General features: G+C 63.2%; 53 protein-coding genes and 1 pseudogene (1 of these 54 cut by a window edge). 29 read left to right on the top strand and 25 right to left on the bottom strand.

The window, feature by feature from the left end:
- The 3 genes from A985_RS24300 to A985_RS0104980 form a co-directional block, all read right to left on the bottom strand.
- On the bottom strand, window positions 1-410 hold part of the coding region annotated (locus A985_RS24300; protein ID WP_232424522.1) for an HlyD family efflux transporter periplasmic adaptor subunit (this coding region is incomplete at its 3' end). The annotated region extends 469 nt beyond the left edge of the window; 410 of 879 annotated nt are visible.
- A 73-nt stretch (window positions 411-483) separates the two neighbouring features.
- Complete coding sequence (locus tag A985_RS0104985; RefSeq protein ID WP_017232306.1) at window positions 484-2,001, bottom strand: efflux transporter outer membrane subunit; 1,518 nt, start codon at window positions 1,999-2,001, stop codon at window positions 484-486.
- Between the two features lie 117 nt (window positions 2,002-2,118).
- Window positions 2,119-2,628, bottom strand: coding sequence for a MarR family winged helix-turn-helix transcriptional regulator (locus tag A985_RS0104980; RefSeq protein ID WP_017232305.1), 510 nt, complete (start codon window positions 2,626-2,628; stop codon window positions 2,119-2,121).
- A gap of 294 nt (window positions 2,629-2,922) precedes the next feature.
- On the opposite strand from A985_RS0104980, the gene typA reads away from it, so the two are divergent.
- Both typA and A985_RS0104970 read left to right on the top strand, forming a co-directional pair.
- Entirely contained in the window at window positions 2,923-4,743 is a 1,821-nt protein-coding gene (gene typA, locus A985_RS0104975; RefSeq protein WP_017232304.1) for a translational GTPase TypA, read from the top strand.
- Between the two features lie 136 nt (window positions 4,744-4,879).
- Window positions 4,880-5,992, top strand: coding sequence for an enoyl-CoA hydratase/isomerase family protein (locus tag A985_RS0104970; protein WP_017232303.1), 1,113 nt, complete (start codon window positions 4,880-4,882; stop codon window positions 5,990-5,992).
- A 38-nt stretch (window positions 5,993-6,030) separates the two neighbouring features.
- Here the strand turns inward: A985_RS0104970 and A985_RS0104965 are convergent, their stop codons facing one another.
- Together A985_RS0104965 and lexA are read right to left on the bottom strand one after the other, a co-directional pair.
- Window positions 6,031-6,441: a hypothetical protein gene (locus tag A985_RS0104965; protein WP_017232302.1), complete on the bottom strand. Its 411-nt coding sequence runs from the start codon at window positions 6,439-6,441 to the stop codon at window positions 6,031-6,033.
- Window positions 6,442-6,615: 174 nt separating this feature from the next.
- Window positions 6,616-7,269, bottom strand: coding sequence for a transcriptional repressor LexA (gene lexA, locus A985_RS0104960; RefSeq protein WP_017232301.1), 654 nt, complete (start codon window positions 7,267-7,269; stop codon window positions 6,616-6,618).
- A 257-nt stretch (window positions 7,270-7,526) separates the two neighbouring features.
- Here lexA and A985_RS0104955 point away from each other — a divergent pair, with 257 nt between their 5' ends.
- The 6 genes from A985_RS0104955 to A985_RS0104930 all read left to right on the top strand — a co-directional run bounded on the left by A985_RS0104955 (window position 7,527) and on the right by A985_RS0104930 (window position 14,437).
- Window positions 7,527-8,558 (top strand): sulfate ABC transporter substrate-binding protein, encoded by a 1,032-nt coding sequence (locus A985_RS0104955; protein ID WP_017232300.1) that lies wholly within the window; start codon window positions 7,527-7,529, stop codon window positions 8,556-8,558.
- Window positions 8,559-8,655: 97 nt separating this feature from the next.
- Entirely contained in the window at window positions 8,656-9,456 is an 801-nt protein-coding gene (gene cysT, locus A985_RS0104950) for a sulfate ABC transporter permease subunit CysT (protein ID WP_017232299.1), read from the top strand.
- Window positions 9,457-9,476: 20 nt separating this feature from the next.
- A complete protein-coding gene (gene cysW / locus A985_RS24295; protein ID WP_157211355.1) occupies window positions 9,477-10,382 on the top strand; it encodes a sulfate ABC transporter permease subunit CysW in 906 nt (301 codons plus the stop codon).
- Between the two features lie 27 nt (window positions 10,383-10,409).
- Window positions 10,410-11,498: a sulfate/molybdate ABC transporter ATP-binding protein gene (locus A985_RS0104940; RefSeq protein ID WP_017232297.1), complete on the top strand. Its 1,089-nt coding sequence runs from the start codon at window positions 10,410-10,412 to the stop codon at window positions 11,496-11,498.
- Between the two features lie 773 nt (window positions 11,499-12,271).
- Window positions 12,272-13,210 carry a CysB family HTH-type transcriptional regulator gene (locus A985_RS0104935; RefSeq protein ID WP_017232296.1) on the top strand — a complete coding sequence of 313 codons (939 nt, stop codon included), beginning with the start codon at window positions 12,272-12,274 and terminating at the stop codon, window positions 13,208-13,210.
- Between the two features lie 186 nt (window positions 13,211-13,396).
- Window positions 13,397-14,437, top strand: coding sequence for an asparaginase (locus tag A985_RS0104930; RefSeq protein ID WP_017232295.1), 1,041 nt, complete (start codon window positions 13,397-13,399; stop codon window positions 14,435-14,437).
- Between the two features lie 126 nt (window positions 14,438-14,563).
- Here A985_RS0104930 and glxR read toward each other — a convergent pair whose 3' ends face one another.
- The 3 genes from glxR to gcl form a co-directional block, all read right to left on the bottom strand.
- Window positions 14,564-15,466: a 2-hydroxy-3-oxopropionate reductase gene (gene glxR, locus A985_RS0104925; protein WP_255349092.1), complete on the bottom strand. Its 903-nt coding sequence runs from the start codon at window positions 15,464-15,466 to the stop codon at window positions 14,564-14,566.
- 218 nt (window positions 15,467-15,684) lie between these two features.
- Entirely contained in the window at window positions 15,685-16,476 is a 792-nt protein-coding gene (hyi, locus tag A985_RS0104920) for a hydroxypyruvate isomerase (RefSeq protein WP_017232293.1), read from the bottom strand.
- A 156-nt stretch (window positions 16,477-16,632) separates the two neighbouring features.
- On the bottom strand, window positions 16,633-18,399 hold the full coding sequence (gene gcl / locus A985_RS0104915; protein ID WP_017232292.1) for a glyoxylate carboligase: 1,767 nt from the start codon (window positions 18,397-18,399) through the stop codon (window positions 16,633-16,635).
- 121 nt (window positions 18,400-18,520) lie between these two features.
- Here gcl and A985_RS0104910 point away from each other — a divergent pair, with 121 nt between their 5' ends.
- The 8 genes from A985_RS0104910 (at window position 18,521) to A985_RS0104875 (ending at window position 24,475) form a co-directional block, all read left to right on the top strand.
- Window positions 18,521-19,432 carry a LysR family transcriptional regulator gene (locus tag A985_RS0104910; RefSeq protein WP_017232291.1) on the top strand — a complete coding sequence of 304 codons (912 nt, stop codon included), beginning with the start codon at window positions 18,521-18,523 and terminating at the stop codon, window positions 19,430-19,432.
- Between the two features lie 118 nt (window positions 19,433-19,550).
- The gene (gene rpsF, locus A985_RS0104905) at window positions 19,551-19,928 is read left to right on the top strand and encodes a 30S ribosomal protein S6 (protein ID WP_017232290.1); all 378 of its coding nucleotides are present in this window, start codon (window positions 19,551-19,553) and stop codon (window positions 19,926-19,928) included.
- A 46-nt stretch (window positions 19,929-19,974) separates the two neighbouring features.
- Window positions 19,975-20,277: a primosomal replication protein N gene (priB, locus tag A985_RS0104900; protein WP_017232289.1), complete on the top strand. Its 303-nt coding sequence runs from the start codon at window positions 19,975-19,977 to the stop codon at window positions 20,275-20,277.
- Between the two features lie 2 nt (window positions 20,278-20,279).
- Window positions 20,280-20,561 carry a 30S ribosomal protein S18 gene (gene rpsR / locus A985_RS0104895; protein WP_017232288.1) on the top strand — a complete coding sequence of 94 codons (282 nt, stop codon included), beginning with the start codon at window positions 20,280-20,282 and terminating at the stop codon, window positions 20,559-20,561.
- Between the two features lie 27 nt (window positions 20,562-20,588).
- Window positions 20,589-21,041, top strand: coding sequence for a 50S ribosomal protein L9 (gene rplI / locus A985_RS0104890; RefSeq protein WP_017232287.1), 453 nt, complete (start codon window positions 20,589-20,591; stop codon window positions 21,039-21,041).
- Window positions 21,042-21,342: 301 nt separating this feature from the next.
- Entirely contained in the window at window positions 21,343-22,710 is a 1,368-nt protein-coding gene (locus A985_RS0104885; protein ID WP_026131664.1) for a replicative DNA helicase, read from the top strand.
- A 114-nt stretch (window positions 22,711-22,824) separates the two neighbouring features.
- Window positions 22,825-23,451 (top strand): DUF47 domain-containing protein, encoded by a 627-nt coding sequence (locus tag A985_RS0104880; RefSeq protein WP_017232285.1) that lies wholly within the window; start codon window positions 22,825-22,827, stop codon window positions 23,449-23,451.
- 13 nt (window positions 23,452-23,464) lie between these two features.
- The gene (locus A985_RS0104875; protein ID WP_017232284.1) at window positions 23,465-24,475 is read left to right on the top strand and encodes an inorganic phosphate transporter; all 1,011 of its coding nucleotides are present in this window, start codon (window positions 23,465-23,467) and stop codon (window positions 24,473-24,475) included.
- A 372-nt stretch (window positions 24,476-24,847) separates the two neighbouring features.
- On the opposite strand, the gene A985_RS0104865 is transcribed toward A985_RS0104875, so the two are convergent.
- From A985_RS0104865 to A985_RS0104815, 11 genes are all read right to left on the bottom strand, one after another.
- Entirely contained in the window at window positions 24,848-25,666 is an 819-nt protein-coding gene (locus tag A985_RS0104865) for a C40 family peptidase (RefSeq protein ID WP_017232282.1), read from the bottom strand.
- A 231-nt stretch (window positions 25,667-25,897) separates the two neighbouring features.
- Complete coding sequence (locus A985_RS0104860; RefSeq protein WP_017232281.1) at window positions 25,898-27,640, bottom strand: PhoH family protein; 1,743 nt, start codon at window positions 27,638-27,640, stop codon at window positions 25,898-25,900.
- A gap of 332 nt (window positions 27,641-27,972) precedes the next feature.
- Entirely contained in the window at window positions 27,973-28,434 is a 462-nt protein-coding gene (locus tag A985_RS0104855; protein WP_017232280.1) for a peroxiredoxin, read from the bottom strand.
- Between the two features lie 58 nt (window positions 28,435-28,492).
- Window positions 28,493-29,398, bottom strand: a complete 906-nt coding sequence (locus tag A985_RS0104850) for a polysaccharide deacetylase family protein (protein ID WP_017232279.1) — start codon at window positions 29,396-29,398, stop codon at window positions 28,493-28,495.
- 210 nt (window positions 29,399-29,608) lie between these two features.
- Window positions 29,609-30,658, bottom strand: coding sequence for a bifunctional UDP-4-keto-pentose/UDP-xylose synthase (locus A985_RS0104845; protein ID WP_017232278.1), 1,050 nt, complete (start codon window positions 30,656-30,658; stop codon window positions 29,609-29,611).
- A gap of 7 nt (window positions 30,659-30,665) precedes the next feature.
- A complete protein-coding gene (locus A985_RS0104840) occupies window positions 30,666-31,589 on the bottom strand; it encodes a formyltransferase (protein ID WP_039829885.1) in 924 nt (307 codons plus the stop codon).
- The gene (locus A985_RS0104835; RefSeq protein ID WP_017232276.1) at window positions 31,586-32,608 is read right to left on the bottom strand and encodes a glycosyltransferase; all 1,023 of its coding nucleotides are present in this window, start codon (window positions 32,606-32,608) and stop codon (window positions 31,586-31,588) included. The genes A985_RS0104840 and A985_RS0104835 overlap by 4 nt, the downstream gene beginning before the upstream one ends.
- A complete protein-coding gene (locus tag A985_RS0104830) occupies window positions 32,605-33,771 on the bottom strand; it encodes a DegT/DnrJ/EryC1/StrS aminotransferase family protein (RefSeq protein WP_017232275.1) in 1,167 nt (388 codons plus the stop codon). Before A985_RS0104830 ends, A985_RS0104835 begins: the two co-directional genes overlap by 4 nt.
- Before the next feature lie 88 nt (window positions 33,772-33,859).
- Entirely contained in the window at window positions 33,860-34,231 is a 372-nt protein-coding gene (locus A985_RS0104825; protein WP_017232274.1) for an SMR family transporter, read from the bottom strand.
- 143 nt (window positions 34,232-34,374) lie between these two features.
- A complete protein-coding gene (locus A985_RS0104820) occupies window positions 34,375-36,135 on the bottom strand; it encodes a phospholipid carrier-dependent glycosyltransferase (protein WP_017232273.1) in 1,761 nt (586 codons plus the stop codon).
- The gene (locus A985_RS0104815) at window positions 36,132-36,518 is read right to left on the bottom strand and encodes an Mth938-like domain-containing protein (protein WP_017232272.1); all 387 of its coding nucleotides are present in this window, start codon (window positions 36,516-36,518) and stop codon (window positions 36,132-36,134) included. The genes A985_RS0104820 and A985_RS0104815 overlap by 4 nt, the downstream gene beginning before the upstream one ends.
- A gap of 324 nt (window positions 36,519-36,842) precedes the next feature.
- Between A985_RS0104815 and A985_RS0104810 the strand changes: the two genes are divergently transcribed.
- Genes A985_RS0104810 through moaE form a run of 6 tightly spaced genes read left to right on the top strand, consistent with a single transcriptional unit; the run spans window position 36,843 to window position 43,021 of the window.
- A complete protein-coding gene (locus A985_RS0104810; RefSeq protein WP_017232271.1) occupies window positions 36,843-38,069 on the top strand; it encodes a pyridoxal phosphate-dependent aminotransferase in 1,227 nt (408 codons plus the stop codon).
- A 37-nt stretch (window positions 38,070-38,106) separates the two neighbouring features.
- On the top strand, window positions 38,107-39,417 hold the full coding sequence (locus tag A985_RS0104805; RefSeq protein WP_017232270.1) for a homoserine dehydrogenase: 1,311 nt from the start codon (window positions 38,107-38,109) through the stop codon (window positions 39,415-39,417).
- A gap of 40 nt (window positions 39,418-39,457) precedes the next feature.
- On the top strand, window positions 39,458-40,924 hold the full coding sequence (gene thrC / locus A985_RS0104800) for a threonine synthase (RefSeq protein WP_017232269.1): 1,467 nt from the start codon (window positions 39,458-39,460) through the stop codon (window positions 40,922-40,924).
- Between the two features lie 53 nt (window positions 40,925-40,977).
- Entirely contained in the window at window positions 40,978-42,189 is a 1,212-nt protein-coding gene (glp, locus tag A985_RS0104795; RefSeq protein WP_051060070.1) for a gephyrin-like molybdotransferase Glp, read from the top strand.
- Window positions 42,190-42,228: 39 nt separating this feature from the next.
- On the top strand, window positions 42,229-42,486 hold the full coding sequence (moaD, locus tag A985_RS0104790) for a molybdopterin converting factor subunit 1 (RefSeq protein WP_017232267.1): 258 nt from the start codon (window positions 42,229-42,231) through the stop codon (window positions 42,484-42,486).
- 52 nt (window positions 42,487-42,538) lie between these two features.
- Complete coding sequence (moaE, locus tag A985_RS0104785; protein ID WP_017232266.1) at window positions 42,539-43,021, top strand: molybdopterin synthase catalytic subunit MoaE; 483 nt, start codon at window positions 42,539-42,541, stop codon at window positions 43,019-43,021.
- Window positions 43,022-43,078: 57 nt separating this feature from the next.
- Here the strand turns inward: moaE and A985_RS0104780 are convergent, their stop codons facing one another.
- Window positions 43,079-43,489: a group III truncated hemoglobin gene (locus A985_RS0104780; RefSeq protein WP_157211354.1), complete on the bottom strand. Its 411-nt coding sequence runs from the start codon at window positions 43,487-43,489 to the stop codon at window positions 43,079-43,081.
- A 359-nt stretch (window positions 43,490-43,848) separates the two neighbouring features.
- Between A985_RS0104780 and clpB the strand changes: the two genes are divergently transcribed.
- The gene (gene clpB / locus A985_RS0104775) at window positions 43,849-46,485 is read left to right on the top strand and encodes an ATP-dependent chaperone ClpB (RefSeq protein ID WP_017232264.1); all 2,637 of its coding nucleotides are present in this window, start codon (window positions 43,849-43,851) and stop codon (window positions 46,483-46,485) included.
- A gap of 223 nt (window positions 46,486-46,708) precedes the next feature.
- Entirely contained in the window at window positions 46,709-47,203 is a 495-nt protein-coding gene (locus A985_RS0104770) for a gamma-glutamylcyclotransferase (protein ID WP_083902197.1), read from the top strand.
- Window positions 47,204-47,330: 127 nt separating this feature from the next.
- Here A985_RS0104770 and A985_RS24290 read toward each other — a convergent pair whose 3' ends face one another.
- Window positions 47,331-47,777, bottom strand: coding sequence for a VUT family protein (locus A985_RS24290; RefSeq protein WP_026131660.1), 447 nt, complete (start codon window positions 47,775-47,777; stop codon window positions 47,331-47,333).
- Window positions 47,774-48,436, bottom strand: coding sequence for a 7-cyano-7-deazaguanine reductase (locus A985_RS24285; RefSeq protein ID WP_017232261.1), 663 nt, complete (start codon window positions 48,434-48,436; stop codon window positions 47,774-47,776). Before A985_RS24285 ends, A985_RS24290 begins: the two co-directional genes overlap by 4 nt.
- Window positions 48,437-48,881: 445 nt before the next feature.
- Between A985_RS24285 and A985_RS0104755 the strand changes: the two genes are divergently transcribed.
- Together A985_RS0104755 and aceA are read left to right on the top strand one after the other, a co-directional pair.
- The gene (locus tag A985_RS0104755; protein ID WP_039829890.1) at window positions 48,882-49,793 is read left to right on the top strand and encodes a DMT family transporter; all 912 of its coding nucleotides are present in this window, start codon (window positions 48,882-48,884) and stop codon (window positions 49,791-49,793) included.
- A 333-nt stretch (window positions 49,794-50,126) separates the two neighbouring features.
- Window positions 50,127-51,449, top strand: a complete 1,323-nt coding sequence (aceA, locus tag A985_RS0104750) for an isocitrate lyase (RefSeq protein WP_017232259.1) — start codon at window positions 50,127-50,129, stop codon at window positions 51,447-51,449.
- A gap of 234 nt (window positions 51,450-51,683) precedes the next feature.
- On the opposite strand, the gene A985_RS0104745 is transcribed toward aceA, so the two are convergent.
- Window positions 51,684-52,118 carry a universal stress protein gene (locus tag A985_RS0104745; protein ID WP_026131659.1) on the bottom strand — a complete coding sequence of 145 codons (435 nt, stop codon included), beginning with the start codon at window positions 52,116-52,118 and terminating at the stop codon, window positions 51,684-51,686.
- Between the two features lie 296 nt (window positions 52,119-52,414).
- On the bottom strand, window positions 52,415-53,356 hold the full coding sequence (locus A985_RS24280) for a LysR family transcriptional regulator (RefSeq protein WP_017232257.1): 942 nt from the start codon (window positions 53,354-53,356) through the stop codon (window positions 52,415-52,417).
- Window positions 53,357-53,475: 119 nt separating this feature from the next.
- Between A985_RS24280 and A985_RS0104735 the strand changes: the two genes are divergently transcribed.
- The 3 genes from A985_RS0104735 (at window position 53,476) to pip (ending at window position 57,215) form a co-directional block, all read left to right on the top strand.
- The gene (locus A985_RS0104735; protein WP_017232256.1) at window positions 53,476-54,183 is read left to right on the top strand and encodes a haloacid dehalogenase type II; all 708 of its coding nucleotides are present in this window, start codon (window positions 53,476-53,478) and stop codon (window positions 54,181-54,183) included.
- 93 nt (window positions 54,184-54,276) lie between these two features.
- Window positions 54,277-55,875, top strand: coding sequence for a malate synthase A (gene aceB / locus A985_RS0104730; protein ID WP_017232255.1), 1,599 nt, complete (start codon window positions 54,277-54,279; stop codon window positions 55,873-55,875).
- Between the two features lie 401 nt (window positions 55,876-56,276).
- Complete coding sequence (gene pip / locus A985_RS0104725) at window positions 56,277-57,215, top strand: prolyl aminopeptidase (RefSeq protein WP_198288656.1); 939 nt, start codon at window positions 56,277-56,279, stop codon at window positions 57,213-57,215.
- A gap of 177 nt (window positions 57,216-57,392) precedes the next feature.
- Here pip and A985_RS28955 read toward each other — a convergent pair.
- A pseudogene (locus tag A985_RS28955) lies at window positions 57,393-57,671 on the bottom strand (hypothetical protein); the annotation flags it as partial.

Here is a 57,671-nt window from a genome sequence, read left to right as displayed (position 1 = left end):
TTGGCCAATTCGGATTCGCGCATGGCCACGGTGGCGGCAAAGGCGTCGTTGTTCACGAAGTACGTGCGCACCTGACGCACGGTTTGCGCCAGATTGGCCTCGGCTTGCAGCAGGGCGACGCGGGCATCGGTCGGGTCGAGCGTGACCAGCGGCTGGCCTGCCTTGACCATTTGCGTGTCGTCGACCTTCACGCCGGTCACGGTCCCCGGCACCTGCGGGGTGATTTGCACCACATTGCCCGCGACATAAGCGTCGTCGGTGTCTTCATAGAAGCGCGCATACAGCCCGTAATAGGCGCCGTAGGCGATGGCCGCGATCGCGATCACGGCCGTTAGCGTCAGCATCATGCGGCGGCGCTTGCCATTGGCCTGAGCCGGCTGGGCAGGCGTTTGTTGTTGGTTCTCGCTCATCATTCGCTCCGTACTAATCTCTTAATGTGCTTTGACGTTGTCTTGTCTGTTCTGTGTGATGTGCGGCGCCCGCTCAGTGCGTCTGCACCGCGTCGCCTTCGGCCTTGGCGGGGCGTTCCTGCCCCACGACGAGACCCGCCGCCTGGGCGTCGAAGCCACCGCCGAGCGCCTTGATCAAGCCGATCTGCTGGTCGCGGCGCGCACTTTCGATATTCACGCGCGCCTGTTCCTGCGCCAGCAGCGACGACTCGGCGGCGAGCACGGTCAACTGCGGCGTGAGACCGGCCTTGTAACGGTCGATGGCCAGGTCGTAGGCGCGTTGCGCGGCGTCTTGCGCCACACGTTGCGAGACCATTTGCTTGTCCGCCGAGCGGATCGACGACATTCGATCCGCGATGTCGCCGAGCGCCTTGTTCAGCGTCGAGTCGTAGTTCGCCACCGCGCTTTCATAGGCCGCGTACTGCCCCTTCAAGTTGGCGCGCAGGCGCCCGCCATCGAAGATCGGCAGCGAAATGACCGGACCGTACTGGATGTTCTGGCTGGTCGGATCGATCAGCTTGCCCAGTCCGAAGGTGGAAAAGCCAAAGGCGGCGTTCAGGTTCACGTCCGGATAGAAGCGAGCCTTCGCGACGTCGATCCCCTTGAGCTGCGCTTCCACGCCCCAGCGGGCCGAGACGATATCGGGGCGACGGCCGAGCAGCGTGAGCGGCAGGTTGTCGGGCAGGGCGGGTGTCGCCAGTTGCGCGAGCGTCGGACGCGCAATGGCCAGACCGCGATCCGGCCCCTTGCCGAGCAACACGCCAAGTTGATGGCGGGTGAGCAGGATCTGGCCGTCGAGTTGGGCGATTTGCGTCTGAATGTCGGCGGTGTTGCTCTCGGCCTGCTTCTGCTCGACTTGCGTGTCGAGACCGGCCCGCACACGGTCTGACGTCAGTTGCCCGAGGCGCTGGCGTTGCTTGCCGATGCGATCGAGCACGTCATGCTGTGCATATTGCTGGGCGAGCTGGTTATACGAACGCGCCACGGCGGTGGCCAGCGCCAGTCGCACTTCCTGGTCTTCGGCTTCTTCGGCGCGTTCGGCCGACGTGGCTTGTGCCCGTGCCGAGCGGTTCTTGCCCCACAGGTCGAGTTCCCACGACAACGAGGCCGTCAAGTCGCCCTGCGTGAACCACGTGCCACCATAGCCCGGCGGGTAGATCGTGTTTTCGGTGAATTTCTCGCGATAGATGCTGCCCGAGGCATTGACTGCCGGAAGCAGCGCGGCCGCGGCGCCTTCGGTCTGCGCCTGCGCACCCTTCAGACGAGCGACCGCCATGGCCAGATCGGGGTTGCCGGCGAGCGCTTCGTCGATCAGCGAGACGAGTTGCGGATCGCCGAACCGCTGTGCCCAATCCGTGCCGGGCCACTGGCCGCCCTCGGCGGGCAGGCTGCGCTGGGTCTGATACTGATCGGGGGTACTGATCTGCTTGTCGCTGTGGATGCCGGCAAAATTCGCGCAACCGGCAAACCCCAGTGTCATCGCCGCCAGACAGACGGCGGAAATGATGGAGCGGGCCCGCAGATGCGGGAGGAACGGTGAGGCCACTTTCATCGCAAAGCCTTTACGAGTGACGTTAGGCACCGACAATAATCGGAAACCGGGTGATGGCGAGTACCAGGAGTAGTGGACTCGACATGCTTTTTTGGGGGAATCTGGGGGCCGTCGTTGTCATCCGGTTTCGCCGTTGGCGATCACGCGGCGCAGCAGGCTCTTCAGGAAACCCACTTCCTCTACGGAGAACCCGCGCATCAGATGATCGGCGGCACGCACGAAGATGTCCGGCATCCGGTCGGCCATGGCGTATCCGGCTTCGGTCGCACTCAGGTTCACCGTGCGGCGATCCATCTTGCTGCGCTCGCGCACGAGCAAGCCTTGCGCTTCAAGCCGGTCGAGAAGACGCGTCACCGCACTCGCGTCGATACAGTAGTCGCGAGCCAGATCGGCCGCCGTCTTGCTCTTGCCCGTGGCCACCTTGTAAAGCATGGTCGCCTGGGTGCTCGTCAAGCCGTATTGCGACGTTTCGTTGGTCAGCTCTGCCAGGATCAACTGGCGCACGCGGGAGACAAGATACCCCAGCGAGTTGTCGATGTCGTAGGCGCAGCGCGGAGGATCGCTCTGGGGGGCATCCGGCGGCGACGTCGGCGCGGCATCGGAAGAGGCAGCGGACGGATCGATCATTTTCGTGCTGCTGCAATAGTTGACTTGTCACGATTATAGCGGTTACTTAATAAATTTCAAGGCCATGCAATAGTTGACTAGGCAAATATTTCGACCAAAATTGGAGCTAACGTTCTAAATGGATGTGTGGCGGGGGGCGAGGGGGTATGGCAGGGGAGTGGCATCTCGATGAATGCGACGCCGTCGACGTTCCCGCGCAGGGGCCGTTGCTGCATTGCAGAAAGACCATGACGTAAGACACGCGCAAGTGGTAGAATCGCGGATTCTCCAAAGGCTTTTTTCGAGCACCTCTTCATGACCCGCGCTCTCCGTAATATCGCCATCATCGCGCACGTCGACCACGGCAAAACCACGCTCGTCGACCAACTGCTGCGCCAGTCGGGCACCTTCCGCGAAAACCAGCAAGTTGCTGAACGCGTGATGGACTCGAACGACATTGAAAAAGAGCGCGGCATCACGATCCTCGCCAAAAACTGCGCCGTCGAATACGAAGGCACGCACATCAACATCGTCGACACGCCGGGACACGCGGACTTCGGCGGTGAAGTGGAGCGTGTGCTTTCGATGGTCGACAGTGTGCTGTTGCTCGTCGACGCCGTCGAAGGCCCGATGCCGCAAACGCGCTTCGTGACCCGCAAGGCCCTCGGCCTCGGTCTGAAGCCGATCGTCGTGGTCAACAAGATCGACCGTCCGGGCGCGCGTCCGGATTGGGTGATCAACCAGACGTTCGACCTGATGGACAAGCTGGGTGCCACCGACGAGCAGCTCGACTTCCCGGTCGTCTACGCGTCGGCCCTGAACGGTTTCGCGAGCCTCGACTCCGATGTGCGCGAAGGCACGATGCGCCCGCTGTTCGACGCGATTCTCGAACACGTGCCGGTCCGCGAAGCCGATGTCGACGCCCCGCTGCAACTGCAGATCAGCTCGCTCGACTACTCGACGTTCGTTGGCCGTATCGGTATTGGCCGTATTACGCGCGGTCGCATCAAGCCGGGTCAGCAAGTGGTGATGCGCTTTGGTCCGGAAGGCGAAGTGCTCAAGCGCAAGATCAATCAGGTGCTGACGTTCCGCGGTCTGGAGCGTGTGATGTCGGACGGCGCGGAAGCCGGCGACATCGTGCTGATCAACGGGATTGAAGACGTGGGTATCGGCGCAACGATTTGCGACGTCGACACGCCGGAAGCCTTGCCGCTGCTGACGGTAGACGAGCCGACGCTGACCATGAACTTCTGCGTGAACACGTCGCCGCTGGCCGGCCGTGAAGGCAAGTTCGTGACGAGCCGTCAAATTCGCGACCGTCTGCACAAGGAACTCAATCACAACGTAGCGCTGCGCGTGAAAGACACCGCCGAAGATTCCGTCTTCGAAGTGTCCGGCCGTGGCGAACTGCACCTGACGATTCTCATCGAGAACATGCGTCGCGAAGGCTACGAACTGGCCGTGTCGCGTCCGCGCGTGGTGCTCAAGGAAATCGACGGCGTGAAGCATGAGCCGTACGAAATGCTGACCATCGACCTGGAAGACGATCACCAGGGCGCGGTCATGGAAGAAATCGGCCGCCGCAAGGGCGAAATGCTGGACATGGTGTCGGACGGTCGCGGCCGTACGCGTCTTGAATACCGCATTCCGGCCCGTGGCTTGATCGGCTTCCAGGGCGACTTCCTGTCGATGACCCGCGGCACGGGCCTGATGAGCCACATTTTCGATGCTTACGCACCGCTCAAGGATGGCACGCTGGGCGAGCGTCGCAATGGCGTTCTGATCTCGCAGGACGACGGCGCTGCCGTGGCCTACGCGCTGTGGAAGCTGCAAGATCGCGGCCGCATGTTCGTGTCGCCGGGTGACGCCCTGTACGAAGGCATGATCATCGGTATCCATAGCCGTGACAACGACCTCGTGGTCAACCCGATCAAGGGGAAGCAGCTCACGAACGTGCGCGCGTCGGGCACCGACGAAGCCGTGCGCCTGGTGCCGCCGATCTCGATGAGCCTCGAGTACGCCGTGGAATTCATCGACGACGACGAACTGGTCGAAGTCACGCCGCAGACGATTCGCCTGCGCAAGCGCTACCTCAAGGAACACGAGCGCAAGCGCGCATCGCGTGAAGAGAAGTAAAGCCGGCGAGGGTGTCGTGGCGTAGCGGAGAAACTTCTGCTACGCGCCGATGCCAGTCTGTTGGAAAGAAAGCCGGTGCCTCGCACCGGCTTTTTTGTTATCCCTTTCGTTGACGTCACTGAAGCCATTGCCAGACATGACCGACTTTGTGAGTACCGACATCCGCGGCCGCATCGGCTTTATCACCCTGACCCGCCCGAAGGCGCTCAATGCGCTCTCGCACGACATGATTCGTGCGATGGCCTCGACCCTCGATGCATGGCGCGACGATCCGCGCGTGCTCGCCGTCGTCCTGCGGGGCGAGGGGGAGAAGGGTTTGTGCGCGGGCGGCGACATTCGCTATTTCCACGAGGCGGTGAGCGCGAGGCGCACCGATATCATGGATTTCTTCACGGACGAGTACACGCTGAACTACACGATCGCCACCTACCCGAAGCCCTATATCGCGCTGATGGACGGCGTGGTGATGGGCGGCGGCATGGGCGTCTCGCAGGGGGCGGCGTTGCGCCTGGTCACGGAAGCCACGCGCATGGCAATGCCCGAGACGGCCATCGGACTGTTTCCCGATGTGGGCGGCGGGCACTTTCTCGCGAATCTTGCCGGTCATCTTGGCGAGTACCTTGGCACGACGGGCGTGGTGTTCGGTGCCGTTGACGCATGCGAAATCGGTCTGGCCGACGCCGTGGTGCCGCGTACCGAATTACCGGTGCTCTGTGAACGGCTGGCGAGCGGCGATTGGCCGGACAGTGATGCGGTACTCGACGCGGCGCGCGCGTTCGCCCGGCAAAGCGTGCCGCCTGCCGGACTGGCCCCGGGCAAGCTTGCGCCGCTGCGCGACGTGATCGACCATCACTTCGGCCTGCCGGATCTGCCGGCCATCCTGGCGTCGCTCAAGCGGGAAGCCCGCTGCGAGTTCTCCGGCTGGGCGCAAGAGACGGAAGATCTGTTGCGTGCCAAGCGCTCGCCGCTGATGGTTTGCGTCACGCTGGAACAGGTGCGCCGCGCACGCAAGCTGTCACTCGCGGACGAGTTGCGCGACGAGTGGCTGATGATGCGCTGTGTCTTCAATCTCGACGGCCGTACCGGGGCGGAGGGTGTTGAAGGCATTCGCGCAATGGTCGTCGACAAGGATCATGCGCCGCGCTGGCAGCACGGCAGCATCGAAGCGGTCACGCCCGCCGACATCGCGCGATTCTTCGATGGCGATCGGCATGGCGCGGACCATCCACTGCGCGAACTCGGGCGATAAGTCCGTCGCGCCATGGAGGGTCGCGGTGGCCCGAGGGCTTATACCGCAGCCTGACAGAACTGATCGCCAACGGCCAGATCGAGTTTGCGGCAGATGTCGGCGATGCTGCCGACCATCACGATGTGCGACATGTCGCGATACACGCGCACCTCGTGCCCACCTTGCGTGTCGCGTTGCTGAACGTCTCGCACGCTGCGCGACGCCTTGACCGCTTTTCCGGTCGGGCACGCGCGACGCGAGGCCGACGCCATGGCAGCGGCGAGTGTACGGGGCAGGGCCGTGGAGCGCGAGCGCGCAGGCACGGTGTACGAGCGTGCGATGGCCGGGGCGGCGGCAAACGGGCCGGACAGGGCCGACAGCCCGTACACCGCAGACAGACGCGCCTGCGACGGCACGCGGACGCGCGGTTGACCAAAAGACGTACGCAGCAAACCAAAGAGTCGAGCCATGATGCGATCCTTCCTCCAATGTGGGTCTGAGGGGCGCGTCCTGCCACGACCTTCACAAATCGCGGGCGCAGCAGGGCACGGGCGCCGGACCCAGCCCGGCGCAGTCGGAAATGCGAAACTTCAGTGAGTGGGCTGCTGCGTGATCGAGACGCGGCGCAGTACCCAGGTCTGCGTCTAGAGGTCGTTGTTGCGGATCAGGCCGACCGCAATCCCTTCCAGCGCAAAGTCACCGCTGCCTTCATTGACATCGATGTTCTCGAAGTCGGGGTTTTCGGCGATCAACTCGACGCCGCCGGGCACACGGTGAAAACGTTTGACGGTCACATCGTCGCCAATGCGTGCCACGACAATCTGGCCCTCTCGCGCGTCGGCGGCTTTCTGTACCGCCAACAGATCGCCGTCGAGAATGCCCGCGTCTCGCATGGACATACCGCGCACCTTCAACAGGTAATCGGGCTGGCGCGCGAACATGTTCGGGTCGCACTGAAAGTTGCGTTCGATATGTTCCTGCGCCAGGATCGGGCTACCTGCGGCAACGCGCCCGACGAGCGGCAGCGACAGTTGCATCAGGCCCATATGCGGCAAGGTGAACTGATGCATGCCGCCCGCTTCGTCGAGCCGCTTGAGGCGGATGCCGCGCGATTGGCCTGCGGCCAGTTCGATCACCCCTTTGCGCGCCAGCGCCCGCAGGTGCTCCTCCGCGGCGTTGGCGGAAGAGAAGCCGAGTTCGGCGGCGATCTCGGCGCGCGTCGGCGGAAAGCCGGTGCGCTCGATCGCTTGTCGGACCAGTTCGTAGACCTGCTGTTGACGAGCAGTAAGTTTGATCATGGCATCACTGTATGGAAGCACAGGTGGCTGTATTTTTGTACAGTGTTTGTAAAAACGCAAGGGAAAACTTCGTCGCCTGCAGGATGTGTCTGTCCCACGCCCGCGTCGTGGGACCCCCGCGGGATCAAACCGGCGTCGGTATGAGCGGGCTAATCCATGATTTGATATAAACAATCGTATAAATATTATTTTTAAGTATTTAGCTGTCCCCATAGACTGGCCTCCTACACACGAAAGAACACGAGGGAGCGCAAGTCATGGGTCAAGTGATACGGGGGGGAAAAGCCAGGGCGCTGGCAATCGCACTGGGAGGGCTGGCACTGACTGCCGGCCTGTCGCTTCAGGCGCGCGCCGCGAGTTTTTCGCTGCTCAACGTGTCGTATGACCCGACGCGCGAGCTATATGCCGACTACAACAAGGCATTCGAGGCGCACTACAAGCAGACCACGGGCGACACGGTGACCCTCAAGGCCTCGCATGGCGGCTCGGGCAAGCAGGCCCGTACGGTACTCGACGGCGCACCGGCCGACGTCGTGACGCTCGGCATCTCCGCCGACATCGACGAACTGGCGCAGGCCGGACTCGTGAACAAAGATTGGCAGAAGCGTCTGCCCGATAACGCCACGCCATACACGTCGACCATCGTGTTGCTCGTGCGCAAGGGCAACCCCAAACACATCAAGGACTGGAACGACCTCACCAGGCCGGGCATCAGCGTGGTCACGCCGAACCCGAAGACGTCGGCCGGCGCCCGCTGGAATTACCTCGCTGCATGGCTTTACGCGCTAAAGCAGCCAGGCGGCAACGAGCAGACCGCCCAGGCCTTTGTCGCGGCGCTCTACCGCAACGTGGGGGTACTCGATTCCGGCGCGCGAGGCGCCACCACGACCTTCGTCGAGCGCGGCATCGGCGACGTACTGATCGCCTGGGAAAACGAGGCGCTGCTCTCGGTGAAGGATCTCGGTCCGGACAAGTTCGACATCGTCGTGCCGTCGTCGTCGATTCTCACGGAGCCGCCGGTCGCCGTGGTCGACAAGAACGTCGACAGGCACGGAACCCGCAAAGCCGCTGAAGCCTATCTGCAATGGCTGTATTCGCCGCAAGGGCAGGAGATCGCCGCGAAGCACTTCTATCGTCCACGCTCGCCGGACATCGCCAGGAAGTATGCCTCGCAGTATCCGAAGCTCAAGCTCTACACGGTCGACGCCGATCTGGGTGGGTGGACGAAAACGCAGGCCAAGCATTTTGCCGACGGTGGCATCTTCGACCAGATCTACACGAAGAAGTGACCCCCGGGGCCCGAGAAGACAAAGGGATGCAAGCGTGAGTACCGTACTGTTTCCGCTCTGGCGCAAGCCGAGTGCCTTGCCAGGATTTGGCCTGACGATGGGCTACACCGTCGGCTATCTGAGCCTCGTGGTGCTGGTGCCGCTGCTGATGGTGTTCATCAAGGCCGGCTCGCTCGATTGGGCGAGCTTTATCGCCGCCGTGAGTTCGCCGCGCGTGTTGGCCTCATACCGCCTCACGTTCGGCCTGTCGCTCACGGCGGCCGTGCTCAACGCCGTGTTCGGTGTCGTGCTGGCGTGGGTGCTCGTGCGCTACTCATTCCCCGGCAAGCGTTTCGTCGATGCGCTGATCGACCTGCCATTTGCCTTGCCGACGTCGGTCGCGGGGATCGTGCTGGCCTCGATCTACGCGCCGAACGGCTGGATCGGACGCTGGTTCGCGCTGCTCGATCTCAAGATCGCCTTTACGCCGTTGGGCATCTTCGTGGCGCTGACATTTATCGGATTGCCGTTCGTTGTGCGCACGCTCCAGCCGGTGCTCGAGGAATTTGAACGCGAACAGGAAGAGGCCGCCGCGTGTCTGGGCGCAACACGTTGGCAGACACTGCGTCACGTCATTCTCCCCGCGGTGCTGCCTGCGCTACTGACCGGTTTTGCGCTGGCGTTTGCGCGCGCGGTGGGGGAGTACGGCTCGGTCATCTTCATTGCCGGCAACATTCCGATGGTCTCGGAAATCACGTCACTGCTGATCGTCACCAAGCTCGAGCAGTACGACTATGCGGGCGCCGCGGCACTGGCTGTGGTGATGCTGGTGATCTCGTTCGTGTTGCTGCTGCTGATCAATACCCTGCAATGGTGGCTGCACCGCCGCCATGCGGGCCGACGCGCCAGTGGCGCTTGATTCAAGAGAACGTCTCGCTTATGTCCGATTCACTTGCGCTGTCGCGCGCCTTGCTGCAACCGATCCAGGCCCGCCAGGTCAATCCGACCGACGAGCCGGCGTTCGTCAAGGGCGCACTCATTGCCGTGGCGCTGTTGTTCTTCGCTTTGTTTCTGCTCTTGCCGCTCGCGTCGGTCTTCGTCACCGCGCTGGGCAAAGGCTTCCCCGCGTATTGGGACGGGTTGACGAACGACGACGCGCTGTCAGCGCTTCGTCTCACGCTGTTGATCGCCGTCATCGCCGTGCCGCTCAACCTGGTGTTCGGCGTGGCGGCGTCGTGGGCGATTGCGCGTTTCGACTTCAAGGGCAAGAGCGTGTTGACGACGCTCATCGACTTGCCGTTCTCGGTCTCGCCGGTGATCGCGGGCATCACGTTCCTGCTGATCTTCGGTCGTCAGGGGCCGCTGTGGGACTTTCTCGACGCGCACAACCTGAAGGTCGTGTTCGCGCTGCCTGGACTGATACTCGCGACGGTGTTCGTCACGTTCCCATTCGTCGCGCGCGAATTGATCCCGCTCATGCAGGCGCAGGGCAGCGAAGAGGAGGAGGCGGCGCGCGTGCTGGGGGCCAGCGGGTGGCAGATATTCACGCGCGTGACGCTGCCGAAAATCAAATGGGGCCTGCTGTATGGCGTGATCCTTTGCAATGCCCGGGCGATGGGCGAGTTCGGTGCCGTGTCGGTCGTCTCCGGCCATATTCGCGGCGAGACGAACACGCTGCCGCTGCACGTGGAAATTGAATACAACGACTACCACACGGTGGGCGCGTTCGCGGCGGCGTCGATTCTCGCGATGCTCGCGCTCGCCACGCTGGCGCTGAAGCTGTGGGCTGAGCGCAAGCTGGCGCAGGACAAGGCAGCGCGTCGCGAAGACGTCGTGCCGGCCTGAGCCGATATTGATTCGAGGAGCAAGACCATGAGCATTCAGGTACAACGGGTGTCAAAACGCTTCGGCGATTTTGCGGCGCTCGATGACGTCACGCTGGAATTCCCGACGGGCGAACTGGTCGCGCTGCTGGGGCCGTCCGGCTGCGGCAAGACCACACTGCTGCGTATCGTCGCGGGCCTGGAGTTCGCCGACGCCGGTCGCGTCGTGCTCAACGGCGAGGACGTGGCGACGGTCGGCACGCGCGAGCGTCAGGTCGGCTTCGTGTTTCAGCACTATGCGCTCTTCCGTCACATGACCGTGTTCGAGAATGTGGCGTTCGGGCTGCGCGTGAAGTCGCGCGGCGAGCGGCTCACGGACGCGCAGATCCGCGCCAAGGTGCATGAACTGCTTGGCCTGGTGCAACTCGACTGGCTGGCCGATCACTATCCGGCGGAACTCTCGGGCGGTCAGCGTCAGCGCATTGCGTTGGCGCGTGCACTGGCCGTCGAGCCGAAGGTGCTGCTGCTCGACGAACCGTTCGGGGCGCTTGATGCCAAGGTGCGCAAGGAATTGCGTAGCTGGCTTCGCCGTCTGCACGACGAGCTGCACATCACCACGATCTTCGTCACGCACGACCAGGAAGAGGCGCTCGAAGTGGCCGACCGTATAGTGCTGATGAATCGCGGCAGCGTCGAACAGATCGGCGCGCCACAGGACGTGTACGACACGCCGCACAGCCCGTTCGTCTATGAGTTTCTCGGCGCCGTGAACCGGCTGCCGGGCGAGTTGCGCACGCACGACTTCATTGCCGATGTCGGTGCCGGTGCCGGCGCGTTTCGCGTGACGGTGCACAAGGACGATTTGCCCGCTGCGCCGCCGGACGGTCGCGTGATGGCGTATGTGCGTCCGCACGATCTTGCGCTGCTGCCGGCGCACGACGGTGGGCCGGGGATCGACGTGGCCGTGCGCCGCGCCATTCCGCTGGGCGGCACCGTGCGCGTGGAACTTGCCGCGCCGGGAGGGGCGGTGTGGGAAGCGGAACTGACTCGCGCTGGCTGGCAGGCGCTCGGCGCGCAAAGTGGTGCGCCGATGCGGGCGGTGCCGCGTCAGTTGCGGGTGTTTGCCGCGCCGGCGTGAGCCGCACGACAAAACGACGGCGCTAGTCCACGCGACCTGGGGGCGCCACGCCTAACGACCTGACAGACGATCTAACCAACGACCGGACAAGACGTAGCGAACAAGGCCTAGCAAATACGACGTAGCAAACACGACGTAGCAAACACGACGTAGCAAACACGACGTAGCAAACACGACGTAGCAAACACGACGTAGCAAACACGACGTAGCAAACACGACGTAGCAAACACGACGTAGCAAACACGACGTAGCAAACACGACGTAGCAAACACGACGTAGCAAACACGACGTAGCAAACACGACGTAGCAAACACGACGTAGCAAACACGACGTAGCAAACACGACGTAGCAAACACGACGTAGCAAACACGACGTAGCAAACACGACGTAGCAAACACGACGTAGCAAACACGACGTAGCAAACACGACGTAGCAAACACGACGTAGCAAACACGACGTAGCAAACACGACGTAGCAAACACGACGTAGCAAACACGACGTAGCAAACACGACGTAGCAAACACGACGTAGCAAACACGACGTAGCAAACACGACGTAGCAAACACGACGTAGCAAACACGACGTAGCAAACACGACGTAGCAAACACGACGTAGCAAACACGACGTAGCAAACACGACGTAGCAAACACGACGTAGCAAACACGACGTAGCAAACACGACGTAGCAAACACGACGTCACGTACAGGACCTTACGAACAAGACGTCATGAACAAGACGTCATGAACCGGCAAGCCACAGGGTGGAGTCCCCTCATGAATTTTCAGCAATTGCGCTACGTGCGCGAAGCCGTTCGGCAGAATCTCAACCTGACGGAAGCCGCCAGTGCGCTGTACACGTCGCAGTCGGGCGTGAGCAAGCAGATCAAGGATCTCGAAGACGAACTGGGCGTGGATGTTTTCGTGCGTCGCGGCAAGCGGCTCACGGGGCTGACCGAGCCAGGCAAGGCCGTGCTGCAACTGATCGAGCGCATGTTGCTCGACGCCGAGAACTTGCGCCGTGTGGCGCGTCAGTTCGCGGATCAGGACAGCGGCCATCTCGTGCTGGCGACGACCCACACGCAGGCGCGCTATGCGCTGCCGCAGGTCATCAAGCAATTCACGAGCGTGTTCCCAAAGGTGCAACTGGCGTTGAGGCAGGGCAGCCCGCGTCAGATTGCACAGATGGTGATCGACGGCGAGGCCGACATCGGCATCACGACCGAGGCGCTCGATCGCTTTCCCGATATCGTCACGTTCCCGTGCTATTCGTGGCATCACGTCGCCGTCGTGCCGAAGGATCATCCGCTCGTCGGGCGAGCGGGCGTCACGCTGGCGGAGATCGCCGACTATCCAATCATCACCTATGACGGCGACTTCACGGGGCGCTCGCACGTGGACAAGGCGTTCTCGGACCAGGGTCTGGTGCCGGACATCGTGCTCACCGCGCTCGATACGGACGTGATCAAGACATACGTCGAGCTGGGATTGGGGGTGGGGATCGTGGCGGCGATGGCTGTCGATCCGCGCAAGGACCAGGATCTGGTGGTGCTGGAACTCGACAACGCGTTCGAGCCGAGCACGACGCGCATCGGCGTTCGCCGCGGGGCGTTTCTGCGCTCGTATGCTTACCGCTTCATCGAAATGCTCGCCCCGGCGCTCAAGGAGCAGGACATCTCGACGCAACTGCGCGAAGCGCTTGAATTTGCGGCCTGATGCGTCGTCGCGCCGGGCCGCATGGGCGGCCTGCTCAAGCGGCGCCGGGCGTTGCCTGATGTCGTCCCGCGTTGTCGGGCGCGCCGCTGCCCGTCGGCCGTGACCCGGCCGCGATCCCGTTCAACGCGGCGGGTTCCATATTTTCAGCGATTGGGAAGCCGGGCAGTATTGGATACAATTACTGCCATGACTTCGACCTCATTCAACCCGATTCCCCACTACACGGTGTCATCGGGCGATCTGCCGCGCATTGCGTTGCTCGCCACGGGTGGCACGATCGCGGGCAGCGCGTCCGACGCCACGCGTACCGCCGCTTATCAAGCCGGGGCGCTCGGTGTCCAGGACTTGCTCGCGGCGGTTCCGGCGCTGGGCAGCGTTGCGCATATCCACGCGGAGCAGGTCGCGCAGATCGATAGCAAGGACATGAGCGTGGCGCTTTGGCAGAAGCTGGCCGCGCGCGTGAATGCGTTGCTCTCGCAGCCCGATGTGGCCGGTGCGGTGATTACCCATGGCACCGATACGCTTGAAGAAACGGCGTACTACCTGCATCTGACGGTCAACAGTCGCAAGCCGGTGGTGCTGACCGCGGCGATGCGGCCCGCGACGGCGCTCTCGGCTGACGGCCCGCTCAACCTGCTCAACGCCGTGCGCGTGGCCACCGACCCGATTTCGGCCGGGCGCGGCGTGATGGTCGCCATCAACAACCAGATTCATTGCGCGCGCGACGTCATCAAGACGAGTACCTACAAGGTCGATGCGTTTCACTCGCCGGAGATCGGCGTGCTTGGCTGGGTGCAGGACGAGCGCGTGGCGTATCAACGTGCGGCGTTGCAGTACCACACCGTCGAAAGCGAGTTCGTCGGGCTGTCGGGCGAGTTGCCGGCTGTCGAAGTGGTCTCGAGTTATGCGGGGGTGTCGCGGATCGCCGTCGACGCCCTGGTGGAAGCCGGCGTGCAGGGCATCGTGGTGGCGGGCACGGGCAACGGCTCGCTGCATTCATTGCTGCAACAGGCGCTGGCCGAAGCGGTGCAGCGCGGTGTGACGGTCGTGCGCGCCGCGCGGGTGGGCAGCGGACATGTCATGCACAACGGCGCGGCACCCGACGATCAGTATGGCTTCGTGAGCGCAGGCAACCTGCATCCGTTCAAGGCGCGTGTCTTGCTGATGCTCGCGTTGCAGGCGGGCGTGCCGCGCGAGCGCATGCAGAGCTTGTTTGACGAGTATTGAACCAGCCAAGCGCCGGCGCATAAAAAAGCGACCCTCAACGAAAAGGCGCCGAACCTTGCGGCCCGGCGCCCGTCGTCATCCACCGCATCTCCCTGATGGCCTGACGCTCCCTACGCGGTCAATGCTTTACGCCACGGTATGGTTAGCCAGCATTTCCAGCGCGCGCACCATGCCCGAGTGATCCCACGCGGCGCCGCCGTTTGCGGCACACGCGTTGAACAGCTCCTGGCACGTGGCCGTGTTCGGCAGCGACACGCCGAGGGCCTTGGCGCTCTGCAGCGCCAGATTCAGATCCTTCTGGTGCAGGGCAATGCGGAAGCCCGGTTCGAAGTTGCGCTTGACCATGCGCTCGCCGTGCACTTCGAGAATGCGCGACGATGCGAAGCCGCCCATCAGCGCCTCACGCACCTTCGCGGGATCGGCACCGGCCTTCGACGCGAACAGCAAAGCCTCACCTACGGCTTCGATCGTCAGCGCGACCACAATCTGGTTGGCGACCTTGCAGGTCTGGCCGGCACCGCTCTCGCCCACGAGCGTGATGTTCTTGCCCATCAGTTCGAAGAACGGCTTCACATCGTCGAACGCCGCTTGCGAGCCGCCGACCATGATCGACAGCGTGGCGCCTTTTGCGCCGACTTCACCGCCCGAGACCGGGGCGTCGAGGTATTCGCAGCCCAGCGCCTTGACCTTTTTGGCGTATTCCTTCGTTTCGATCGGCGAGATGGAGCTCATGTCCACGACGATCTTGCCTGCCGACAGGCCTTCGGCCAGACCGTCCTGACCGAACAGGACGGCACCCACGTCAGGTGTATCCGGCACCATCACGAAGACGATGTCGGCGCGCTTGGCGACTTCCTTGGCCGACGTGCAAACCGTGGCCTGACCGTCGATCAGGTCTTGCGGGGGCGTGCGGCGCTCATACAGGAACAGCTTGTGACCGGCATTTTGCAGATGCTTCGCCATCGGCGCGCCCATGATGCCCAGACCAATGAAACCGAGTTGTGCCATTTCGTAACTCCTTGTTGCCAAAGTGTGATGTGGTGTCGCTGACGCTCAGACGAGCGGGGCGGTGACGCCTTATCGCGGCGCCCCCGTGCTCCGGCCGCATGCCCCCTGCATGCGGCCGGCGGGGCCCTTCCTCGTCGAAACCCGGTCAGCCGGCGCACCGCCTCGGGCGGATACGCCTTCGTTTCTTCCGCGTGCCACCGGGGGAGGTGTCGCGCGGTGGGTATGGGGGCGCGTAGGAATTACGCCGCTTCGCGCAGCCCCGCTGCCTTGAACCAGCCGAGGCCCTCGGTCGTGGTGGTGGCCGGTTTGTACTCGCAACCGATCCATCCTTGGTAGCCAATGCGGTCGAGGAACGCGAACAGGTAGGCGTAGTTGATCTCGCCCGTGCCCGGCTCGTTGCGGCCCGGGTTGTCCGCCAGTTGCACGTGAGCGATGCGCGCCAGATTCGTCTCGATGGTCTTGGCGAGTTCGCCTTCCATGCGCTGCATGTGATAGATGTCGTACTGCAGGAACAGGTTGTCCGAACCCACGGCGTCGAAGATCTCTAACGCCTGCTTCGTGCGGTTCACGAAGAAGCCGGGAATGTCGTACGTGTTGATCGGCTCGACCAGCAGTCGGATGCCTTCGGCCTTGAGGGCATCGGCGGCGAAGCGCAGGTTACCCACGAGCGTGTCTTGCGCGACTTGCGTCGACAGGTCCGCGCCTTGCTTGCCCACGAGGCAGTTCAATTGCTTCACACCCAGCGCCTTGGCGTAGGTGATGGCTTCGCCCACGCCGTCGCGGAATTCGGCCACGCGCTCGGGGAAGATCGCGATGCCGCGCTCGCCCGCATCCCAGTTGCCGGCGGGCAGGTTGTGCAGCACGAGATCGAGCTGGTACTGGTTCAGCTTGTCAGCGATCTGGTCGCGATGAAACGCGTACGGGAACAGGAACTCCACGCCGCGAAAGCCCGCTGCGGCGGCCGCCTTGAAGCGGTCGAGGAACGGCACCTCGTTGAACAGCATGGTCAGATTGGCGGCAAATTTCGGCATTGCGCTGACTCCTCTTTCTCTCTTTTAGGGGGTGGTTTCGACGATTTCGATGCCAGGGTGTTGCAAGGTTGCGGGGCGCCTGCTTTTTTCGTTCAAGGGGTCTAGCCGAGAGCGCAGGGGACGCACGCGCCCCGCAAACCGTTTTACAGCGTTGACTTACGCCGACACTGCGTTGTCTTCTTCCACCACGTCGATGATGTCTTCGAACTCGTTGACGTTGTTGATCTCGGTGCCCATCGCAATGTTGGTCACACGCTCGAGAATCACTTCCACGATCACCGGCACGGAGAACTCGGCCATCAGCTTGCGGGCCTGGGCGAACGCCGGCTGGATGTCGTTCGGCTGGAACACACGGATCGCCTTCACGCCGAGGCCTTCGGCCACCTTCACGTGATCGACGCCGTAACCGTTGACTTCCGGCGAGTTCACGTTCTCGAACGCGAGCTGCACGCAGTAGTCCATGTCGAAGTTGCGCTGCGCCTGACGGATCAGGCCCAGGTACGAGTTGTTCACGACCACGTGGATGTACGGCACCTTGAACTGCGCGGCCACGGCCAGTTCTTCGATCATGAACTGGAAGTCATAGTCGCCCGAGATCGCCACCACGTCCGACGACGGCGAGGCAACCTTCGCCCCGATGGCGGCCGGCACCGTCCAGCCCAGCGGGCCTGCCTGGCCGCAGTTGATCCAGTGGCGTGGCTTGTTCACGTGCAGGAACTGCGCGGCGGCGATCTGCGACAGACCGATGGTCGAGACATAGCGCACATCGCGACCGAAGAATGCGTTCATTTCCTGATACACGCGCTGCGGCTTGATCGGCACCTGATCGAAGTCCGTGCGGCGCAGCATGGTGCGCTTGCGCTTCTGGCAATCGGCCACCCATTGCGCACGATCCGGCAGACGGCCGGCGGCCTTCAGTTCCTTGGCAACTTCCACGAACAGCGTGAGCGCGGCCTTGGCGTCGGAGACGATGCCGTAGTCCGGACCGAACACGCGGCCGATTTGCGTCGGCTCGATGTCGACGTGCACGAACTTGCGGCCCTTGGTGAACACGTCGACGCTGCCCGTGTGGCGATTGGCCCAGCGGTTGCCGATGCCCATCACGAAGTCCGAGGCGAGCATCGTCGCATTGCCGAAGCGATGCGAGGTCTGCAGTCCGACCATGCCGGCCATGAGCGGATGGTCGTCGGCAATGGTGCCCCAGCCCATGAGCGTGGGCACGACCGGCACGTTCACGGTCTCGGCGAACTCGACGAGCAGGTCGGCGGCGTCGGCATTGATCACACCACCGCCCGAGACGATAAGCGGGCGCTCCGATGCGACCAGCATCTGAATGGCCTTCTCGATCTGGGCGCGCGTGGCCGCGGGCTTGTACACCGGCAGCGGTTCGTAGGTGTCCGGATCGAATTCGATCTCGGCAACCTGCACGTCGAACGGCAGATCGATGAGCACCGGACCCGGACGGCCCGAGCGCATCAGGTGGAATGCCTGCTGGAACACGCGCGGCACGAGCGCGGGCTCGCGCACCGTCACGGCCCACTTGGTGACCGGCTTGGCGATCGTCTCGATGTCGACAGCCTGGAAATCTTCCTTGTACAGACGGGCGCGCGGCGCCTGACCCGTGATGCAGAGGATGGGAATCGAATCGGCCCAGGCGGAGTACAGGCCGGTAATCATGTCGGTGCCCGCAGGCCCCGAGGTGCCGATGCACAGGCCGATATTGCCGGCTTCGGCGCGGGTGTAACCTTCGGCCATGTGGGACGCGCCCTCGACGTGGCGTGCGAGCACGTGCTCCACGCTGCCGGCCTTGCGCATTGCCGAATAGAACGGGTTGATGGCAGCACCGGGCACACCGAATGCGGTGGTGACACCTTCTTTCTCGAGCACTCGAATTGCGGCCTCTACGGCGGTCATCTTGGCCATGTGACGTCTCCAATGGGTAATGAGTCAATGTGTTGGAAGCCACTTTAAGCCGGTACGATTTGTTTGATAAGATCACAAAAGATCGTTTTTTTAAGAACAAAAAGTATCGAATGGAGGGGGCATGGACCGATTCAAACAGATCGAAACCTTCGTGCAGGTGGCCGAAGCGGGCAGTCTGGCCGCCGCGGCCTTAAAGGAAGGGGTCTCGCCGGTGATCCTCGGAAGGCGCATCGACGCGCTCGAAAAGCGTCTGGGCATCAAGCTGATGTACCGCTCGACACGACGGCTTGCGTTGTCGGAAGAGGGCGGCGCGTTCCTAGAGCGGTGCAAACAGTTGCTCGGCGACTGGGAGATGGCCGAGAACGAAATCAGCGCGGGGCGTCATGCCGTTTCGGGGCACCTGATCGTGTCGGCGCCGGCGGCGTTCGGGCGCAAGCACGTCGCGCCGCATGCGCCGGCGTTCCTGCGCCTGCACCCCGAGGTGCAGATTTCGTTCAACCTGACCGACCGCGTGGTCGACCTCGTGCGCGAGGGGTACGACATGGGCATTCGCATCGGCGGCTCGGTCGATCCGAATTTCGTGGCTGTCAAACTCGCCCAGAACCGGCGCGTGGTGTGCGGCACCCCGGCATATTTCGCCCGCTACGGTCGTCCGAAGACGCTCGAAGACCTGGCCAGGCACAACTGCCTCGCGTTCAACCTGCAAGGCGGCCAGCAGCGCGGTTGGTACTTCAAGCGCCAGGGCAAGCTCGTGACGATTCGCGTGGCGGGCAGTCTGGACTGCAACGACGGCGAGTTGCTGCACCGCTGGTCACTGGAGGGCATCGGGCTGGGCTGGCGCTCGACGTGGGAAATCCAGCGCGAACTGCTCTCCGGCGAACTGGAGACCGTGCTCGACGAGTACGCGTTACCTGACTACGACATCCTCGCCGTGTACCCCCAACAGCGCTTCCAGCCCGCGCGGGTGCGCCTGTTCATCGAGCAACTGCGGCAAATCTATGCCCGTCCGAACTATTGGCTGGAAAACACTTGACCGGTCCTGATGAGACGGCAGTTGATGATCGACGTGAAATCCGCTAGAATCGCGGGTTCTGCAACCTTGCTGCACTGGTTTTGACGCCCGGGCGGCTTTGTCCATAAGGAGCTTATATATGCGTCATTATGAAATCGTATTTATCGTTCACCCCGATCAGAGCGAGCAAGTGCCTGCGATGATCGAGCGCTACAAGAGCATGGTGACGGCCAAGGCCGGTCAGATCCATCGCATCGAAGACTGGGGCCGTCGTCAACTGGCGTACATGATCGAGAAGCTGGCCAAGGCTCACTACGTCTGCATGAACATCGAATGCGACCAGGAAACCCTGGACGAGCTGGAACACGCATTCAAGTTCAACGACGCCGTGCTGCGCCACCTCGTGGTTCGCATGAAGAAGGCCGAGACCGCACCGTCGCCGATGATGAAGGAAGTGGCCCGCGAAGAAGCCAAGAAGGCTGCCGCGACGCCCGCGACCGAAGCTGCCGCATCGTAATTAGCGCACCGGAACGCATCAGGGAATCCACGGAAACGTCGACCGCGTGAATCGCTTACGGCTTGAAGCCAGCATCGTCGAAATCGGCACGCTGCGCTATACCCCAGCCGGGCTTCCCGTGATCGAGGTCACGCTGGCCTATGCGGGAACCGTCGAAGAGTCGGGCGTGGCCCGGCAAGTCGAGTTCTCGATGCCAGCCGTTGCGATCGGTCCCCTCAGTGCCAAAGTCATGGCGTTGGGACTGGAGAAACCGGCCCAGTGGGCAGGGTTTCTGGCCAAGAAGCATCGCAATAGCCGCACCCTGGTGTTTCACATCACAGCATTGCAAGTATTTGAAAAGGATTGTTGAACATGCCGCGTCCTAACGGTAAAAACAAGAAGTTTGATCGCCGCCGCCAACAGCAAAACCCGCTGTTCAAGCGCAAGAAGTTCTGCCGCTTCACCGTCGCTGGTGTTGACCAGATCGATTACAAGGATATCGAGACGCTGAAGGACTTCATCGGCGACAACGGCAAGATCACCCCGGCTCGCCTGACGGGCACCAAGGCGCACTACCAGCGCCAGCTCGACACGGCCATCAAGCGCGCGCGTTTCCTCGCGCTGATGCCGTACACCGATCTGCACGGTGCTTAATCGCCAGTCGACGAAGGAGAATAGATAATGCAAGTGATTCTGCTGGAAAAAGTCGTCAACCTGGGTAACCTGGGCGACATCGTGAAGGTCAAGGATGGTTTCGCACGTAACTTCCTGATCCCGACCAAGAAGGCGCGTCGCGCCACCAAGGACGCGATCGCCGAGTTCGAAGTTCGCCGTGCCGACCTGGAAAAGGCTGCCACCGAGAAGCTGGCTGCCGCACAAGCCGAAGGCGAAAAGCTGTCGGGCCTGACCGTGCAAATCTCGCAGAAGGCCGGCGTTGACGGTCGTCTGTTCGGTTCGGTCACCAACTTCGATATCGCCGAAGCCCTGGGCACCCAAGGTTTCAAGGTTGAAAAGATGCAAGTGCGCCTGCCGAATGGCCCGCTCAAGACCGTGGGTGACTTCCCGGTCCAAGTGTCGCTGCACACGGACGTCGTCGTCGACGTGAACGTGTCGGTGCTGGGCGAGCACGCGTAAGCCGTATCCGCGTCAGCTTCCCGACGCGAACAAAAAACGGAAGTCGGTCCGCCGGCTTCCGTTTTTTTATGTCTGTCCCCTCTGTGGTGTCGGTTGCCGGGCTTTCCGATGGCCGCGCATGCGCAGGTCTATGCCGACCGCGTCCCGGTTGCGCACTCCCTTCCACGTTCCTCACGTTCGATAGCGCTGCCTTATGTTGCCTCCCGGGAAACTGCTGAACAAAACACGTTCGGAAAAATCGCCGCGCAAGCGCGATTTCGCCGGATCGGATCGTGAGCGCGGGGGCGGTATAATGCCCGGCATGAACGCTCCCGATCCCCAACTCGATTCCCTCAAAGTGCCGCCGCACTCTATCGAGGCGGAGCAATCCGTGCTCGGTGGGCTGCTGCTCGACAACGGGGCGTGGGATCGAATCGGCGACTTTCTGGCTGAATCGGACTTCTACCGCTATGACCACCGGCTGATCTATCAGCACATCGGTCGGTTGATCGCCAGCGACCGTCCTGCCGACGTGATCACCGTTTTCGAATCGCTCACCTCGGCCGGCAAAGCCGAGGACGTGGGCGGGCTCGCCTACCTGAACGCCCTGGCGCAGAATACGCCGAGTGCCGCGAACATTCGTCGTTACGCGGAAATCGTGCGCGACCGTGCGGTGTTGCGCAAGCTCGTGACAGTCGCCGACGAAATTGCGTCAGATGCTTTCAATCCACAGGGCAGGGAAGTGCGTCAGATGCTCGACGAGGCGGAAGCGAAGGTGTTTGCCATCGCGGAAGAAGGCTCGCGCAGCACGAACGGCTTCCTTGAACTGCAGCCGCTGCTCACGCAGGTGGTCGAGCGCATCGACGAGTTGTACCACCGCGAAGGCGGGAGCGACATCACCGGTATTCCGACGGGCTTCGTCGACCTGGATCGCATGACGTCGGGTTTCAACGGCGGCGATCTGATCATCGTGGCGGGCCGTCCTTCGATGGGTAAGACAACCTTCTCGATGAACATCGGCGAGCATATCGCCGTGGAAGAGGGGCTGCCGGTCGCCGTGTTCTCGATGGAAATGCCGGGCACGCAGCTGGCCATGCGTATGCTGGGGTCGGTGGGGCGTCTCGATCAGCATCGTCTTCGCACCGGCAAGCTGGTCGACGAAGACTGGCCGAAGCTCACGCACGCCATGCAGAAGATGAACGAGACGCAGCTTTTCGTCGACGAGACGCCTGCGCTCAATCCGATGGAGTTGCGCGCGCGCGCACGGCGTCTGGCACGTCAGTGCGGCAAGCTGGGGCTGATCATCATCGATTACCTCCAGCTCATGAGCGGTTCGGGCAACGGCGAGAACCGCGCGACCGAAATCTCCGAGATTTCGCGTTCGCTCAAGGGGCTCGCCAAGGAGCTGAACGTGCCGGTGATCGCGCTCTCACAGCTCAACCGCAGTCTTGAACAACGCCCGAACAAGCGTCCGGTCATGTCGGACTTGCGTGAATCGGGTGCTATCGAACAGGATGCCGACATCATCCTGTTCATCTATCGCGACGAAGTGTACAACCCCGATACGCCCGACAAGGGCACTGCCGAGATCATCATCGCAAAACAGCGTAATGGTCCTATCGGTCAGGTGCGTCTGGCGTTCATCGGTGCGTATACCAAGTTCGACAATCTGGCCGGTCCCCAATATTGACGCATTGATTTCCGCCCATTCGTAAGGGCGTGCGGTAACGCGCGCCCGCAACGAGGTAGAATGTGACGTTTTTGTGTCGACCCGTCCCCTATTAATATCCGGAGTTTTCCAATAATGTTCGGTCGCTTCATGCCCACCGAGGGCAAGTTCTTTGAGCTGTTCAACCAGCACGCGGCGTGTATGGTTGCCGGCAGCCGCGAGCTGTCTGCCATGCTCAACGATCTGCCCAATGCCGAGGCACGCACCGTTGCCGTGCAGAACAACGAGAAGAAAGCGGATCGCATCACGCACGAGACCATCGACCTGATGCACAAGACGTTCATCACGCCGTTCGATCGCGATGAAATCCACAAGTTGATCAGCACGATGGACGACATCCTGGATCTGATGGAGGACGTGGCGACAGCCGTGTGGATGTACGACGTCAAGAGCGTGCCGTCCGAGGCGCGCACGCTGGGTGAGATTTGTGTGAAGTGTTGCGAACGGGTGCAAAGCACCGTGGCGCTGCTCAATGACATGGATCGCGCGCGCGAGATCCTGAAGCTCTGCGAGGAAATCGACGGGCTCGAATCGGACGCCGACCGCCTGTTGCGTGCGTCGCTCTCGAAGCTGTTTCGCGAAGAATCCGACGTGAAGGAGCTGATCAAGCAAAAGGCCGTGTCCGAATTGCTCGAATCGGTGACCGATAAGTGCGAGGACGTTGCCAACATCATCGAAGGCATTGTGCTGGAAAACGCCTGAGCGGAGACTTTCGATGGCAACGCTGCACATCAGCCTTTGGCTGATCGGACTGTTGGTCGCACTTGCGCTCCTGTTCGACTTCATGAATGGCTTCCACGACGCCGCCAACTCGATCGCCACGGTGGTCTCGACGGGCGTGCTCAAGCCGCATCAGGCGGTGGCTTTTGCCGCCATGTTCAACGTGATCGCGCTGTTCGTCTTTCATCTGAAAGTCGCGGCGACGGTGGGCAAGGGGACGGTTCATCCCGAAATCGTGGATCACTACGTGATCTTCGGCGCCCTCGTCGGGGCGATCGCGTGGAACGTGATTACTTGGTACTACGGCATTCCGTCGAGTTCGTCGCACGCGCTGATCGGTGGATTGGTCGGCGCTGCGGTGGCCAAGGCCGGCACGGGTTCGCTTGTCACGAGTGGACTGCTGCAAACGGTCGCGTTCATTTTCATCTCGCCGCTGCTCGGTTTCGTGCTCGGTTCGTTCTTCATGCTGCTGGTGTCCTGGTTGTTCTTCCGAACGCCACCCGCGCGCGTCGACCGCTGGTTCCGCCGCCTGCAGCTGATTTCGGCCGGTATGTACAGCCTGGGACACGGCGGTAACGATGCCCAGAAGACCATCGGTATCATCTGGATGTTGCTGATCGCCGCGGGCATGTGGCCGCAGGAGGCTGCGGAACCGCCGCTGTGGGTGATCGTGGGCTGCTATCTGGCGATCGGTCTGGGCACCATGTTCGGTGGCTGGCGCATCGTGCGCACGATGGGGCAGAAGATCACCAAGCTCAAGCCGGTCGGTGGCTTCTGTGCCGAAACCGGCGGGGCGTTTACGCTGTTCTTCGCGTCGTGGCTCGGCGTGCCCGTCTCGACCACGCACACCATCACCGGCGCCATCGTGGGCGTTGGCGCCACGCGCAAGCTCTCTGCGGTGCGCTGGGGGGTGGCAGGCAACATCGTCTGGGCATGGGTGCTGACGATCCCGGCCTCGGCGTTCATCGCCGCGATCGCGTGGTGGGTCGGCAAGCAGATTCTGTGATGTCGGTTCGGCGGGCTGCCGTCTCATGACGGTGTGACCCGCCCGGGCAACAAAAAAAGCGGCTTCGGCCGCTTTTTTTGTGTCCTGCTTTAGCCCCCCGCGGGCGGCATGGCGCCATTGGCAGGCCGCATCGAGGCCATCGAGAGAATCAATTTCTATAGCCAATAGCGATCAATTACTATTCCGTCATAGTGTTTAATCGATTCCCGTGGGAGGCTAACATGACTGCATTGATCCATCGTTGCTTGCATCGCCGTCCGGTCACCACACTGGTGGGCGTCGCGATCAATGTCGGCGGCGCGGCGACGCTGCTTGCCCACCTGCGCTGATCCTTCAATTCACGCTCAACCGATGCTCGTCTGCCGGAAGTGATTACATCGAGCTGTTGGCGAAGCGAGCGATGGGATCGTCGTCCTGCGGGGCTGGGGCGGCAAGGTTGGCTGTGCGACTCGGCACCAAGACCTGCGGCGCTACCATCGGAGACGGAGTCGCCCCGGTAAGCGGGTGGTTCGGTGCGGTATTCGATGGGTTCACAGGCTCGCTCGGTGGCGTTGCCGCGGCGGGCGACTGAGCGAGCGAGGCCGGCGCCGACCGATTCACGTAAGTCGTATTACCTGCGGGTGCCTTGTTCGCTGCGACGCGTCGAACACCATCGATCCGGCGTGCCCAATATGGAATGAAGAGACTCTCCAGGCGCACTGTGCCGCCGGTGTTCGGCGCGTGTACGAACTGCCCCTGACCCACGTAGATGCCTACGTGCGAGTGGGCGCGTCCCGTCGTGTTGAAGAAGATAAGATCGCCCGAGGCGAGGTCGTCGCGCGCCAACGGTGTGCCCACACCACTCATGTCGGCCGTCGTGCGGGGCAGGTTCACGCCGGCGGCGCGCGCCACGACATAGCGCACGAGGCCGCTGCAATCGAAACCGGAATCCGGGGTATTGCCGCCGTAGCGGTAAGGAATGCCAACGAGGCTCATCGCTTCGAGCGTAATCTCCTCCTGACCCGCGCTGCGCTCCGGCCCCATCGTGCGGTTGCCATAGTTCGCACTGCCGCCTTGTCGGATTGATGGGCCCGACGAACAAGCCGCGACCAGCAACGTCAGCGCCAGCGCACCCACGCAACGGCCCCACGCGTTCGGCAGGACGGCCGGATGCGTCACGTCGCGAGCGAGGAGGCGAGAGAACAGTCGCATGCGCCGAGTTTACGATGCTTATCGGGTCGATGCACCGTAAACGCGCCGAAAGACGGGCGTTCTGTGGCATCGACGTCACAAATCAGCGGATTCCCGGACGACGCTGTCGTCGGTGCGCGCCGCCTTGGCGACGCCGGCGGTCAAGAAAAACGGCGCCCGAAGGCGCCGTCGTGTTGAGCGTGGAGCGAAGCGCGTAGAACGAAGCTGCTCGCCGTCCGCGGTCGGCAGACGTCAGAGGATTTCCGCCGCGTAGTCGGCCAGACGCGAACGTTCGCCGCGCGCCAGCGTGACGTGCCCGCTGTGTCCCCATCCCTTGAATCGATCGACCACGTAGGTGAGGCCCGAGCTGCCTTCGGTCAGGTACGGCGTATCGATCTGCGCGATGTTGCCCAGACAGATCAGCTTGGTCCCCGGGCCGGCACGCGTGACGAGCGTCTTCATCTGCTTCGGCGTAAGGTTCTGCGCCTCGTCGATGATGACGAACTTGTTCACGAACGTACGACCGCGCATGAAGTTCATGCTCTTGACCTTGAGTCGCGAGCGAATCAGTTCCTGCGTGGCCGCGCGGCCCCATTCGCCGGCGGAATCGTCGGTCTTTTGCAGCACTTCCAGGTTGTCGTCGAACGCGCCCATCCACGGTTGCATCTTCTCTTCCTCGGTGCCCGGCAGGAAGCCGATATCTTCACCGACGGGCACGGTCGCGCGCGTGATGATGATTTCGTTGTAGCGCTTCTCGTCAAGCGTTTGCGCCAGACCAGCGGCCAGCGCCAGTAGCGTCTTGCCGGTACCGGCCTGACCGAGCAGCGTGATGAAGTCCACTTCGGGATTCATCAGCAGGTTCAGCGCGAAGTTCTGCTCCCGGTTGCGCGCCGTGATGCCCCACACGTTGTTCTTGTGGTGTCCATAGTCGCGCAGCGTTTGCAGCAGCGCCGTCTTGCCGTTGATCTCGCGAACCTGCGCGTAGAACGGCGCCTCGCCGTTGTTCGTCTCCAGATAGACGAACTGGTTGATGAGGAAGCTCGCGCAGAGCGGCCCGGTAATGCGATAGAACGTGGTGCCGGTGCGATTGTCCTGCCAGCTCTCCATACCCTTGCCGTGCTTGGTCCAGAAGTCCGTCGGCAGGGGCATCACGCCCGAGTAGAGCAGATCGCTGTCCTCGAGCACCTTGTCGTTGAAGTAGTCTTCCGCGGGCAGGCCAAGCGCATGCGCCTTGACGCGCATGTTGATGTCCTTCGACACCAGCACGACCTGGCGATCGCGGAACTTGTCCTGCAATGCCCGCACGACGCCGAGAATCTGATTGTCGGCCTTGCCTTGCGGCAACCCGTCGAGCGGCGGCACGTCGGTCAGGTCGGTCTGGAAGTACAGGCGCCCCGTGGCGTCCTTGTTGCCAAGCCGCGAGAGGAGGATGCCTTCGACCATCGACTTCGTGCCGCTCTCGGCGACCAGCCCGTCAAGGGTGCGGCTCACCTGACGCGCATTGCGCGCCACTTCCGACATGCCCTTCTTGTGATTGTCCAACTCTTCCAACGTCATCATCGGCAGATAGACGTCGTGCTCTTCGAAGCGGAACAGGCTGCTTGGGTCGTGCATGAGCACGTTCGTGTCGAGCACGAAGAGCTTGGCGGGTTCCTGGTCCTTCAGACGTGCCCGTTTCGAACCCGTGCCCGTTGACGTAGGCTTGACGGCCTTGAGGGACGGTGTTGCCCCGTTCGACTCGGCCGCCGGCGGCGACTGGGGCGAGCGTGCGACAGGCGACGGTTGTACTGTCGTCTGCGGTGCCGCCGAGGGTTTAGGCACGACCTTCAATTCGGCCGCGCCGGCACCCGTGGCACCGGACGTCTCGCCCAGTGCGAGTTGCTCAGACGAGGGGATCGGTTTCTTGGCCTCCGTGCGCGAAGGTTTGAGGCGAGTGGGGAATTGTTCCGGGGCGAGCAACGAGCCCGGTTTGGTCGGCGCCGATGGCAATGGCATAGATTTCCCGTTCAAGAAAACACAACACGACTCGGCCGGGACAGACTGCGGTACCCCACGTCCCGGCAACAAAAAAGCCGCCTGCCCGGACGCACCGGAGAGGCGGCTTGGCTGAAGGCGCCGCCGTGGCAACGCCTGCAATAGTCTGGTTCAATGCGCTTCATCATTACGGCTGACTATAACGTCTCTTGCCGTGCTTGTATAGCGCCGAATGTCCGCACTGGCGGTCGCCTTCGGTCCTCGTGCAACACGCGACAGAAGCGCGCTTGCGCGGGGCCGGCGACGATGCCCGGCGCCCGATGCGCCGCGGCACTGACAAGCCCTCCAGCGGATCAGAGCGCCTGCACGACGCACAGCACTTCGGTAACGTGATCGGGCACACGTACGCCGCGCCATTCGTTGCGCAATACGCCTTTTTCGTCGATCAGGAACGTGCTGCGTTCGATCCCCAGATGTTCCTTGCCATACAGTTTTTTCAGCTTGATGACACCGAACAATTGGCAAACTGCTTCGTCGCCGTCCGAGATCAGCGGGAAGGGCAGTTCGAGTTTTCGCTGGAAGTTTTCATGCGAGCGAAGGCTGTCGCGCGACACGCCAACGATTTGCGCCCCGGCTGCCTGAAACTGATCGTAGTTGTCGCGGAAGTTCATGCCTTCCGTCGTGCAGCCGGGGGTATTGTCCTTCGGGTAAAAATAGATCACCACCTTCTGGCCGCGATGCGCCTTGAGCGAAAAATCGCCGCCGGTGGCCGGTGCGGTGAAATCGGGCACGGGGGTGTCGATGGCTACCGTCACTATGGTCTCCTTGGGTGGCCTTGCAAGGCCGGAACGGGGAAGTGGATCGAAAGCGGGTTCAGGCAGTGGCCTGGCCCTCGAGAATCAGATCGCCCGAGCGGCCCGGAATTTCGCCCCACACGACGGGATGCGCCGGTAGCGAGGCAAGATCGAGCGTCTCGTAGTATTGGCCCATCGTCACCAGGGCGTGTCCCTGGCGGCGCCATCCAGCCAGCAATTGACGGAACAGCGGGGCCAGTTTCTGCCCTTCGAGTTCTGCGTGAAGGGTGAACACGTGATCTTGCGCCGGATCGCGGGTCAGGGCAAGCAGATGCTCGGCCACGCCGTCGAGGTCACGACCGTCGATGCCCAGCAACTCGTCGACCGTCGGCAGGGTCGTCGGCATCTGCACATGCTGTAGACGCACGCCATCGACGATGGGGTAGTGCGGGGCGATGCCGCGTCCGTCAGACGCATACTTCATGCCCCAGGCGTCGATCTGCCGAAACGCGTGCGGATTCATCTGCCAGCCGGCTGCCCCATGCGTGCGCGGCGGCGCACCGAAAACCTGGAGGAAGCGCGCATGGGCTTGCGACATCTGATGTTGCGTCCAGGCGGCGTCGCGTGTGCGCACGTTGTCTTGCCAATACGTGTGGTCCCACGTGTGGATGCCGGTCTCGTGGCCCGCGTCTCGCACAGTGCGCATGACGTCGGCCGCACGCCGCCCGATGTCCGGGCCGGGGAGCAACGTGCCGTACATGAGCGTTTTGAAGCCGTAGTGCTCGACCACCGAAGTGCGTGAAACTTTCTTCAAAAAGCCAGGACGGAAGACACGCTTGAGTGCCCAACCGGTGTGGTCCGGCCCGAGGCTGAACAGGAACGTCGCTTGCGCCTCGTGCTCGGCCAGTGCGGCGAGCAGATTGGGCACGCCTTCGCGTGTGCCGCGCAGCGTGTCGACGTCGATCTTCAGGACAATGTTGGCCATAGCCGCCCTTGAGTGAGATATCGCAATGACTTCGAGCGATATCCTGAACTGCGAAACAAACTACCGAGTCAAAAACGCCCGATGCGCCGAGGGCGCACCGGGCGTGCAATGCGAAGGGCTGCAATGGGCGGCAATGCGCTGCCCGTAACCCCGAGGCGGTAGGCCTGACGCAGGCCGCCCGACCGTGTCGCGGATGTCCCTGACTGTTCCTTACTCGGCCTCGACCAGACGGCGCGCTTCGGCGACATGGCCACGATACGCTTCGAAAATCTTGCGCAACGCGTCGTCCATCGACGTGGTCGGTGCCCAGCCGAGTTCCTGCATGGTGTTCTCGATCTTCGGCACGCGATTCTGCACGTCCTGATAGCCGTTGCCATAGTAGGCGCCCGACGAGGTCTCGACGAGTTGAACCTTCTTGGCCGTGTCAGCGTACTCGGGATATTCGGCGGCCAGCTTGAGCATCATGTTGGCCAGCTCGCGCACCGAGAAGTTATTCGTCGGGTTGCCGATGTTGTAAATCTTGCCGCTGGCAATGTTGTTCTTGTTATCGATGATGCGCACCAGGGCGTCGATACCGTCGTCAATGTCGGTAAAGGCGCGTTTCTGGCTGCCGCCGTCGACCAGGCTGATATTCTCGCCGCGAGCAATGTGGCCGAGGAACTGCGTGACTACGCGCGACGAACCTTCCTTCGGCGTGTAGATCGAGTCGAGGCCGGCGCCGATCCAGTTGAACGGGCGGAACAGCGAGAAATTCAGGCCTTCCTGCATGCCGTAGCCCCAGATCACACGATCCATGAGCTGCTTCGAACACGCGTAGATCCAGCGCGGCTTGTTGATCGGGCCATAGATCAGCGGCGAGTTTTCCGGATCGAACTCGCCGTCGGTGCACATGCCGTAGACCTCGGAGGTCGACGGGAACACCAGGTGCTTGCCGTACTTCACGGCCGAGCGCACGATCGGCAGGTTCGCCTCGAAGTCGAGTTCGAACACACGCAGCGGAGCCTTCACGTAGGTGGCCGGCGTGGCGATGGCGACGAGCGGCAGAATCACGTCGCACTTGCGAATGTGGTACTCGACCCACTCTTTGTTGATCGTGATGTCGCCTTCGAAGAAGTGCATGCGCTCGTGGTTGATCAGATCGCCGAGGCGATCGGTGAGCATGTCCATGCCATAAACTTCCCAGTCGGTCGTCTCCAGGATGCGCTTCGACAGATGGTGGCCGATGAACCCGTTGACACCGAGAATCAGGACTTTTTTCATATTGCGGTCAGTGATTGAGCTGGGAAAACTGTGCCGGCGTGACTGCTTTGCCGTCCAGCATTAGTTCATGAATGACGACAGCATTTGCGTCGCCACAAACGCCAAGGAGCGCATTATCCACTACTTGCAGTCCGCAGGGCAAACCGGCGGGCGCCGGCGCGCGTGACAAACGGGCGTGCGTGACAACCCAGCGACGGTCCGCCACATCGGTAAACGCCCCCGGATAGGGCGGCGCGACCGCGCGAATGAGGTTGTAGACGTCTTTTGCGGGCTTCGACCAGTCGATGCGGCCGTCTTCCGGCTTGCGTCCGCCGAAGTAGCTACCTGCGCTCAGTTCGTTCACCTGTCGCGGTGCCGTGCCGGCGATCAGGCCTGGCAGGCAGCGCCAGAGCGTCTGCTCGGCGGCGACCGTGACTTTCTCGAAGACCTCGCCCGCCGTATCGTCCGGCAGGATCGGCACGGCGGTCTGGTCGATGATGGCGCCGGCATCCGGCTTGGCGGCCATCTCGTGCAGCGTCGCGCCCGTTTCCGTTTCGCCCTTCAAAACGGCCCAGTTCACCGGTACGCGGCCGCGATACTTCGGCAGCAGCGACCCGTGCATGTTGAACGCGCCGCGCGAGGCGATTTCGAGCACCGCCACGGGAATCATGTGGCGATAGTAAAAGGAAAAGATGAAATCCGGCGCGATGGCGCGCAGTTGTGCGGCGAGCGCGGGATCGGCCGGATCGTCGGGGGTGACGACTGGGATACCGTGCTCGGCGGCGACACGGGCCACGCTGCCGAACCAGATGTTCTCGTTCGGATTGTCCTGATGGGTGACGACGAGTGCGACGTCGACACCGCGCGCGAGCAGCACCTGCAGGCAGCGCACGCCCACGTTGTGATACGCAAAGACGACAGCTTTGGCGGCTTGGGGCACTGGGGCGCTCATGAGGCGTGCGATCCCAGTTCCGTGGCGCCGGTCGTCTGACGCACGCTCGACGTCACGCTGGTGCCCTTGTCTGATTGGCCGGACGACGGGTCCTCCAGCACCGCTTGTACCAGATAGCGCGGACGCTGGCGAACCTGCTGATAAATGCGGCCGATGTACTCGCCGAGCAGGCCCATGCCGAACAGAATCACGCCCAGCAGGCAGAACGTGACGGCGAACAGCGTGAACACGCCCTGAACTTCCGAGCCGAAGAGGAAGCGGCGGGCCATCAGCACGACGAACAGCAGACCGGAGGCCGCCGACAGCGTGATGCCGACGCCCGAGAGCCACTGCAACGGCACCACCGAGAAGCCGGTGACGAGGTCGAAATTCAGACGAATCAGGCTATAGAGCGAATACTTCGACTCGCCGGCGAAGCGTTCTTCGTGGGCGACGTCGACTTCGGTGGGGTTCTGCGCAAACGTGTAGGCCAGCGCCGGAATGAACGTGTTGATCTCACGGCACTGATTGACCGTGTCGACGATATGACGGCTGTAGCCGCGCAGCATGCAGCCCTGGTCGGTCATGCGAATGCGCGTGATGCGCTCACGCAAGCGGTTCATCGCGCGCGAGGCATGGCGGCGGAACCATGTGTCCTGACGGTTCATGCGCACCGTGCCCACGTAGTCGTGCCCGGCCGCCAGTTTCTCGACGAGCTTGCCGATTTCCTCGGGCGGGTTCTGCAGGTCGGCGTCGAGCGTGACGACCCATTCGCCACGCGTGTGTTCGAAGCCGGCCAGGATGGCCATGTGTTGTCCGTAGTTGCCGTTGAACAGCACCACGCGCGTCGTGTCCGGGCGCGCACGGAACTGCTCGGCAAGCAAGGCGGCCGAGCGGTCGCGGCTGCCGTCGTTGACGAACACCACTTCATAAGCCACGCCCAGCTTGTCGAGCGCCGGATACAGCCGGGCGAAGAGGGCGGCGAGTCCGGCCTCTTCGTTATATACCGGGATGACGATGGAGAGTTGGGGACAGGTCATTTTTGATGGTCGGCGCAGAGGGCGTTGACGGCTTCGCAGACGCGCGCAACGTCGGCATCCGCCATGGCGGGGAAGAGAGGCAACGTCAGGATCGAACGGCCCAGACGCTCCGTATGCGGGAACTGCCCTTCCCGGAAGCCGAGCCCGCGGTAGAGCGTAAACAGGTGGATGGCCGGGTAATGCACGCCACTGCCGATGCCGCGCGCCTTGAGTTTTTCCATGAAACCCGCGCGGTCGATCGTGAGGCGCGCCAGCGGCAGCTCGACCTGGAACATGTGCCAGTTCGAGTTCGTGAAGTCGGCGTGCGGCAGGCCGAGGCCAAGCGCCACGGCCGCGCCGCCCGCCAACGTGTCGAAATACAGCCGCGCCAGCGCCGAGCGACGGCGGTTGAATTCCGCCAGATGCGGCATCTGGCCGAGGCCCACGCGTGCAGCGACGTCCGTGAGGTTGAACTTGCCGCCGAGCACGTCAACGTCCATGCCATCGAAGCCGGTGCGGGTCACGCCCTGCAGACGGTACTTCTCGGCCAGGCGGGCTTCGTCCTCATTGTTGAAGACGAGCGCGCCGCCTTCGATGGAGGTCAGGTTCTTGTTGGCGTGGAAGCTGAACGAGACGAGGTCGCCGAAGGCACCGATGCGCTTGCCGCCCCATGTCGAGCCCATGGCTTGCGCGGCGTCCTCGATCACGCGCAGGTTGTGACGGCGCGCGATGTCGTACAGCCGGTCCATGTCGAGCGGCAGCCCGGCCAGATAGACCGGGATGATCGCGCGCGTCCTGGGCGTGATCGCCTTTTCGAGCAGATCGAGATCGAGATTGCGGGTCGCCGGGTCGACGTCGACGAATACGGGCGTCGCGCCGACTTCCAGAATCACGTTGGCCGTGGCGACCCACGACAGCGACGTGGTGATCACTTCGTCACCGTCTTGCACGCCGGCGAGGCGCAGGCCGATTTCCAGCGTCGCGGTGCCCGAGTTGAAGACGCGCACCGGGCGTCCGCCAAAATAGTCGGACAAGGCCTTCTCGAAGGCCTGCACTTGCGGGCCGGAGGTGATCCAGCCAGAACGCAGCACCTCGGTAACGCCGGCGATGGTGGCGTCGTCGATGCTCGGCCGCGTGAACGGCAGAAACGGAAGATTCGGTTGGGCGGTTGCCGAGTCGCTCATGATTAAGACCAAGCCTCAGATAAACAGGGGGAGACGCGCCAGCGCTTGCTTGTTGCGGCGCGTCCGTGATTTCGGTCCGTCAGCAGCCTTAGCTGCGCGCAAGAATATAAACGCCGACCAGGATGATGCCGATGGCGACGACACGCTGCATGGACAGCGCCTCGCCAAACAGGTACCACGCGGCAAAGGCATTCACCACGTAGCCGAGCGAGAGCATCGGGTACGCGATCGAGACCTCGACGCGCGAGAGTGCCAGAATCCAGACGACCACGCTGATCGCATAACAGACGAGCCCGCCCATGATCGGCACTTGCGTGGCCAGCTTGAGGCCGATGGGCACGATGTTGGCACGCGTGAACTCAAGCGCGCCGATCGAGCTGGCGCCGGCCTTGAGCAACAACTGGGCGCATGCATTGAGCAGTACGCCCGTGAGAATAAGTGAAAATGTGGCGAGATTCATGGAACGTTGATGAACGTTTGTGAATAATTATGGATACCGCAAATGGGCTGGCGCTTAGTTTCCCTAAGCGCATCAGCCTGTTGTCGTCGCTGTCTCCGGCCAAAGCCGTCAACGGCAAACGGATCGAACGAAAGCCAGATGCGCTATTTTACGTTGTCTTCCGCCTGCGGTTTGGCGATTACGATACGGCGCGCGTCACGCGCGACGATCCGCATGGGCAAGTGCTCGGTTTCGAGCTTGCCGAACGTGTCCGGATCGACCAGCGCGAGCGCTTTCGGGGCGGTGCGCCAGCGGGCGTAGAAGTCGTCGAGCGTGGGCAGCCATTTCTGCGGCTCCTGCTTCACACCGAATTCCAGTTCGTCCGGGTGCTGCACCATGATCATCGTGCGGCCGAGGTAGTACGGCAGGGTGTGATCGAGCACATTGACCGAATAGAACGGCACATTCGGCCCGAGACGCTGCATCTCGGCCTTGATGGCCGGCACGAGCAACACGCCTGAGCTTTGGCGCCCGAACACTTCGTGTCCCATGCCGCCGACGCTCACGAGCAACAGCATGCCGCCGGCAAAGGTGAGCAGCGCGCGCCGCGCGCTATGGCGCGCCAGTCGCCATGCCACGAGCGTGCCGGCCAGGCCGAGGCCGATCGCGACATACAGCCAGATCTGGAACGCCTTGTACAACTCGTTCGGATTGCGCACGTTCCCGGGGCGTCCCGCGAAGATGGCCACCATCACGAGCGCGGCAATCAGCAGGATCGCATAACCGGCCAGGTGCAAGCGCACGGTGTCGCGCCGCAATTGCGCCAGATACAGGCCGACGAGCAGCGCCATGGCCGGCGCGATGGGCAGCAGATACGAGATCAGCTTCGAGTGCGAGGCGCTGAAAAACACGAAGATGAACGCCGACCACACCCACAGCATCAGCGCGGGGGCGAAACCGTTGGGCTGGCGGGGCATGCGCAGCGTGGCGCGTACGGTGCCCGGCAGGACCGACAGCCAGGGCAGGAAGCCGACGAGGAACACGGGCACGAAATACCACGGCGCGCCATCGCGGTTATGGCCCTCCATCGCGAAGCGTCGGAAGTGCTCGTTGATGAAGAAGAAGTCGAAGAATTCGGGGTTGCGCATTTGCACCAGCACGAACCACGGGGCCGCCAGCGCGAAAAAAACGATCAGGCCGCTGCCCAGGTACAGGCGTCGCCACAAGGCCCAGTCCCGTGCAATGAGCGTATAGAGCACGAGCACGGCGCCCGGCAGCACGATGCCGACGAGCCCCTTGCTCAGCACGGCGAGCGCCATGGCCGCCCAGCACAGCCACATCCAGGCGCGCACGGCGGGGCGCGCAAGCCCCGGGCGCTGTGCCAGCAGCAGGGCGCACAGCGAGAGCCCCATGAAAAACGACAGGCCCATGTCCAGCACGTTGAAGTGCCCGAGCAACGACCACAGCGGCGCGCTGGCGAGTGCGACGGCCGCGAACAGACCCACGCGGGCATTGAACACGCGCCGGCCGGTAAAACCGACCATCAGCACGCCCGCGAACCCCGTGAGCGCGGTCCACAGCCGGGCTTGCCATTCCCCAAGCCCGAATGCCGCGAACGTGAGCGCATTCATCCACGTTTGCAGCGGCGGTTTCTCGAAATACTTGTAGCCGTTGTAGCGCGGCGTGATCCAGTCGCCCGTGACCCACATCTCGCGCGCCATTTCCGCGTAACGGCCTTCGTCGCTCGCGATCAGGTGGCGGTAGTCGAGCACGCCGAACCACACGAGCGCGAACGCCACGAGCAGTAGCCAGAAAGCGGTCGGCGAGAGCGGGTAGGCCGCGGGCGGCGAGGCGGGGGCGGGCAGGGGAGAGGACGCGAGGGGGGCGGCAGCCTGCAGGCCGGAGGCGAGCGGGCGGCGGCTCACGCAGTCGCCTCGGTCTCGATGAGCAGGGCGAGCACGACGCGGCGCCCTTCGCTCATCAGGATGTTGTAGGTGCGGCAGGCGGCCTGGGTGTCCATGGAGTCGACGCCAACGCGCCGGCTGGTGAGCGACGTGGTCAGGCGCGGATGCGCGAAGCGCAGGCGCTCACCGCTGCCGAAGATCACGACTTCGGGGGCGAGGGCATGCAATTGGTCGAAATGGGCGGATTCGAGCGCGTCGAAGCGCGACACCGGCCAGGCCTGGATCTCGCCCTCGGGCGCAATGATCACGCTGTGCTCGTGACGAATCTTGTTGACCTCGACATAGCCCCGGCCGTAGCCGGTGACCGTGTTCAATGCTTGCGACGGGTCTTGATGCAGTTTCACTTTAGAAAGATTCCCTGCCCAGGGCTTGCCCCGGGGGTGGATGCACGTCGGCAGATCGTTCAACGGGCGGGCATCTTGCCTCGCATGGCGCAAACCGTCAATGATGCATTGCCGAACTCTGTCATAATTGGCTAAATTATAGCTTTTTGCCGTACGCAGCACGGCAAAACCGTTGCAGTGCGGCATTTGCCACGCCTAAACCGGGGAAATGCGGTGCCCTGTGCGCTTCGCGCACATCGCCGTCCGATCGCCGGTGCGTCGTGCGTCCCGCCTGCCTGCCGGCTCGTCCGGACCCCTGCGCCGCCCGCCAAGACCACAACCGCCGTGAAACCGATCCTCAAATCGCTGAAATTGCAGAATGTCTGCTACGACATTCGTGGACCCGTGCTCGAACATGCCAAACGCATGGAAGACGAGGGTCATCGCGTCATCAAACTGAACATCGGCAATCTGGCGCCGTTCGGTTTCGAGCCGCCCGACGAGATCGTGCAGGACATGATCCGAAATCTGCCGAATTCGGCCGGTTATTCGGACTCGCGGGGCGTGTTTGCGGCGCGCAAGGCGATCATGCACTACTGCCAGCAAAAGCGCATCAAGGACGTCCAGCTCGACGACATCTACCTCGGCAACGGGGCCTCCGAGCTGATCGTGATGGCCATGCAGGCGCTGCTCAACGATGGCGACGAGGTGCTGGTGCCCGCGCCCGACTACCCGCTCTGGACGGCCGCCGTCAGCCTGTCGGGCGGCACGCCGGTGCATTACGTCTGCGACGAGCAGGCGGACTGGCAGCCGGATCTCGCCGACATCCGCAAGAAGATCACGCCGAATACGCGCGCGATCGTCATCATCAACCCGAACAACCCGACCGGCGCGCTGTACTCGGACGAACTGCTCAAAGACATCGTCGCCCTCGCGCGTGAGCACAAGCTCATCATTTACGCCGACGAGATCTACGACAAGATCGTCTACGACGGCGCGGAGCACACCTCGATCGGTTCGCTGTCCGAGGACGTGCTCACCATCACGTTCAACGGCCTGTCCAAAAGCTATCGCGCGTGCGGTTACCGCGCGGGCTGGATGGTCGTGTCGGGCGACAAGCGTCCGGCGAGCGACTACATCGAAGGGCTGAACATCCTGGCCTCGATGCGCTTGTGCCCGAACGTGCCGGGCCAGTACGCCATCCAGACGGCGCTCGGCGGCTACCAGAGCATCAAGGACCTGATCGTGCCAGGCGGACGCCTGTACGAGCAGCGCGAGATCGCGCACCGCATGCTCACCGACATTCCCGGCGTGACCTGCGTGAAGCCGAAGGCCGCGCTGTACCTGTTCCCGCGTCTCGATCCGGCGATGTATCCCATCGCCAACGATCAGGACTTCATTCTCCAGTTGCTGCTTGAAGAGAAGGTCCTGCTGGTGCAAGGCAGCGGCTTCAACTGGATGCATCCCGACCATTTCCGCGTTGTGTTCCTGCCTCACGAGGGCGACCTGGAAGACGCCATCAGTCGCATTGCCCGCTTCCTTGACGGTTATCGCCGTCGCCACGGCAAGTGATGCGCGCCACCCGATTTCGACTTTTGAGTAAAACCGCATGAAACCGATCAAAGTGGGCCTGCTCGGCCTTGGCACGGTAGGCTACGGTGCCTTCCAGGTACTGGCTCGCAACCAGGAAGAAATTCAACGTCGCGCCGGCCGGGGGATCGAGATTACGAAGGTCGCAGTGCGCAATGTCGAACGCGCCCGAGGCCTCGTGGGCAGCGCCGCTGTCGTGACGGGCGATCCGTTCGACGTGGTCAACGATCCGGACATCGATGTCGTGGTCGAGACCATCGGCGGCTACGACCTCACGAAGGAACTGGTCCTCAAGGCGATCGAGAACGGCAAGCACGTGGTCACGGCCAACAAGGCGCTGCTGGCCCTGTACGGCAACGAGATTTTCGCTGCCGCGCGCAAGGCCAACGTGATGGTCGCCTTCGAAGCGGCCGTCGCTGGGGGCATTCCCATCATCAAGGCGCTGCGCGAGGGCCTGACCGCCAACCGCATCGAGTGGATCGCCGGCATCATCAACGGCACCACGAACTTCATTCTTTCAGAGATGCGCGACAAGGGCATCGACTTCGACGTGGCCCTTGCCGATGCCCAACGTCTGGGCTACGCGGAAGCAGACCCGACGTTCGACATCGAAGGCGTTGATGCCGCGCACAAGCTCACGCTCATGAGCGCCATCGCGTTCGGCGTGCCGGTGCAGTTCGAGCGTGCCTATGTCGAAGGCATCACCAAGCTCTCGGCGCTGGACATCAAGTATGCGGAGGAGTTCGGCTACCGCATCAAACTGCTGGGCATCACGCGTCGCACCGAGGCCGGTATCGAATTGCGCGTGCATCCGACGCTGATTCCGTCCAAGCGCCTGATCGCCAACGTGGAAGGCGCCATGAACGCCGTGCTGGTGCAGGGCGACGCCGTGGGCGCCACGCTGTATTACGGCAAGGGTGCGGGCGCCGAGCCGACCGCCTCGGCCGTGGTGGCCGATATCGTCGACGTGACGCGTCTGCAAACGGCCGATCCGGAGCATCGCGTGCCGCACCTGGCGTTCCAGCACGACGCGCTGTCGAACACCCCGGTGCTGCCCATCGACGAGGTCACGACCAGCTACTACCTGCGTCTGCGCGTGGTCGATCGCGCGGGCGTGATGGCGGAACTCACGCGCATCCTCGCCGATCTGGACATCTCCATCGACGCCTTGCTGCAGAAGGAATCGCGCGAGGGTGAGCATCAGACCGACATCATCATCCTGACGCACCAGACCCAGGAGAAGCACATCAACACGGCCATCGCGAAGATCGAGTCGATGGACACCGTGCTCTCGAAGGTCACGCGCATCCGTATGGAGGCGCTCAGCTGAGCGCCGGCCACACGAACCGATACGACAGGACACGACCCACATGAAATACATCTCCACGCGCGGCGCGGGCCTGACCTCGGGCGAGCCGCAATCGTTCTCCAGCATTCTGCTGGGCGGCCTGGCCCCGGATGGCGGTCTGTATCTGCCGACGCAATACCCGCAGGTGACAGCGGACGAGCTGCGCGCCTGGCGCCAGTTGTCGTACGCCGAGCTGGCCGCGAAGGTGTTGGCCAAATTCGCGGGCGACATTCCGGCCGAGATCCTGGCCGACCTGACGGCGCGCACGTACACCGCCGAGGTGTACCGCAATGTGCGTCCGGGCGAAGACGCGGCCGACATCACGCCGCTGCTGCCGCTGGGCGACGAAGGGGGCACGCAGCTCTCGCTGCTGGCGCTCTCGAATGGCCCGACGCTGGCGTTCAAGGACATGGCCATGCAGTTGCTGGGCAACCTGTTCGAGTATGCGCTGGCGCAGCACGGCGATGCACTCAACATTCTCGGCGCGACGTCCGGCGACACCGGCAGCGCGGCCGAGTACGCCATGCGCGGCAAGGAAGGCATTCGCGTCTTCATGCTCTCGCCGGCCGGCAAGATGAGTGCGTTCCAGACGGCCCAGATGTACAGCCTGCAGGATCCGAACATCTTCAACCTCGCGGTGGAAGGCGTGTTCGACGACGCACAGGACATCGTCAAGGCGGTGTCGAACGATCACGCTTACAAGGCGCGCTACAAGATCGGCACGGTCAATTCGATCAACTGGGCCCGTGTCGTGGCGCAGGTCGTCTACTACTTCAAGGGCTACTTCGCGGCGACGGGCGGTCGGTCGGGCCAGGACGGCGAGGTGTCGTTCACGGTACCGTCGGGCAACTTCGGTAACGTTTGCGCTGGCCATATCGCCCGCATGATGGGCCTGCCGATCCGCAAGCTGGTCGTGGCCACGAACGAGAACGACGTGCTCGACGAATTCTTCCGCACCGGTCACTACCGCGTGCGCAAGTCCGCCGAAACGTTCCACACCAGCAGCCCGAGCATGGATATCTCGAAGGCGTCGAACTTCGAGCGTTTCCTGTTTGACCTGCTCGGCCGCGACGCGAACGCGACCGCCGAGCTGCTCTCGAAAGTCGAGCGCGAAGGCGGCTTCGACCTGTCGGGCACCGAAGCCTTCGCTCGCGTGGCACAGTTTGGTTTTGTCTCGGGGCGAAGTACGCATGCCGATCGCGTTGCGACGATCCAGGACGTCGCCAAGCGTTACGACGTGGTCATCGACACCCACACGGCCGACGGTGTGAAGGTCGCGCGCGAAGCGCTCGAACCCGGCGTGCCGATGGTGGTGCTCGAGACCGCCCAGCCGGCGAAGTTCGCCGAGACGATTCGCGAGGCGTTGCATCGCGAGCCGCCGCGCCCGGCCGGCTTCGAGCAGCTCGAATCGCTGCCGCAGCGCTTCGAGACGGTGCCGAACGACGTCGCGAGCGTGAAGGCCTATATCGCCGAGCACACCGGCCTGTAAGGCGGCGCTCGCCCTGTCCCCCTGATGTCTCTCTTGACTTGCGCGCCTTCACCATGCTGAGTACACAAGACGCCCTGGATGCCGTGCTGGCAGCAGCCCGACCGCTGGATCGGCAGGAGACGGTCGACACGCTTGCGGCCAACGCTCGCGTGCTGGCCGCCGACGTGATCGCCACGCTGGACGTGCCGCCGATGGATACGAGTGCCATGGACGGCTACGCCGTGCGGGTCGCGGACCTGGTCGGGGACGAGACCGTGCTGCCGGTCTCGCAGCGCATTGCGGCGGGGCACGCCCCTGAACCGCTCGCCCGCGGCACGGCGGCGCGCATCTTCACGGGCGCGCCGGTGCCGCCGGGGGCCGACGCCGTCGTCATGCAGGAGCAGTGCGACGCGCGCGAGGACGGGACCATCGTGATTCGCCATAGGCCGGCGGTCGAGGAGTTCATCAATCGGCAAGGGTCGGATATTCGCCGTGACAGCGTCGTGCTCGCCGCCGGAACCCGGCTGAGGGCCCCGGCGCTGGGGCTCGCGGCGTCCGTAGGCATGGCGAAGCTGCAAGTCGCACGTCGCTTGCGTGTGGCCGTCTTCTTCACCGGTGACGAGCTGACCATGCCTGGCGAGGCGCTGCGTGCAGGCAGCATTTACAACTCGAACCGCTTCGTGCTGCGCGGGCTCCTGGAGAATCTGGGCTGCGAGATGACCGATTACGGCATCGTGCCCGACAATCTGGGCGCCACCCGGGCGATTCTGCGCGACGCGGCGCGCAGCAACGACCTGATCATCACGTCCGGCGGCGTGTCGGTGGGCGAGGAGGATCACGTCAAACCCGCCGTGCAAGCCGAAGGCCGCCTCAATCTGTGGCAGATCGCGCTCAAGCCGGGTAAGCCGCTGGCGTATGGTGAGGTCAATCGGGCTGGCGGCGAGACGGCGCATTTCATCGGCCTGCCCGGCAATCCGGTGTCCAGCTTCGTGACGTTCCTGCTGTTCGTGCGCCCGTTCATTCTGCGTTTGCTGGGCGCGACGGCGGTGACGCCGCGTCGCATTCCCATGCGCGCGGACTTCACGCAGACGAAGGCGGACCGTCGCAATGAATTCGTGCGCGCCCGTATCAACGAGCAGGGCGGCCTCGACGCGTTTCCCAACCAGAGCTCGGCGGTGCTGACGTCGACCGTGTGGGGCGACGGCCTCATCGACAATCCGCCGGGGCATCGTATCGAAGCCGGCCAGACGGTGGCGTTCCTGCCGTTCTCCGACCTCCTATATTGAGAGACAGGTGCGTCGCCGATGCGGCGTGCCAGCCAGACTATGCAGATCGAACTTCGTTTTTTCGCCAGCGTCCGCGAGGCGCTCAATGTCGCTGAGGAGCGTGTGGATGTTCCCGCCGGGATTGCCACGGTGGGCGACGTGCGCCAGTGGCTGTGCGGCCGTGGACCGGTGTGGGCCGAGACGCTCGGCGCACAGCGCGCGCTGCGCATGGCGCTCGACCATACGATGGTGCCGGCGGCCACGCGGCTGACCGACGGCTGTGAAGTCGCGTTCTTCCCGCCCGTGACGGGCGGTTGAGCCGCATGTCGTCGCCAGCGTAGCGATTCACGGGACAGGAGATACCGCCAGCATGCCGATTCGTGTACAGACCGAGGATTTCGACCTGTCGGAGGAGATTCGACGGCTGCGCGCAGGCGATCTGCGCGTGGGGGCCGTGGCGAGCTTCGTGGGCACGGTGCGCGATTTGAACGACGGCAACGACGTTTCGCGCATGACGCTCGAGCACTATCCGGGCATGACGGAGAAGGCGCTCGCGGCGATTGTCGAGCAGGCGTGCGCGCGTTGGCGCTTGTTCGACGCGCTGGTGATTCACCGCTACGGCGAACTGGGCCCCGGCGATCAGATTGTGCTCGTGGCCGTCACGTCCGCCCATCGGGGGGATGCGTTTGCTGCCTGCGAGTTCATCATGGACTATCTGAAGACCGAGGCGCCCTTCTGGAAGAAGGAAGCGACGCCGCAGGGCGAGCGCTGGGTCGATGCGCGCGAGACGGACACGGCAGCACGCGAGCGCTGGGCGACCGAAGGGGCGCCCGAGTCGACTGGTAACCGCTGATTTCTTCTTTGATTATCAAATAACATCGGCGAAGATTTCCCATCATCGCCGATCGTGTCATTCTCGGGGCCGTGCAGGCCTCGCCTGCTTCACGCTGTCGAGTAGCGCCCGTTGCGCCGGGGGCAGCGTGTATTCCCATCCGAACAGATTCAACTGAAGGCTTTCCGCGATCCGGATGGCCGGTTCCGCGAAGGCGAAGGCGGCCTGCGGTTCGAAGAGCCTGTCCAGCGTATCGAAGAAGAGGGCGAGCCAGCGGCTGAAATGCTCGCCGCTCAGGTGGCCGAACGGCTGATGCGCCTGCGTCACATTGCCGCGGTAGCGTTTGGCGCCGAGCACGATGCTGGACCAGAACGCCACCATTTTTTCCAGATGCATATCCCAGCGGCCTTCGAGCGCCTGCCGGAACACCGGGCCGAGCATCTCGTCGTCGCGGATGCGCCCGTAGAAGGTGTTCACGAGCAGTCGCACGGCGTCTTCGTCGATCTCGGCGAGGCGCGTTGCGGGCCACGGATCCGGCGGCTGGCGGGAGGTTTGTGCTGACATTTCGAGTGGCACCCGGGCGGGCGCGCCGGCACTTCTCGACGTTCTACCGTCAGCGCGACGCGTGGTGCGGGAGGCTGAAAATCGCTATTATGAGCTTCAATGCCGGGCGTGTCCCGCGGTCGTTTCACGCTCCCCGTATGGCGTCATCTCGCCCGATGCTGGGGCGGGTGCTGACCCGTTCCGGCCTCGCACGACAATGTCAATCGTCGCGCTGCCATGCCCCTTGAAACCGCAGGGGCTTGTCCGCACATCCGATCCAGAGAGATTTCTTACCGGAGCCCTAGATGCGACAAGACAAATTCACCACGCAGTTCCTGGAAGCGCTGGCTGATGCCCAAAGCATGGCAGTCGGTCGCGACCAGCAATACATCGAGCCGCTGCATCTTCTCGCAGCGCTGCTTGCTCAACCCGAGGGCGCCGCGCGCTCGTTGCTGCAGCGCGCCGGCGTGCAGGTGCAGCCGCTCGCGCACGACATCGAGACGGCCCTCGCGAAGCTGCCGCAAGTTCAAGGCACCGACGGCAACGTCCAGGTCGGCCGTGAACTCGCGGGCCTGCTCAATCAGGCCGACAAGGAAGCGCAGAAGCATGGCGACAGCTATATCGCCAGCGAAATGTTTCTGCTCGCGCTGGCCGACGACAAGGGCGAAACGGGCAAACTGGCGCGGGCGCGTGGCCTGACGCGCAAGTCGCTCGAAGCCGCCATCGAAGGCGTGCGCGGCGGACAATCCGTCAACAGCCAGGATGCCGAGAATCAGCGCGAAGCCCTCAAGAAGTACACGCTGGATCTGACCGAGCGCGCGTCGCTTGGCAAGCTCGATCCGGTGATCGGCCGCGACGACGAAATTCGTCGCACGATCCAGATTCTGCAACGCCGCACGAAGAACAACCCGGTGCTCATCGGTGAGCCGGGGGTGGGCAAGACCGCCATTGTGGAAGGACTTGCGCAGCGCATCATCAATGGCGAAGTGCCGGAGTCGCTCAAGAACAAGCGCGTGCTTGCCCTGGACATGGCGGGGCTGCTCGCCGGCGCGAAATTCCGTGGCGAATTCGAAGAGCGGCTGAAGAGCGTGCTGAGCGACATTGCCAAGGATGAAGGGCGCACGATCCTGTTCATCGACGAAATTCATACGATGGTGGGGGCCGGCAAGGCCGAAGGCGCCATGGACGCGGGCAACATGCTCAAGCCGGCGCTCGCGCGCGGCGAATTGCATTGCATCGGCGCGACCACACTCGACGAATACCGCAAGTACATCGAGAAGGACGCCGCGCTGGAGCGTCGTTTCCAGAAGGTGCTCGTCGACGAGCCGAGTGTCGAGGCAACGATCGCAATTCTGCGTGGCTTGCAGGAGAAATACGAGCTGCACCACGGGGTGGAGATCACCGACCCGGCCATCGTGGCGGCGGCGGAACTCAGCCAGCGCTACATCACCGACCGGTTCCTGCCGGACAAGGCCATCGACTTGATCGACGAGGCCGCGTCGAAGATCAAGATGGAAATCGACTCGAAGCCGGAAGTGATGGACAAGCTCGACCGTCGCCTGATCCAGTTGAAGATCGAGCGCGAAGCCGTCAAGAAGGAAACCGACGAAGCCTCGCAAAAGCGCCTTGCGCTGATCGAGGAAGAGATCTCGCGCCTGGAACGCGAGTACGCCGACCTCGAAGAAGTGTGGACCGCGGAGAAGGCGGCGGTACAGGGCAGCGCCCAGGTCAAGGAAGAGATCGAGCGCGTGCGTGCCGACATTACGAAGCTGCAACGCGAAGGCAAGCTCGACAAGGTGGCTGAACTGCAATATGGCAAGCTGCCGCAGCTCGAAGCCCAGTTGAAGGACGCCGACGCGGCGGAAGCGGCGGGCCAGCAGTCGCATCCACGCCTGTTGCGCACGCAGGTGGGCACCGAAGAGATTGCCGAAGTGGTCTCGCGGGCGACCGGCATCCCGGTCTCGAAGATGATGCAGGGCGAGCGCGAAAAGCTGCTCCACATGGAAGACAAGCTGCACGAGCGCGTGATTGGGCAGGACGAGGCGATTACCGCCGTGGCCGACGCCATCCGGCGTTCGCGTGCCGGGCTGTCGGATCCGAACCGTCCGTATGGTTCGTTCCTGTTCCTCGGGCCGACCGGTGTGGGCAAGACCGAGCTGTGCAAGGCGCTGGCGATGTTCCTGTTCGATGCCGACGATCACCTCATCCGCATCGACATGAGCGAGTTCATGGAGAAGCACAGCGTCGCTCGGCTGATTGGCGCGCCTCCGGGCTATGTCGGTTATGAAGAGGGCGGCTACCTGACGGAAGCCGTGCGTCGCAAGCCGTACAGCGTGATCCTGCTCGACGAAGTCGAAAAGGCGCATCCGGATGTGTTCAATGTGCTGCTGCAAGTGCTCGACGACGGGCGCATGACCGATGGCCAGGGCCGCACGGTGGACTTCAAGAACACGGTGATCGTGATGACGTCGAATCTCGGATCGTCGATGATTCAGTCGATGGTCGGCGAGCCGCAGGACCGCATCAAGGATGCCGTGTGGGGGGAGATCAAGGATCACTTCCGTCCGGAGTTCCTGAATCGGATCGACGAAGTCGTGGTGTTCCACGGTCTCGACCAGAAGCACATCGAGTCGATTGCCACGATCCAGATCGAGATCCTGCGTCAACGTCTGGCCAAGCTTGAAATGACGCTCGACGTGACCAAGGCGGCACTCACGCATGTGGCGCGGGAAGGCTTCGACCCGGTGTTCGGTGCGCGGCCGCTCAAGCGGGCGATCCAGCAGGAAATCGAGAACCCGATCGCCAAGCTGGTGCTGGCGGGCAAGTTCGGGCCGAAGGACACCATCCCGGTCGACTGGCGCAACGGGCGATTCACGTTCGAGGGCGACGCCGCCGGGCCGGTGACAGAAGCGGCCGAAGCGACGCCACCGGCCGCCGAGTAAGCGCGAACGCGGTTCCTGCAACTCGCTTGGACCGCATGATCCGTCCCCGCGTATTGCAATGTGCGCGGGGATTTTTTTACTTCAGGGGTACGCGCGATCGTGTCCGCCGTCGGTCATCAGGACGACGATTGGCTCGGACAGAGGACGTGTTGGGCACGGCATGCGCAGTTCGGGGCCGACGCGTTGCCTGCTTCCCCACTTTTTTCCGATTTGGATGCTGGTGATGAATACTGCAACGCGTGACCGGGTCGACGCCCACGATGCCCATGACTCGCAGGACGAGGGGGTCTACGTTTTTGTCTATGGCACGCTGCGTGCCGGCGAAATCAACGACGTGTCGTATGCCGCCGAGCGACACGGCATCGAGGCGCCGGTCTATGTCGGCACCACATCACTCGGCGGGCGGCTGTACGATTTCGGGGACTATCCGGGCATGGTGCTCGACGCCACGGCGTGCGACGGCCACAGCGCAGGCCGCGTCACTGGCGACGTCTATCGCATCGCAACGGCACTGGTCCCCGTGCTCGACGAGATCGAAGCCGTGTATCCGGGCGAGGCGGGGTTGTTCGTTCGAGACATGCGCGAGGTCGCCTGTGACGGCGCAACCTACGCTTGCATCGTCTATCCGGTGAGCGAATCGGCGGTCCACGCATTGCCGCAGATTGCCGATGGAGACTGGGTCAAGTATCGCCGCGCGCGCGACGCCAACGCGGCGTAATCCTGGTGTAGCCGCGGTGTCGCTGCGGCACGGCTGTGACAGCGCGAGCGACATGCGCTATTGAGTCTCGACGGATTGCCGCGGCATCGATGCTCGAAAGCGGAATGGATTGAGCGAGGTGCCGACGTCACGACACCGATGCCAGGAACATATGCGCAATGGCCTCGTACCAGTGACGCTGCACCTCGTCCGTGAAGCCGGTTTCTGCCGCCCAGGCTGCTTCGGTGGGCAGCCGGGTCATCAGCCAGAGAAATCCGATCATCGCCAGATTGGCCGCGAGTCCGCTCCAGATCACGATGCGGCTGATGCGATAGCCGTAGACCTCCGTGAGCACCGACGCAAAGAGGTAAGCAAACGGGAAGCTGATGAGGGCGGCCGAGAATGTCAGCCGTAACGGCTCGTCGCCGACCGACCAGGGCAGCGCGACCTCGCATACGCGAGCGCCCAATGCGTTCGAGATCAGCAGGAAGCTCACGAAGGCGATCGCAAGCACGATGACGGCGGGCGTCATGCGCGTGGCCTGGCGTGCGGCGAGCGCTGAGGGCAGCGGGGCAGGGGAGATCGTCGAGGTCATTGGCGAATGGTGCGCAGATTGGTGAGGGCGATGGCATGTGTGGAGCGCACGGGATTGATATCGAGTCCGTAACGCCGCGTGAAGCGTGCGCCGACTGCCAGTCGCGTTGGCGCGCATCGCGTGAGCACGTCACTGAAGAGCGTATCTACGCAGTGCTCGATCAGCATCGCGCTATGGCGAAACGACAGGACGTACGCGAGCAGTGCGCGGCGACAGATCGGCGCGCCGGTATAGTCGAACCAGACGGTTCCGTAGTCGACGCCGCCGGTGAGCGGGCATCGCACGCTCAACAGGTCGGAGACCAGGCATTCGCGAATCGGCGAGGCCAGCGCGCCATCGGCGTCGCTGGCGAGGCAAAGGGCATGAGCCTGCACGCCACCGCGTATCACGCTGACCGGCGCGAGGTCGAGACTCTCCGTGCCCGGCCCGCAGGCGGCCGTGGTGCGAACGGCTTGCCTGACCGGTGTCGTGCGCACCAGGACATACGCTTGCAGGCAGCGCGATAATTCGCCCGCCACGTGCGCTTCCAGCGCGTCGGGAGATTCGAAGCATCGCTCGCGCAACGTCAGGAAATAGCGTTGCGCGTCCGACATCTCCAGCGTGTACGGGGAATCGCACGGAATCACGATTTCCGCCACGGCGATCTGGGGGGCGCTCATGCATGTCGAGCCAAGCGACCTCATAGTGATTCCATAGGTCGTAACCGCGTGGCACCACGGCGGGCGATGCGTGCAGTGAGGTCGTCTGGGTGGGAGGGCGGGTGCGGAGAATCGGATGAATGACGGTCTGGTGAGTGAGAGGTCGCCCGTCGGACGGAGGGCGGACCTCGCGAGGAGAGACGGCGCGTGAATCGTGATACGTCATGAGTATGAAATCTCCGATCGATCGGTCAGTCACCATAGCGCGCGACCACTTGCTTGCTCAATGCGCCGATTCCGAAAATGGACCGTGCGTGACCCGCCATGGCGGGCGATACGGGTTGACGATGAACGCCACTGTGCCGTTGCCGCCATGTCCGATTTTGACCAGCAGGCCTGGCGTCGATGTGGGACGATTCACGCGTTCCCATTCTTCCCGGCGGCCAACCGTGCCGTCATGCCGACTATGCGTTCGTCCGACATTGCCCGTTTGCTGACGCTCTCCGCCATCTGGGGCGCGAGCTTTCTTTTCATGCGCATCATCGTCCCTGTGCTCGGGCCGCTGCCCACGGCGTTCCTTCGCGTGACCCTGGGCGCCATCGGTCTGGCGGTCATCCTGCTGGTCATGCGCGTGCGCTGGGAGTTCAAGGGGCGGCTCGGGGCGTCGATGCTGCTCGGCGTCATCAATTCCGGCATTCCGTTCGCGATGTACTGCCTCGCCGCGCGCGTGCTCCCGGCCGGTTACTCGGCGATTCTCAACGCAACCACGCCGTTGATGGGCGTCATCATCGGCACGTTGTTCTTCCGTGAGCGCCTGACGGGAGCCAAGGGGTTGGGCGTGTTGCTCGGGCTTGTCGGCGTGGCCGTATTGACGCGGGCCGGACCGGTCACGATGTCGGGGCCGGTGGTCATTGGGGCGTTGGCGTGTCTCGTCGCCACGTCCTGCTATGGCCTGGCGGGCTATCTGACCAAACGCTGGATTTCCGACCGGGGCGGCCTCGATGCGAAGCTGGTCGCCTTCGGCAGCCAACTGGGGGCGGCCGTCGTGCTGCTGCCGTTCTTCGGCTACGTGTCGGCAACGTCCGGCATTCCCGGCCCGGCGACCGGCGGCGTCTGGGCCGCAATGGCCGCACTCGGCTTCCTTTGCAGCGCGGTGGCCTACATGATGTTCTTCCGCCTGATCGCGGATCTGGGCCCGTTGCGCTCGCTGACCGTGACGTTTCTCATTCCGCCGTTCGGTGTGCTGTGGGGCGCCTTGTTCCTGAATGAAGCGGTCACGATGGCGCACGTTGTCGGCGGCTGTTTCATCGCGCTCGCCGTGTGGTTCGTATGCAAGCCGCCCAGGGCGGCGACGGCAGCCCGTCGGGCCGCATCGTAACCACCGCGCCCGCGCCTGTTCGCGAGGTTGCAAAGCCGGGACTCGCCGTTACCGGCTTTTTTCATGATGTGGAACGATCTTGCGGTGCGTAAAAATTTGCGCTGCTCGGCACAACGATGCCATTTCAGAACGGAAAATATCGTTTCGTATCAAGAAATAAAGTTCATATACTATTGATTTTTATAGTTAAAAAATTTTACTCCATGCCGTGGTTCGTTCTGTTGCGTTGCGTGAAAAATCCCTAAACTCTTATACAAGACATGCCGGTTTCAAGCCGCACAGGCAGTCAGGCGTCACCGCTTTATTTGTATCGAGAAACCAGGAGAGATCATCATGACGACACGTCAAGACCAGGTGAAGCAACTCGAGCAGGATTGGGCGAACAATCCGCGCTGGCAGGGCATCAAGCGTGGCTACTCGGCCGAAGACGTGGTGCGCCTGCGCGGATCGATCCAGCCTGAACAAACACTCGCCCGCCGCGGTGCAGAGCGTCTGTGGCAAATGATCAACGACGAGCCGTTTGTGAACGCCCTGGGCGCGCTGACCGGCAATCAGGCCATGCAACAGGTCAAGGCCGGCCTCAAGGCGATTTATCTGTCAGGCTGGCAGGTCGCCGGCGACGCGAACATGGCGGGTGAAATGTACCCCGACCAATCGCTGTATCCGGCCAATTCGGTGCCGCAAGTCGTGCGCCGCATCAACAACACCTTCACGCGGGCCGATCAGATCCAATGGTCGGAAGGCAAGAACCCGGGCGACGAAGGCTATATCGATTACTTCGCCCCGATCGTGGCGGACGCCGAAGCCGGCTTCGGCGGCGTGCTCAACGCCTTCGAACTGATGAAGGCGATGATCGAAGCGGGCGCCGGCGGTGTGCACTTCGAAGATCAGCTCGCGTCGGTCAAGAAGTGCGGTCACATGGGTGGCAAGGTGCTCGTGCCGACGCGCGAAGCCGTGGCCAAGCTGGTGGCGGCGCGACTGGCGGCCGACGTGCTCGGCGTGCCGACCGTCCTGATCGCCCGGACCGATGCCGAAGCAGCAGACCTGATCACCGCTGACGTCGATCCGATCGATCAGCCGTTCTGCACCGGCGAGCGCACGGTCGAAGGCTTCTACCGCACGCGCAATGGCCTCGATCAGGCGATTGCCCGTGGTCTGGCTTACGCGCCGTACGTCGATCTGGTGTGGTGCGAGACCGGCAAGCCCGATCTCGAATTCGCCAGGCAATTTGCCGAGGGGATTCACAAGCACTTCCCCGGCAAAATGCTTTCGTATAACTGCTCGCCGTCGTTCAACTGGAAGAAGAACCTCGACGATGCGACCATCGGCAAGTTCCAGAAGGAACTCGGCGCCATGGGCTACAAGTTCCAGTTCATCACGCTGGCCGGCTTCCACAGCCTGAACTACTCGATGTTCAACCTGGCGCATGGCTATGCCCGTCGTCAGATGAGCGCCTTCGTGGAGTTGCAGGAAGCCGAATTCGCGGCGGCGGACAAGGGCTTCACCGCGGTGAAGCACCAGCGCGAGGTGGGTACGGGCTACTTCGATGCTGTTACGCAGACGATTGAGCGTGACGCATCGACCACGGCCCTGAAGGGTTCGACGGAGGACGAACAGTTCTTCGACGAGAAGAAGGCAAAGGTCAAGGCAGCCTGACCGGGCTGAGGGAGGGCGCGGTGCGCCCGCCAGCGACGATGCGCGTGGGGGCACATCGTCAGCCGGCGGTGCGACATCGCGCTATGACCGCGCGTCCGGCCTATCCGGCCGGGGCGGCCCTGACTGCGGTCCCGTCGCGGTGAGGGTGCCATGCACGCCTGAACGAGAGGAGGCTCGTGAGCGTATCCCGCTCACGGGCCTTTTTTCATGTGCGGTCGAGTTGCCGCGAGTGGATCAGCGGTAGACGAGCACCGGAATCTTGGAGTGCACGAGAACACGTTGCGTCTCGCTGCCAAGCAGCAGGCTGGTCAGCCCGCGCCGTCCGTGGGAGGCCATCAGGATGACATCGCATCCGTGACGTTGCGCCGCGTCGATGATGCCGAGATAAGGCGCCGGGAATGTGGAGCTGTCGCGCTCGAACGGCACGCCCGCCGCCGCGGCGGCTTCGGCCAGCTTGTCGAGGTGTGCGCATGCCTCTTCGGCAATGCGCTCGCTGAAAGTGGCCGGCGCTTCCAGTACATACTCGCTGAAGGGCGAATACGGATACTCCGCGAGGCAGCAATAGCCCGTCACCTTCGCGCCGAGCGCGCGCGCCAGCTCGAGTCCGCCCGTGACCGCCTTTTCGGAAAGCTCCGAGCCGTCGGTCGGAATGAGGATGTGGGTAAACAGCATATGACCTCCCGCAGTTGGCGTTGCTGAACACGCGTTCACAGGCTCGCGCAGGCATCACGGTCTTGCACCCCGTCCGCTGTCCCGAGACATCCGGTGCCAGTCAGGGCCATGTCTCGCCCTCAAGCCTGCGCATTGCCAGCGGACCCTTCGTTTCGATTCTATGGCTTTGGCGCGACGCAACAACGGGGGCAAACCCGATAGTCCCGATAGGGCGGTGATCCCTCGGGTCCCCTCACGCCCCTCACGCCCCCTCACGCCCCCTCACGCCCCCTCGCACCGCGACGCGCCGCCGCTCAGACGGCCGCGCCGTGCGGCGCGATGGGCGCCGCGTCATCTCGCCAGTAGACCGAACTGCTGTAGTGGTGCTTGAGATGGTCGATGAACAGGCGTACGCGCAGCGGCAGGGGACGGCGTTGCGGGAACACGGCATGAATGCCGATGGGCGGCGCGGCAAAGTCGTCGAGCACGCTCATGAGCCGGCCCGCGCGGATATCGTCGCCCACCTCCCACCACGAGCGCCATGCGAGGCCGTAGCCGTCCAGGCACCAGTCGTGCAGTACCGCACCGTCGGTGCATTCCATGGTGCCGTTCACGCGGATGGTCACGACCTTGCCGTCCTGCGAGAAGGTCCAGCCGCGCTGCTGGTTAGCGGTAGATCCGAAGGCGAGGCAATTGTGACGCGCGAGGGCGTCGAGCGATTCGGGCCGTCCGTGTCGTGCGAGATACCCCGGTGACGCCACGCACACGCGCCGGTTCTCGCCCAGCCGCAGCGATACGAGGCTCGAATCGGGCAACTCGCCCAGCCGGATCGCGCAATCGAAGCCTTCGTTGACCAGATCGACGAGACGGTCGGAGAGGTCCAGCGTGACCGTGACGTCTGGATGCGATTCGATGAACACCGGCAGCAGCGGGGCGACGTGCCGTCGCCCGAACCCGGCCGGTGCCGAGAGCCGCAGATGGCCGCTGGCCTTGACCCCGCCCGCCGATACGGCGGCCTCGGCGTTGTGCATCTCGTTGAGAATGCGTTGGCAGTCCTCGAGAAACGCCGATCCCTCGAACGTGAGCGTGACCCGCCGCGTCGTGCGCACGAGCAGCTTCACGCCCAAGCGGGACTCGAGCGCGTCGATGCGCCGCCCGATCACGGCCGGCGCCACGCCTTCGAGCGCTGCGGTCGCCGACAGACTCCCCTTGGCGGCCACGGCGACGAACGTTTCGATTTGTTTGAAGCGATCCACGCGGCGGATTATGTACTAAAAAGTCAAAGATAAAGTGATTTTTGTGCGCTTTTATGGCGATTGATATCAATAATACAATTGGCAGGCAATGACAAGTGATATTGAGTGATACCCAGCTTATGGCTTCGCGTATTCAGGCAGTGATTTTTGATGCTTACGGCACATTGTTCGACGTGTACTCCGTCGCGGCGGCCGCCGAGCAGCAGTTCCCGGGACGCGGGGCGGCGCTTGCCGAGCTGTGGCGGGCCAAGCAGATCGAATACACGCAACTGCGCTCGCTCTCGGGCCCGCGCGGCGAACGCTACCGTCCGTTCTGGGACATCACCGTCGACGCGTTGCGCTACGCTGCGGCGCGTCTGAATCTCACGCTCTCGCCTGTCGCCGAGAAGCGCCTGATGGACGAATACACCTGCCTGTCGGTCTTCCCCGAAAACCCGTCCGTGCTGCGCGCGTTGCGTGCAATGGGTCTCAGGCTCGGCGTGCTTTCGAATGGCGATCCCCGCATGCTCGACGTCGGCCTGAAGAGCGCTGGGATCAAGGATCTGTTCGAGCATGTGCTGTCGGTCGACGCGGTACGCAAATTCAAGACCGCCCCGGAGGCCTATCAACTCGGCCCCGACGCGTTCGGTTTGCCTGCCGACGCCATCGTTTTCGTCTCCAGCAACGGCTGGGACGCGGCCGGTGCCACCTGGTTCGGTTACCCGACGTTTTGGGTCAACCGGGCCGGGCTGCCGGTCGAACAGCTCGGCGTCACGCCGCAAGGGATGGGGCGCGACATGCGCGACTTGCAGCGGTTCGTCGAGGTAGTGACGGGAGCGCGCGCCTGACGCCCAACGCGGTGTGAGGCCTGGTGCAAAGCCCCTGAAGTTCTTCCTTGCGGCGCACTCCCTTATATAAATGAAGATCGTTGGAGATCCCTGATGTCCCTGATTCTGCCCCCCGGCATGCAATTGCATGTTGATGCCAGCACCGATATTCGTTCTGAGTACGAAGCGATCCTGACCCCCGAGGCACTCGCTTTCATCGCCAAGCTGCACCGCGCCTTTGAACCGCGCCGTCAGGCACTACTTGCGGCCCGCGCGGACCGCGCCGCACGACTCGACGCCGGCGAAGTGCCCGATTTCCTGCCCGAGACGCAAGCGATCCGCGACGGCGACTGGCGCATCGCACCGTTGCCGGCGGCGTTGCAATGCCGTCGTGTGGAAATCACGGGGCCGGTCGAGCGCAAGATGATCATCAACGCGCTGAACTCGGGGGCGGACAGCTACATGACCGACTTCGAGGACTCGAACACGCCGAACTGGCATAACCAGTTGCAAGGGCATATCAACGTGCGCGACGCCGTGCGCGGCACCATCAGTCTCGAACAGAACGGCAAGCGTTACGCCTTGAACGACAAGGTCGCCACGCTGATCGTACGTCCGCGCGGCTGGCATCTCGACGAGAAGCACGTGAGCGTGGACGGTGTGCGCATGTCAGGCAGCCTGTTCGACTTTGGCCTGCATGTGTTCCATAACGCGAAGGCGTCGCTCGAGCGCGGCTTTGGGCCTTACTACTATCTGCCGAAGCTGGAGAGCCACCTTGAGGCGCGTCTGTGGAACGACGTGTTCGTGCTCGCCCAAAACGAACTGGGCCTGCCGCAGGGCACGATCAAGGCGACGGTGCTCGTCGAGACGATTCTCGCCGCGTTCGAAATGGACGAGATTCTGTATGAACTGCGCGAGCACAGCGCTGGCCTGAACGCCGGCCGCTGGGATTACATCTTCTCGTGCATCAAGAAGTTCAAGGTCGATGCCGACTTCTGCCTGGCCGATCGCAGTCGCATCACCATGACGGTGCCGTTCATGCGGGCCTACGCGCTGCTGCTGCTCAAGACGTGTCACCGCCGCAATGCGCCTGCCATTGGCGGCATGAGCGCGTTGATTCCGATCAAGAACGATCCGCAAGCGAACGAGCGGGCGATGGCCGGCATTCGCGGCGACAAGGCGCGCGACGCCGCCGACGGTTACGACGGCGGCTGGGTGGCACACCCAGGGCTCGTGCCCGTGGCGATGGAGGAGTTCGTGAAGGTGCTGGGCGAGCGTCCGAACCAGATCGACAAGCAACGCGACGATGTGACGGTCTCGGGCCGTGAACTGCTGACGTTCCAGCCGGAAGCGCCAATTACCGAGGCGGGGCTGCGCAACAACATCAATGTCGGCATCCACTACCTGGGATCCTGGCTGGCGGGCAATGGCTGCGTGCCGATTCACAACCTGATGGAAGATGCGGCAACGGCCGAGATCTCTCGCTCGCAGGTGTGGCAGTGGATCCGCTCGCCGAAGGGCAAGCTCGACGACGGCCGCAAGGTCACCGCCGAGCTGGTGCGCGAGCTGATTGCGCAAGAGCTTGCCAATGTGAAAGCACTCGTGGGGCAAGTGGCGCCGACGTATGATCGCGCGGCCGTCATCTTCGAGCAGATGAGCACCAGCGACGACTTTGTCGAGTTCCTTACGCTGCCGCTGTACGAAGTGGTTTGAAGCGTGATGAAGGGCTCCGATGGGGGCTGAAACGGTCTGACGAGGCTTGAGTCGAAATCACGCCCTTATCGTGACTCGGTGATCGCATTGCTGTACGAATGGGACGATGGCAACATCGTCCCATTTCGTTTTGAGCGCGCGCTTTGTCTTGTCTTGGGTGCCGCGCTACACTGAACTTCGACGGATGGATTCTCGTGCTGTTCGCGCGAGGTTCCATGGTCGGCGTTGCGCTGGGGCGTGACGTTGACACTGCCCAGCCCCGTGTTCAAGTGAGGATGCCGATGTCGCTCGACTTTCCCGATGATGCCGCCCGCAGCCTGCCAAACGGTCCGCGCGCGCAGGCGCTTGTACCGCGGGGGCCTGGCAAGGTGGTAGAGATTCGCCCGGAGACGCTGCGCGGCCTGTACCCGCCGGTCGAGCCTTTCGAGTGCGGCGTGCTCGATGTGGGCAATGGGCACCAAGTGTATTGGGAGCGGTGCGGCAATCCGCAGGGCAAGCCGGCGGTGTTTCTTCACGGGGGGCCTGGGGGCGGTTGCTCGCCGGAGCATCGGCGGTTGTTCGATCCGGCCAAATACTGCATTACGCTGTTCGACCAGCGTGGCTGCGGACGTTCGTTACCGCATGCGAGTCTGGACCACAACACGACGTGGGATCTGGTGGATGACATCGAGTGCTTGCGCGTCAAGTTCGGATACGACCGTTGGCTGGTGTTAGGGGGCTCGTGGGGGAGCACCTTGGCACTGGCCTATGCGCAGGCGCACGTCGACCGAGTGAGCGAATTGATCGTGCGCGGCATTTTTACCGTGCGTCGCGACGAGTTGCAGTGGTATTACCAGAAGGGCGCATCGTGGCTGTTTCCGGATCGCTGGGAGTCTTTCCTCGCGCCGATCCCGCTTGAAGAGCGGGGCGATCTGATGCGTGCTTACCAGAAGCGGCTGACCCATCGCGATGAGGCCGTGAGAATCGAGGCGGCGCGGGCATGGAGTATGTGGGAGGGCAGCACCATCACGCTGCTGCCCGACGACCGTCTTGCCGAGGCGTTCGGCGATCCGCGCTACGCAATTGCGTTCGCTCGCATCGAGAATCATTACTTCGTCAACGACGGCTTTCTCGCGCCGAACCAGCTGATCGATGGTGCGCGCGGCCTGCGCGACATTCCGGGTGTGATCGTCCAGGGTCGGTACGACGTGGCGACCCCCGCCCGCACGGCTTGGGACTTGCACAAGGCGTGGCCGGAGGCGGATTTCTATTGGGCGCCCGACGCCGGACATGCCTTCAACGAGCCCACCATTCTGCACTGGTTGATCGAAGCGACCGATCGGTTTGTGTCGACGCGGTGAGATCGACGGCGTCGTCCGGCGAGCGCCGATTGGCAGTGCTTGCGCCTGCGCGTCGGCCTCTTTCGATCCGACGCGCGTAAGAAAAAACCCCGGCGTTGACCGTTGACGTCAACATCCGGGGTTTTCAGGCGTTTGCGCAGGACCGATGTGGCATCGGTCCTGACGGCCTCAGGCCGTTCAGTCGTCGCGACGCTTGTTGAAGCCGCCACCGTTGCGATTGCTGAAGCCACGATCTTGACGCGGGGCGTCGAAGCTGCGCGTGCCGCGATCCTGACGATAGCCGCCTTCGGCGGGGCGCGGAGCGCGACGCTCGAAGCGGTCGGTCGCGCTGCCGTTCGAGAAGCCGTTGCCACCATTACCGCCGTTACCCGCGCCGTTCTGCGGGTAACCCCCTTGGAAGCCATTGCCCTCGCGACGCTCGAACGGGGCACCGGCCGGCTTGTTGCCGCCGAAACG

Origin of the sequence: Pandoraea sp. B-6 (genome assembly GCF_000282835.1) — a bacterium.
GTDB lineage: Bacteria > Pseudomonadota > Gammaproteobacteria > Burkholderiales > Burkholderiaceae > Pandoraea > Pandoraea cepalis.
This window is presented reverse-complemented; position numbering and strand designations above follow the sequence as displayed.

Coding starts and splice junctions, on each gene's coding strand:
- rpsR (WP_017232288.1), top strand. CDS start 20,280: ATGCCGCGTCCTAACGGTAAAAACAAGAAGTTTGATCGCCGCCGCCAA.
- rpsF (WP_017232290.1), top strand. CDS start 19,551: ATGCGTCATTATGAAATCGTATTTATCGTTCACCCCGATCAGAGCGAG.
- cysW (WP_157211355.1), top strand. CDS start 9,477: ATGTCCGATTCACTTGCGCTGTCGCGCGCCTTGCTGCAACCGATCCAG.
- A985_RS0104885 (WP_026131664.1), top strand. CDS start 21,343: ATGAACGCTCCCGATCCCCAACTCGATTCCCTCAAAGTGCCGCCGCAC.
- A985_RS0104880 (WP_017232285.1), top strand. CDS start 22,825: ATGTTCGGTCGCTTCATGCCCACCGAGGGCAAGTTCTTTGAGCTGTTC.
- A985_RS0104965 (WP_017232302.1), bottom strand. CDS start 6,441: ATGGCTCGACTCTTTGGTTTGCTGCGTACGTCTTTTGGTCAACCGCGC.
- moaD (WP_017232267.1), top strand. CDS start 42,229: ATGCAGATCGAACTTCGTTTTTTCGCCAGCGTCCGCGAGGCGCTCAAT.
- cysT (WP_017232299.1), top strand. CDS start 8,656: ATGGGCTACACCGTCGGCTATCTGAGCCTCGTGGTGCTGGTGCCGCTG.
- A985_RS0104985 (WP_017232306.1), bottom strand. CDS start 2,001: ATGAAAGTGGCCTCACCGTTCCTCCCGCATCTGCGGGCCCGCTCCATC.
- A985_RS0104970 (WP_017232303.1), top strand. CDS start 4,880: ATGACCGACTTTGTGAGTACCGACATCCGCGGCCGCATCGGCTTTATC.
- A985_RS0104850 (WP_017232279.1), bottom strand. CDS start 29,398: ATGGCCAACATTGTCCTGAAGATCGACGTCGACACGCTGCGCGGCACA.
- A985_RS0104755 (WP_039829890.1), top strand. CDS start 48,882: ATGCGTTCGTCCGACATTGCCCGTTTGCTGACGCTCTCCGCCATCTGG.
- A985_RS24290 (WP_026131660.1), bottom strand. CDS start 47,777: ATGACCTCGACGATCTCCCCTGCCCCGCTGCCCTCAGCGCTCGCCGCA.
- A985_RS0104770 (WP_083902197.1), top strand. CDS start 46,709: ATGAATACTGCAACGCGTGACCGGGTCGACGCCCACGATGCCCATGAC.
- aceA (WP_017232259.1), top strand. CDS start 50,127: ATGACGACACGTCAAGACCAGGTGAAGCAACTCGAGCAGGATTGGGCG.
- A985_RS0104825 (WP_017232274.1), bottom strand. CDS start 34,231: ATGAATCTCGCCACATTTTCACTTATTCTCACGGGCGTACTGCTCAAT.
- A985_RS24285 (WP_017232261.1), bottom strand. CDS start 48,436: ATGAGCGCCCCCCAGATCGCCGTGGCGGAAATCGTGATTCCGTGCGAT.
- rplI (WP_017232287.1), top strand. CDS start 20,589: ATGCAAGTGATTCTGCTGGAAAAAGTCGTCAACCTGGGTAACCTGGGC.
- A985_RS0104840 (WP_039829885.1), bottom strand. CDS start 31,589: ATGAGCGCCCCAGTGCCCCAAGCCGCCAAAGCTGTCGTCTTTGCGTAT.
- A985_RS0104845 (WP_017232278.1), bottom strand. CDS start 30,658: ATGAAAAAAGTCCTGATTCTCGGTGTCAACGGGTTCATCGGCCACCAT.
- A985_RS0104930 (WP_017232295.1), top strand. CDS start 13,397: ATGACTTCGACCTCATTCAACCCGATTCCCCACTACACGGTGTCATCG.
- lexA (WP_017232301.1), bottom strand. CDS start 7,269: ATGATCAAACTTACTGCTCGTCAACAGCAGGTCTACGAACTGGTCCGA.
- A985_RS0104955 (WP_017232300.1), top strand. CDS start 7,527: ATGGGTCAAGTGATACGGGGGGGAAAAGCCAGGGCGCTGGCAATCGCA.
- glp (WP_051060070.1), top strand. CDS start 40,978: ATGCTGAGTACACAAGACGCCCTGGATGCCGTGCTGGCAGCAGCCCGA.
- A985_RS0104860 (WP_017232281.1), bottom strand. CDS start 27,640: ATGCCATTGCCATCGGCGCCGACCAAACCGGGCTCGTTGCTCGCCCCG.
- gcl (WP_017232292.1), bottom strand. CDS start 18,399: ATGGCCAAGATGACCGCCGTAGAGGCCGCAATTCGAGTGCTCGAGAAA.
- typA (WP_017232304.1), top strand. CDS start 2,923: ATGACCCGCGCTCTCCGTAATATCGCCATCATCGCGCACGTCGACCAC.
- A985_RS0104830 (WP_017232275.1), bottom strand. CDS start 33,771: ATGAGCGACTCGGCAACCGCCCAACCGAATCTTCCGTTTCTGCCGTTC.
- A985_RS0104805 (WP_017232270.1), top strand. CDS start 38,107: ATGAAACCGATCAAAGTGGGCCTGCTCGGCCTTGGCACGGTAGGCTAC.
- A985_RS0104865 (WP_017232282.1), bottom strand. CDS start 25,666: ATGCGACTGTTCTCTCGCCTCCTCGCTCGCGACGTGACGCATCCGGCC.
- A985_RS0104980 (WP_017232305.1), bottom strand. CDS start 2,628: ATGATCGATCCGTCCGCTGCCTCTTCCGATGCCGCGCCGACGTCGCCG.
- hyi (WP_017232293.1), bottom strand. CDS start 16,476: ATGCCGAAATTTGCCGCCAATCTGACCATGCTGTTCAACGAGGTGCCG.
- A985_RS0104935 (WP_017232296.1), top strand. CDS start 12,272: ATGAATTTTCAGCAATTGCGCTACGTGCGCGAAGCCGTTCGGCAGAAT.
- aceB (WP_017232255.1), top strand. CDS start 54,277: ATGTCCCTGATTCTGCCCCCCGGCATGCAATTGCATGTTGATGCCAGC.
- A985_RS0104835 (WP_017232276.1), bottom strand. CDS start 32,608: ATGACCTGTCCCCAACTCTCCATCGTCATCCCGGTATATAACGAAGAG.
- A985_RS0104735 (WP_017232256.1), top strand. CDS start 53,476: ATGGCTTCGCGTATTCAGGCAGTGATTTTTGATGCTTACGGCACATTG.
- A985_RS0104940 (WP_017232297.1), top strand. CDS start 10,410: ATGAGCATTCAGGTACAACGGGTGTCAAAACGCTTCGGCGATTTTGCG.
- clpB (WP_017232264.1), top strand. CDS start 43,849: ATGCGACAAGACAAATTCACCACGCAGTTCCTGGAAGCGCTGGCTGAT.
- A985_RS0104910 (WP_017232291.1), top strand. CDS start 18,521: ATGGACCGATTCAAACAGATCGAAACCTTCGTGCAGGTGGCCGAAGCG.
- thrC (WP_017232269.1), top strand. CDS start 39,458: ATGAAATACATCTCCACGCGCGGCGCGGGCCTGACCTCGGGCGAGCCG.
- A985_RS0104875 (WP_017232284.1), top strand. CDS start 23,465: ATGGCAACGCTGCACATCAGCCTTTGGCTGATCGGACTGTTGGTCGCA.
- moaE (WP_017232266.1), top strand. CDS start 42,539: ATGCCGATTCGTGTACAGACCGAGGATTTCGACCTGTCGGAGGAGATT.